The organism is Pseudonocardia sp. ICBG1142, assembly GCF_020496255.1.
Classification (GTDB): domain Bacteria; phylum Actinomycetota; class Actinomycetes; order Mycobacteriales; family Pseudonocardiaceae; genus Pseudonocardia.
In genome coordinates this window covers 1-44,014 of the sequence record NZ_JAHLJC010000039.1, presented here as the reverse complement: position 1 = coordinate 44,014, position 44,014 = coordinate 1, and the positions used below count along the sequence as shown (strand labels likewise).

The window sequence follows — 44,014 nt, the reverse complement described above, 5'->3', positions numbered from 1 at the left end:
AGATCGGCCGGGTCCAGCACTCACGATCTCACGGGCCAGCACTCCGTCGGTGTTTTCCTTAGGAAAACACCTAACTTGCTGCGCCGTAGGCGGACGCACACCCCGCCGTGCAGCTTCACACCCAGCAGCACCCCCACAGTGCAACACACGAAGGAACCCAGCCGCGGCCAGGACCGCACCAGGCGCCCACCACAAGGCATAAGACCCGATACACTCCGCGCATGAACGCGCGCGCGGCGACAACAGCAACAACACAGGCCAAGACCCACGCACGCACAGCAGCCCGCGAGCTCCTCCGCGCACGCATGCAACCCATCACCGAACTCGCCGAACTCGGCACCGCTGTCGACACCGCCCGCGCCCACCTCGACGACGCCCGACAACGATGGCGCGCCGCACAAACCGCCTACGCCCACGCCTACCGCGCCGCACGCGCCGCCGGCTGGAGCCCCACCGAACTCCACGACATCGGCTGCGGCACCCAACCCGCCGGAACAGCACTACGCACCACACGCCCCGACAGCGACAGCGACACTGCCGCCACCGACGCCGGACACACCGTTCACGAAACAGGCCCCCGATGAGCACCGACACCGACGGCACCGCCGACGGCGCCACCGACGACTCTCAACCGGTATTGATCTTCGGTCGGGGAGCGCTGACCCGACTCGCCGACGGCCGTAAAACAGCGACCATCAGCAGCGAGATCCCGGACGCGGCGCCAGGAGACGCGGTGACAGCGACACTGCCGGACGGGACACCACGACTGCCCATGCAGATCGTGCACTGCCACCCCGTGAAAGAACTCGCCGCACTACCACAGCTCGCCACCCAAGCCGGACTCAAACTATCCGCATTCACAAAATGCCGATCATGGTCGGCGTACCTGGAGGCTTATTCAGGGTGATCATGAAGTGCGGTGTTTCTCCAGGTCGGGACCGCAGCGAGGTAGCCCGCCAGGCGGCCCTGAATAAGCCTCCTGGACAACGTGACCACAACCGGAACCGTGACCACCCCCGCGCACATACTGGTCCTCACCACCACCGGGGAACTCGAAGGGGAACTCCCACCCAAGAAGCGCCCCACCCCCAAACGCAAGCGCCAGCCCCCACCGCCGCCGAAGCCGAAACCCGCCCCAGAACCACTCAAACCCGTGAAAAACGGCTGGATGCAGATCCAGACCACCGGCCCGGTGAAACTCACACCACTGACCATGGTGCACCCACAAGACACACCTGAACTCCAACAACGAATCACAGCCGTACTCGCCCGACACTCACCAACACTGCAGGAACGCCGAGCACTAGCACCCGTCATCGGAGCACTACTCGAAAAAGGGAAAGCCGGCCCAGCAGGACTAGGAAAAGCAGACCGAGAACGACTCCGAAACCAACTCCACACAGCAACCGCATGGCTCACCAAACACCAACTACTCACACACGGACACTGGAACCCGAAACTCCTCACCGGACTCCGCATCAAACACGCCACCACCCGCGGCGGCGCACCCACCAAACAATGAGAATTTCCGGACCCCCAGCCCCGCACGAGCGCGACACTGACCGAGAAGCATCGGCTACGCCTGGCCCGCCTGATCGTCGACGACGGTCTCCCGATCACCCACGCCGCGCAGCGGTTCCAGGTGGCCTGGCCGACCGCGAAACGCTGGGCCGAGCGCTACCGCAACCTCGGACCGGCCGGGATGGGCGACCGGTCCAGCCGCCCACACCACAGCCCGACCCGCACCCGCCCGGCACAGGTCCGGGCGATCGTGCGTGACTGAATACGGCTGCGGCTGGGCCCGGTCGTTACCGCCGCCGCGCGGGCCGCGGCCGCCACCCGGACACCACCGCCCAAGCGCACTCGCCCATGCGCACTGCGTTCTGCCATGCTGGACGCATGTCAACTCAGATCACGGTGCGGCTCGATGACGGTCTACATGAACACGCCATCCGCGCCGCCGCTGAGGCGGGCACGACCCTGTCGGACTGGATCCGCACCGCCGTGGCCAGGCAAGCAGCAACGGCGAAAGCCCTCCGCGCGCGAGCCGAGGAAGACGCCCACCCAGCCGTGTACCGCCCCGAGCAGGAACAAGCGCTCATGGCCGACCGCCGACGCCGCGCGGCCACGACACTGCACGACACGTGAACACGACACCACCTGCGGCCTCACCACCGCCCGCAGCGTCCCCACAGCCACCGACGCCGTGTTACGGGCAGGTGTGGGTCTCCCGGGACGAGGCGATCGGCCCGATCCACTACCTGATCGTCAGCAGCGACGCCTACAACGCCGCCTTCGCCGACCGGCGAGTGATCGCCGTCGAGATCGACACCCGCGCCCTCTACCACGGCATCTACCGCGAACCGGTCAACGACGTCGGCACCGCCCTACTCGACCGCCTGGTCTGGGTCACCCGGGACTCCCTCACCACCCACGTCGGCGACCTCCACCCGACCCGACACGCCCCCGTCACCGCACAAATCCGGGAACTGATCGGGAACTGATCGGGAACTGACGAACCTACTAAACGCATACAGAACAAACAACGCTAGCGGCTACGCTTTTTCACTCCGAAGAGAGCCCGCCCACCGGGACGCGCCCGCGACAAGGTCTAGCATCTCCAACAACAACCGCGCGTCATCAACGGCGACCACCGAACGCTCGTCAACTTATCGCCGGCACCACGACCTGCCTCGACCGATTGGTGTAATTCGGCTTGCCCTCCGGACGAGAACCAGGAGGCTTATTCAGGCCCCGTGAAATAACGATCTAGCCCGGCGTGTCGGGTTGGGCGACAGCCCGTCCATCGCGAATATTGGTTTGCCGAATCAATCCGAGATGAACGGGCTGCCGCAGTATGTACTATACCACTGGTTTCCGGCGTGATGAAATTCAGGATCTTGTCGCTATAGTGTATGAGCAGGATCAGCGGGACGCGACGGAGGCATGTTTGTCTTGGCCGCCGGTTCTGGGGTTGTTCTGGTCGGTGGTGATCACGTTGGCGTATCTGCGCGGGAATCGTGTGCAGTGGGAGTTGGCGGAAACCTATGGGGAGGCTTATTCAGGCTCCGTCAGGTAAGTGTGTAGAAGATGAGTCCGATGACTGCCGAGATTGTCGTTTTAAATGTGGCGTAGGGCCGCCGGTAGTCTGTGTGGAGAACTTTCCACGTTTTGATATGGGCGATGACTCGTTCGATGGTGGCGCGTGTGTGGTTGAGGCTCTTGTTGAATGTTTTTTGCCAGTCGAGAAGTTCCCGGCCGGGTGGTTTTTTGAACGGGGTGAGCATGCCGCGCCCGATGTATCCTTTATCGCCGATCGGGGGGTATGTGGCGAGGTGGTCGAGGGCGCCGGATTGGTCGAGGCAATATAGGTCGTGTCGGGATCCTGGGGTCGGGTCAGAGATCCACGACAGCTGCCCTTCCAGGGTGGCTGCGACCTGGACGACGACGCCGGTGGTGCGATGCTTGCCCGACCACAGACCCGGCACCGCGGCCCATGACCAGCAGGGCAGCAAGGTTCCATCGATGATGTACTGCCGATCGGCACGAAGCTCCTCTGCCGTCGGAACGACACTCCGCAGCGCCTGTGCCAGCAACGGTGTCACCCCCGTGATCGCTCGACTAACCGTCGACTGCGACACCCCATAGGTTTCCGCCAACTCCCACTGCACACGATTCCCGCGCAGATACGCCAACGTGATCACCACCGACCAGAACAACCCCAGAACCGGCGGCCAAGACAAACGTGCCTCCGTCGCGTCCCGCTGATCCTGCTCATACACTATAGCGACAAGATCCTGAATTTCATCACGCCGGAAACCAGTGGTATAGTACATACTGCGGCAGCCCGTTCATCTCGGATTGATTCGGCAAACCAATCTTCGCGATGGACGGGCTGTCGCCCAACCCGACACGCCGGGCTAGATCGTTATTTCACGGGGCCTGAATAAGCCTCGATGTACTGCCGATCGGCACGAAGCTCCTCTGCCGTCGGAACGACACTCCGCAGCGCCTGTGCCAGCAACGGTGTCACCCCCGTGATCGCTCGACTAACCGTCGACTGCGACACCCCATAGGTTTCCGCCAACTCCCACTGCACACGATTCCCGCGCAGATACGCCAACGTGATCACCACCGACCAGAACAACCCCAGAACCGGCGGCCAAGACAAACGTGCCTCCGTCGCGTCCCGCTGATCCTGCTCATACACTATAGCGACAAGATCCTGAATTTCATCACGCCGGAAACCAGTGGTATAGTACATACTGCGGCAGCCCGTTCATCTCGGATTGATTCGGCAAACCAATATTCGCGATGGACGGGCTGTCGCCCAACCCGACACGCCGGGCTAGATCGTTATTTCACGGGGCCTGAATAAGCCTCCTGGTATCGTCGGCTCGATCGGCACCGTCGGTGACGCGCTGGACAACGCGCTGATGGAGTCCACGATCGGCCTGTACAAGTCAGAGCTCATCGTTCCGTATGCTCATTCTCGGAACTGGAGCGGTCTTCGTGAGGTGGAGCGAGAGACCGCGGAGTGGGTTCACTGGTACAACAGTGTGAGGCTCCACTCCTCCATTGACTATATGTCGCCGATCGAACGAGAAATGGTGTACGCTACATCCATCGCCCAACAGGGTGCGGTGGCCTGAACCTCAGCCTCTCGCAGACCCAGGACGGTTCAACCCGCTCACCGCCGACCACCCCCGCCCGACACCACGCCGGTCGAGGGCGCGGGTCACCAGACCCGCGACACTGCACCACACCACCACCGCCGCAACACCCATGACGACCCGCGGCGCCGACCAGTCCGCAGCCGCCGGGAACAGCGCCTCCACCAGCACAAACACCACGAACCCGACACCACCAGCGGCGAGCAGCACCGGCACCGACGACACCGCTGCCGCCAGCCGCGACACCCACACCCGCACCGGATGCGGCGCGAACCGCGGACGACGCACCCGCACCCGATCCGGCGGAAACAACGACAACTGCCCCGGATCACTCAGGTGGCCCGACGAGTACTCCACCGAACGGACCGACGACCGGCGCACCACCGGCCGGGACACTCCAGAAGACGACACGACAACAGACACGCAAACCTCACCCCGAAAAGGAAGAAGCAGGAGATAACAGACACATCCGGGCGGCGGGGCACGCAGCAGCGACTACCCCGAGCCGCAGACAGCCCGAGAAAGACCTAGACAGACACCCACGCGGTCAGGACTGACCGCCCTGCCCGGGGCGCCCTAGGCGAGGGCCGCGACCCGAGTGCCGTTCACACGCCCCGACACCGACGACCCGGACGTTGCCGCAGAGGCCGCTGCAACTGTGGTGCGGTGTAGGAACGCGGTGACGTGGTCATAGGCGTCACCCGCGAGCTGGGCGCGGGACTTGCCGACCCCGAAGGTCTTGCGGATCGCCTCCCGCGACACCGACCCCGCACGCTCGCCCGACACCGCCGGGGCGGGGATGCGGCCGGCGGCGACAGCTCGCGCTATACGCATCTAAAGCAGTATGAGCTAGTACCGGATACTTTTGTCAACAGTCGATGAGCCTGGCGGGTCCGCTCATACAGCACGACCGTGTCCGCCGCCGTCTCATCGAGGCGGGCAGGGGCGAGTTCGTCATACAGGTCGGCGAAGATCGGGCGGAACACCGAGTGCAGCACGTGCTGCACCACCACGGCCGCGGCGACCAGCAGCGGCGGCAGCACATGGGCCAGGGTCGAGCCCGGGTCGAAGCCGTACCGCACACCCCACGGCACCACCGTCAGCGCCAGCGACGCCGACGCCAGGCCCGCATCCAGGGCATACAGGCCGCGGGGGACCCGGCGGCCGTGCTGCACCGCGGTAAACCCGACGAACAAGCTCACGACCAGCAGCACCGAAGCTAGGGGCTCGATCAGGTAGCCGTACCAGGGGCCGTTCACGCCGACGACGCCGTCGTGGACGGTCACGGCCATGAACAGCACACCGGCGGCGATCAGCAGCGGCGGCACGCACGACAGGCCGACGTAGCGGCGGTAGGTCGAGGTGAGTCGGCGGTCCGGGTTGAGTAGCCGGTCGCGGTTCGCCACCGCCCGGGTCGCCCAGCCCGCCTCCCGACGCTCACCACGCGCCATAGCGATCTCAGCCATGCGAGTCCGGCGCCGCTCCACCCGCTCCGCGCCACGGAGCTTCTCGGTCACCCGGCGGTCGGCGCGGCGCTCCCGCGACGACCGAGCTTCGAGCAGGGCGGGATCGTCCTGCAGCGCCACGACGGCGCGGGCCTGCTCCACCTCTTTCGTCAGGAGACGGGCCTCACCGACCAGACGCGGCGCAGCCGCCTCGGAACCATCGGGGCCAGCATCCGCGAGGTCGGGGGCGAGGACCAGATCCTCCAGCCACGACTCCGACCGGGACCCGCTCGTGCTCATCGGGCCCACCCCGGCGCCGACGCACGGGGCAGCGGCATCGTCGCTACGGTCGCCCACAGGCGATCGATGAGCTTCTCCGTCCACCCATCCGGCGACGAGGATCGGTGACCAGGTGAAGCAGCAGGCTCTCGCGGTGCGGGCGGCGTTGGAGTCTTCGGGTTTGGATCACGGACCGATCAGCGTGCACGACAAGATGAGATCGATGGGACTGCCGGTCGTGCCGTCGACGGCGACACTGGCGCGTGTCTTCCGCGAGAAGGGTGTCGCGCGGGCCGAGCCGAAGAAGAAACCTCGCGCCGCGTACCGACGGTTCGTCTATCCTTCGCCGAACGCGTGCTGGCAACTGGATGCGACCGAGTACGTCCTGGCCGGCGGCCGCACCTGCGTGATCTTCCAGCTTGAAGACGACCACTCCCGGGTGGAGGTCGCCTCCCACGTCGCCGACGGTGAGACCGCCGTCGCCGCGCTTGCCGTGTTCAAGAAGGGAGTCGCCGCACGTGGGGTGCCGCAGCGCCTGCTCACCGACAACGGGATGGCGTTGAACCCAGCTCGCCGCGGCTGGGAGGGCCAGCTCGTCGCCTACGCCGCCTCTCTGGGGGGCGAGGCGATCACCGGCCGCCCGTATAAGCCGACCACGCAGGGCAAGAACGAGCGTCTGCACCAGACCTTGTTCCGGTTCCTGGACAAACAGCCCCTCGCTGGTTCGCTCACCGAGCTCCAAGAACAGGTCGACCGGTTCGACGTCGTCTACAACACCGAACGCCCGCATCAGGGACTGCCCGGCCGGATTACCCCGCAGCAGGCATGGGACGCCACCCCGATCGCCGAACCACCGCGCCCCCATCCCGTCCTGGGGACACCCATCGTTCCCATCTCGGACAGCGAGCCCAGCACGGCCGCCGAACCGGCAACACGCCACCGCCAAAGCAGCACCATCGGTACAGGTGACCATGGACACCGACAGATCACCATCGGCAAGAACGGCACCGTCCAACTCCGCGGTATCAAGTTCCTCATCACCAGCCGGAGAGCAGGACAGACCATCGGTGCCGTCTGGGATCGGCTCGGCGTCGTCTTTGCCGACCAGCACGGCGAAGTCATCACCGAACACCCCTGGCCACCCAAGGGCACCACCTACGTCTCCAACGGCGTCCCCCGCGGCCGACCCCCACGCCCAGCACCGCCACCGTCACCGTCACCGTCACCGTCACCGTCACCGAAGTCCTGACACATCACGTGTCACCGATGTCCTGATGCAGAACTGTCACCCATGTCCTGAGACATCACAGTGCGCAGCGCGGTCACGGTCAGCTCGGCGGTCATTTGTTTGTCGAGGGCGTAGCCGACGATCCGGTTGCTGAACAGGTCCTTGACCGCGCAGCAGTAGAGCTTTCCCTCGTCGGTGGGGTGGCTCGGCGATGTCGGTGACCCACCGCAGGGTGACGACCTCGTCCTGCTCGCTGCTGGTCCGGCCCTCGACGACACCATCATCGATGTCGGCCTGACGCACCCAACGGCGCACCGACTCCACCGAGATGTCGAAATCCGCGGCGACCTCGGCATGGGTCAGATCCAGACGACGCGCAACCCGCACGACATCACTTGTGAACTCAGACGGGTACTTCCTCGGCACAGCGACATCCTCTCAGCGGGACCCACGCCCCGCAGACAGAGTGTCAAACAACCCGACAGCAAACCCCAGGCCACGATCTCCCGCGCAGTCGGTGAGGTCCGGCCGCTGCTGGCCGGGCGTGGTCACGCGGTGCCTGACCGGCCTGGAGTACGGCTGCGCACGCTGGCTGACGTGGTTGCCTACGCCGAGCATGAGGGAGTCGTCCTGCGGCTGGATGCGACCGAGACCCAGGTCAACCGACCCGCCGCGCACCGACCAGGCCGGCGGGCCTTCATCTCAGGGAAGAAGAACCTGAACACCATCAAGACCACGATCATCAGCGACGGTGCGGGACGCACCCTATGGACCGGGGCGCACCGGCCGGGACGCCAACACGACCAGACCGCGTTCGACACTGAGGGCATCGATGACCTCCTCGATCACTTCCCGCACGCCAGAGCGCTGGTCGACGCCGGTTATCGCGGACTCCGGAAGCGTCATCGGGGTCAGATCGTTGCTCCGCCCCCGAGTACTCGTTCCCGCAACACGGTCTCTGTCGTCACCGCCGATATCCGAGACCGGGCTCGGCAGCGTCACTCCTCCCAGCGGATCGCGGTCGAGCACGCGATCGCCGCACACAAGCAGTGACGCGGCCTGCGGCGCTGGACTCACCAGCGCGCACACCTGCCCGAGACCTACCGGGCGATCGCCGGTCTGGTCTCCGACCGCGACGCCATGCGATAGGCCCTCACCGAGCACCTCTGAGGCCAGCACATCCCAACCCCAATAGCGCATGAACTCGTAAGCCCTTGCGCGGCACACGGCTCGAACACCGTGGTCCTGTCCGGGCGCCCTGGCTGCTCTGCGGAGTGCCCCAGACCCCTCTGGAACGTACCGACGCCGCTGCCTGTGTCCTTCGCGGTCTCGGCATCGAGAACGAGCGGCTTCCCGGGGTGCCCCGGTTCTGCCTCCACGCACTGCTGCGCAGATAGTGGGATGCCGGCGCCTGCCCCGCCGCGGTACTGCACGCCATCGACCACCACCCCGACTGGCCCGACCACCACCGCGGAGACATGCTCCGCGGCGGCCGCGACCCGATCGCCATCCGCGGCGCACGACTGCGACCATGGACCGGGCGACTCGGCGAGCTGCCCGCCAGCCTCCTCGGACACCCGGGCAACTACGTCGCCGCCCGCTACGAACGCCAGCAGCGCCGCTCCCCCGTCGCCGTACAGCCCACCGACCGCACGCCGGTGGCGCCCGATCCCTCCAACCGCCGCAACGCCGCCCAGGCCGCAGCGCTCGCGTCCTTCGCCACCCACCAGGCCCGTACGAACCTGGGCAAGCCCAGTGCCGCGCACTGAACGCGACGCTGCTTCCAGCGGAAGCACCCATCAGACACGACAAATATATACAATCCATATATATTGGGATGACCGCGGCGCGTTGCAGTTCGAGCGCTCGCGGGAGGATGCACCCAACATCGAGGGGAAGCGGGACACCTCATGCCACCGAGGCGACAGCCAGGACTCACCGTCGGCGCAGCCGCACGGATCGGGCGCCGAGCATCCGGCGAGGGTGCTTCCAGCGGAAGCACCGCCACCGCCACCGCCACCGCGACCGCGGAGGCTCCGCAGGCCCGGGCGGGGATTCTCGGGGCCATCAGCGCAGCCGCCGAGCAGCCGCCGGCGCCGGGGGAGCGGATCGTCGACGTCGACGTCGCGCACCTCACTCCGCACCCCGACAACATCCGCGACAGCCTCGGCGACGTCACCGGCCTCGGTGAGTCCATCGCCGAGCGCGGCGTGCTGCAGCCCCTCGTCGTGGTGAGCCGGGCCGCCTTCACTGCCCAGCGGTCCGACGTCGAGCTGGACGTGGCCGTTCAGTACGTCATCGTTGCTGGGCACCGTCGCCACGCCGGCGCCGTCCACACCGGCGTTCCGACCGTGCCGGTCGTCGTGCGCGATGCGCTCGCCGGCGACGACGACGCCGTCCTGTCGATGATCGTCGAGAACGTGCAGCGCACCGACCTGAGTCCGATCGAGCAGGCCCGCGCCTTCGGGCGGCTGCGTGATCGCGGCTGGTCCGAGCGTCGCATCGCCAAGGAGACCGGGGTCAGTCCCGGCCAGGTGCACAAGCGGCTGCAGCTGTTGCGGCTGCCGGCCAAGCTCGCGGCCGCGCTCGTAGACGGAGAGCTGACCGTCACCGACGCGCTGCGGCTGCTGGAACTGCCCGACAGCGAGATCTCCTCGGCCTGGTCGCAGGCCAAGCGCGAGGAGTACCGCGGCATCAACGGCGTGGTCACGGCCCGCCTGGCCGCGCTCGCCGCCCGTGAACGCGGCGAGCAGCTGCGCACCGCACTCACTGCCGCCGGGCTTCGCCTCATCGACGACCCTGACGCCGAGTTCGGCAGCCGCCCCTGGAACCACCTGCTCCCGAGCGCGTACTCGGTGCCCGGCGCCGACCCGGCCGTGCGCGGCATCGCCAGCGGCGACGACGCCGTACCGCCGCCCGCCGACGTTCTCGCGCACGTCTACGCCCAGGGCGAGCGACTGCACCTGTCCTGGTACTCCACCCAGGCGCGGGAGGACGAGCCCCGCAGCGGTGGGGGGGGAACCGTCGCGCCCGCCGAGCCGAGTGCTTCCAGCGGAAGCGGTTCCGCGGGTGCTTTCAGCGGAAGCCCCGACGCACCGGCGACCACGGTCGACCCCGCCGAGGCGCAGGAGCGCGCCCCTCTGCTGCGTGAACGTCAGGAACGTGCCGAGGTCGCCCGCGCTGCCAGCGAGGCCCGCGCCGCGGCGTGCGCCCGCATCGTGACCGGGCGACTGGACCCCGAGCTCGCCGTGGAGATCCTCGCCGACGCCGTGCTTGTCGACGTCGTTCTCGAGCCCTATGAGTACGCCGCGGTCGCCGCCGAGTTCTGCGGACAGCTCGTCGACGAAGACGTCGACGCCGGCGACGACCCCGTCTCGACGTGGCTGCACCGCCAGGCCACCGCCGGGCCGCTGGCTGCGCGCCGAGCCGCCGTGGCCGTCGCGCTCGCCGAGGTCGAGAACAGCCTCGGCTGGGCCGGCGGAGACGGCCGCGACTGGACCTCCCACGAGGCCCGGCACGTGCGGCGCCTGGCCGCGCACGGCGGCTACGAACTCACCTCCGACGACGAGCAGCGGCTCGCCGTCCTCACCATGAGTGCTTCCGCCGGAAGCACCCCCGCAGACGGAGCCACCTCATGACCGTGATTGCCGTTGGCAACCAGGCCGGCAGCGCCGGGAAGACTACCCTCGTGGTCAACGTCGGCGCGCGGCTGGCTCAGCTCGGCCACCGGGTGCGGGTCATCGACCTGGACGCGCAGGGCAACGCCTCCCACTGGCTCGGCCATCCCGAGCCCCTGCCCGACGACGCCGGCAACGTCGCCCCGGCCGGGCTCGGGACCTACGAGCTCCTCTTCGACGGCGCGGCGATCCTCGCCACGGAACGTCCCGTCGAGGAGCTCGACACGCTCACCGTGGTGCCCTCTCACCCGACACGGATGGAGGGCGCCGACGTCGAGCTGTCGAAAGTCCTCGGCGGCGAGCAGCGGCTGCGCATGGCGCTGCAGGCGGCCGTCGACGACGCCGACGTCGTGACCCTGCTCGACTGCCCGGGGTCGCTCGGCACGCTCACCGTGTCCGCGCTCGTCGCAGCCGACGTCGCGGTGACCGTGTTCGCGCCGGCCGAGAAGGAGGCTGGCGGCGTCGGGAAGTTCGAGGCCACCATCGAGACCGTCGCCAAGGCCTACAACCCTCAGCTGCGGCTCGTCGCGGCGGCACCGTCCATCGTGCCGTCGGCCGGCAGCTACTACCGCGACGTGCTCGACCAGGTTCGCAGCGCATGGGGCGGCATCGTCACCCCTGCCGTGCGCCGCTCCGTCCGGGTCCCTGAGGCCTACAGCGCGCAGATGCCGCTGTGCCTCTACGGCCCCGACGAGCCCGTCACCGCCGACGTGGCCGCCGTCGTCGAACACCTGCAGACCGCCGGCGTCGTCGGTCTCGGCGCCGCCCGGTGAACCAACCCCGCCCGCGCCGCCGCGGTGCTTCCGCTGGAAGCACCTACAGCGGCACCGACCCGCATGGCACCGACCCACGCGGCGTTGACGAGGTCGGGGAGTGGGTCATCCTGCAGACCAGCGTCCGGCCCTCAGTGCGCGAGCTGGTCCGGTCGGTGTGCAACGGCGTCACCCGCGCCACCGGGGAGCGGTTCACCCTGCGCGAGTTCCTCACCGACGCGATCGAGCTGCACGCCGCCCGTCTCGCCCGCCGCTACAACCACGGCCAGCCCTGGCTACTCGACGCCCGCCCGCTCCCTCCGGGCCGCTCGCTCGGCGGGCCGAGTGCTTCCAGCGAGAGCACCCCGCACACCGACTGAGTACTTCCAGCGAAAGCACCCCGCGGACGACCCGGAACGAGCTTCGTTCAGGACGCCACGGCGTAGCCGGCCAGCTTGTTCGTCAGCTGCGCCCACTGCTCAAAAGTCGGCCAGCACCTCCGCCGTCATCCGCACACCGTTCGGGAACAGCTGGTCGAACAGCTCCGCGGCCCGCATCGGCGCCGCCTCCGGCAGCTCCGGCAACCGCGGCGCCACCAGCTGCAGGACATCTTCCCGAGCCGGCGCGGCCGCGGCCGCGCCATGGGCCAGCACCCCCGCTGCCCACTGGTACACCCCGGACCGGACTCGGTGCAGATGCTCCTCGTGGCACAGCACGTTGCTGGCGTGCCGCACCTGCTCCCGCGTCACCGTGCCGCCGCTGAGCTTCGCCACCTGCTCGAACTCCAGCGGCCGATCCTGCGCGGTGTGCGCAGCCAGCACCGCGGACGTGATCCGATCCCGCGTCACGATCGGAGCCGCCGCCGTGGCCGGCACCGACGTCGCCACCGATGCCGGCGCCGGAGCTGCCGAGGCCGCGGTGCGCTCCACGAGCGGCTCCCGCTCCGCGCTCGGACCTGCCCAGAACCGATCCGCATCGGTCCCTAGGTGTACTGACCACAGACGTTGGTTGAGGTCGTGTGACGACACGATCTGACTGATCTTGAAAGGCGAGGACCTCCTGCAGAGGGTGTGGAGCTGTCGAAGGCACCCACACCCATAACCACAGGAGGTCCGTGATGGCCCACGCTAACGCCCCGTTGACCGAGAAGCACCGACTGCGGCTGGCCCGCCTGATCGTCGACGACGGTCTCCCGATCGCCCACGCCGCGCAGCGGTTCCAGGTGGCCTGGCCGACCGCGAAACGCTGGACCGAGCGCTACCGCAACCTCGGACCGGCCGGGATGAGTGACCGGTCCAGCCGCCCGCACCACAGCCCGACCCGCACCCGCCCGGCACAGGTCCGAGCGATCGTGCGCGACCGGATACGGCTACGGCTGGGCCTGATCGAGATCGGCGCCCGCCAGAACATGCCGGCCTCCACCGTGCACCGTGTCCTGACCCGCTGCGGGCTGCACCGCCTGGGCCACGTGGACCGGGTCACCGGTGAACCGGTCCGCCGTTACGAACACCGTGCGCTCGGCGACCTGTTCCACGTCGATGTGAAGAAGCTGGGCAACATCCCCGCCTGCGGCGGCTGGCGGCCACGTCGGCCGGACCCAGGGACGACGCCACCGCGAGGCCACCCCGGGCAAACCCCGCAACATCCACGGCAACAAGAAGATGGGCACCTGTTTCGTCCACACCGTGCTCGATGACTACTCCCGCATCGCCTACGCCGAGATCCACGACGACGAGAAAGCCACTACCGCCGTCGCCGTGCTCACTCGCGCGACGGCCTGGTTCACCCGCCGCGGGGTCACCGTGTCCCGCGTGCTGTCTGACAACGGCTCGGCCTGCCGTTCCCACCTCTGGCGCGACACCTGCCACGACCTGGGCATCACCCCGAAACGGACCCGGCCCTACCGCCCGCAGACCAACGGCAAGATCTGTGAAGACTGCGGTCGGTGCCGTACCTGCTCGGGTCTGACCCCGGCGAAGGTATGACCGCGGTGTCCTGCGTTCGATTTGTCGGCCCGGGTCGGTGCGGTGCCGAGGTACGCGCCGGCCTGACGGATCTGACCTGATAGGAGCTTGGCCAGAAGCCCCGTCACAGACTTGTCGCTCCGCCCGGCCGGCTCGCTCCCCGTCAGCGTCTTGAGGTCTCACGGAAGAGCGGATCCTAGCATGGCAACCGAGTCTGTGTCTGTCATCGGTGGCGTCGACACCCACAAGCACACCCACTACGCAGCGGTCCTCGACGGACTCGGCCGGTTACTGGGCCACGAGGAGTTCCCCGCCACCGACCGCGGCTACCGCAAGCTACTCGCCTGGATGGCCTCCCATGGCCAGATCAGCGCGATCGGCGTCGAGACACAGGATCCTTCGGGGCAGCGCTGACTCGAGCGCTCACCGCGGCCGGACAACAAGTCGTGGAGGTCAACCGGCCGAACCGGCTGACCAGAAGGATGGACGGCAAGTCCGACCGGCTCGACTCCGAACAGATCGCCCGCGCCGTCCTCGGACAGACCTCGACCGCGGTCCCCAAGTCCAAGTCCGGCATGGTCGAGGTCATCCGCACCCTGCGGGTCACCCGCACCAGTGCGGTCAAGGCTCGCACCCAGGCCTTCAACACACTGTGGGGCGTCATGCTCGGAGCCCCCTCGCCACTACGCGACGAACTGGTCGAGCTCAGCAAGCGCACCCTGGTCAACCACTGCCTGCAGCTGCAGCCCGAGACCGAGAACCTCCTCGAACTCGCCGGCGACCCGCAGCGACTGCACACCGCCGGCACCGCCACCTCGCTTCGCGATCTCGCCCGCCGCTGGAAGACTCTCGACGAGGAGATCAAATCCTTGAACCGGCAGATCGCCGAACTCGTCCGAGCGGCGGCGCCGGCCCTGCTCGAGCTCAAGAGTGTCGGGATCGAGCTCGCCGCACAGTTCCTGTTCACCAGCGGCGACAACGCCGACCGGATCCGCAGCGAGGCCGCGTTCGCCAAACTCTGCGGCGTCGCACCCCAACCGGCCAGCAGCGGCCGGACCGCCGGACGACACCGGCTGAGCCGAGGCGGAGACCAGGCCGCCAACAGCTCCCTCTACATCGTGACCATCGCCCGCATGCGCCACCACCAACCCACCCGCGACTACGTCGAACGGCGCTCCGCCGAGGGCCTGAGCAAGCGAGAGATCATCCGCTGCCTCAAGCGCTACATCGCCCGAGAGATCTACACCCACCTACCCCGGCCCGCCGACCCTGAGGCCACGGACCAACTCCACGCTGCAGCTTGACGAACATAGGAGCATCGAAAGATTCCACCGGACCCTGGCCGACGGCTGGGCCTACGCCCGACTCTATGAGTCGACCCGCCAACGCAACGACGCCCTACCCGGCTGGATGCACTTCTACAATCACCACCGCGCCCACTCCGCCATCGGCGGCCAGCCACCGGTCACCAGACTGACCAACCTCCCTGGACATCACACCCAGGGTGTGTCTCCCAAAGCCCGTAGCCAGGTGACGATCATCTTCAGCATTATTCCGCCGCGGTAGGTCAGAGCGAGCTTGTCGTAACGGGTAGCGAGGCCACGCCACTGCTTGACCTCGCAGAATCCGCGTTCGACGACGTTGCGGCTGCGGTAGTCGACCCGATCGAACACCGGTGGTCGCCCGCCGAGGGAGCCGCGTCGCTTCTGGTGTCCTTGTTGGTCAGCCGGTTCGGGGATGACCGCGGCGATCCCGCGTTCACGTAGATGCCGGCGGATGGTGCGGGAGGAGTAGGCCTTGTCGCCGCGGACCCGATCCGGGCGGGGCCGCGGCCAGCCCGGTCCGACCCGGTCGATGCACAGATGACTCATCAGATGCCCGAACATCGGGGCGTCGCCGGCCTGGCCGGGGCCGACGAGCACGACCAGCGGGCGGCCGTGGCCGTCAACGAGCTGGTGGATCTTCGTGGACAGTCCGCCGCGGGAGCGGCCCAAGGCGTGATCGGGCGGCTCGGCGTGCAGATTGTTGTAGTTCGATCCGGCCCCCTGTGTCACGAGTGAGGGTCGCGGCGTGTTGGTGGGCACGGATGATCGTCGAGTCGACCGACACCGCCCAGTCCACCAGACCCGCAGAGTCGGCATCAGCCAGCAGAGCTGCAAGAGCGTGGTCCCAGGTGCCGTCACCGACATAGCGGCGGTGACGCCTCCACAGGGTCTGCCACGGCCCGAACTCGGCCGGGACATCGCGCCAGGCCAGACCGCAGCGGAACCGGTAGATGATCCCCTCGACGACCCGACGACTATCCGCGAACGGCCGACCAGGCATACCGTCCGATGAGGGCAGCAACGGCTCGAGTCTGGCCCACTGGACATCCGTCAAGACCGCACGACGTGAAACCTGGTAATCATCGCACAGCCCCGACCGATCAGGTTAGGAGGCGCGCCCTAAGTAAGACGTGTTGTCTGTCACTATCGAGTGATGTACTCTTCATCAGGTGACAGATGCGGCGTGTAACAGTGATATGGCTGCCGCGTGATCACAGTTGAGTGAGACCGACGGTCGAGACCTGGTGGATCATGACCATGGTATTCAATGGAGATCATTGTGGTAGCGCTGTCTCAGGGATCATCGCTGAGTGTCAGCAGACCATTCGCCCGGCGTTACGGGTAGCAGTCGATAGCCTACCAGTTTCGGTCCGGCGGGTCGTGGGTTACCACTTCGGCTGGGAAGATGCCCAGGGTCGCTCCGCTCCCACCGCAGAAGGCGGGAAGATGGTCCGCCCGGCTTTGACGTTGTTGTCAGCCCGTGCTGTGGGCGGGCAGGCGTCAGACGTGGTTCTGGCGGCAGTCGCGGTACAGCTGGTGCATGAGTTCACTCTGCTGCACGACGACATCATGGACGACGATCGACTGCGTCGGCACCGCCCTGCCGCATGGGTGGTGTTCGGTGTCCCGGCCGCGCTTCTGGCAGGGGACGCTCTGTGGGCACTGGCATTGCACCTGATGAGTGAAAGTAAGAGGCATCCGACCGATGGTCGCGATATCGGCATACTGATCAGCGCTCTGCATCGGTTAACAGCCGGCCAGGCTGCCGACATCGACCTCTCCCAGCGTAACCGCGTGTCAGCGAGCGAATGGCAGGAAATGGCTGCGGACAAGACCGGGGCTCTGATGGGTGCAGCCTGTGCGCTGGGCGCGTTGAGCAGTGGTGGTAGCTCGGCACAGATCCGGTACCTGCAACAGGTTGGCGAACATCTGGGAGTGGCGTTCCAGTGCGTTGATGATCTGCTAGGAATCTGGGCCGATCCGAACGTCACCGGCAAACCCGTCGGCAATGACGTAGTCCGGAGAAAACGGACGCTACCGGTAGTTGCAGCACTGCTTTCCGGGACCACCGCAGGCGAGGAGCTGGAACGACTGTATCGACTCAATCGGACTCTCACTCCACATGAAGCCGTCCGGGCTACAGAGTTGATCGAAGACGCTGGCGGACGATCGTGGGTCCGCCAACAGGCCAAGGATCACACTCAGCAAGCAATCCAATGCCTACACAAAACAGGACTGCTCCCGGAGGTCGTCACAGCGTTGTCGGAGCTAGCCAACACCCTTACCGGCCGTCCCCGTTGACGACATGGTCCGTAAATCGATTCTCAGTAGAGACGACGTAGCAGCGCTCTCGAGCGCGAGGGACGGTCTGTCGACGAGCAAGTGGGGAAGCATCGAAATCGACTGGCCACGTCCCAAAACAGAGATAAATTAGCTGAGAGGCAGGCCGCGGTGAACACGTTCGACGAAATTGAAGAAAGCGGCATAGCCGATTGCCGGCACCGGACGACGGACTAAAGCGAAGAGGCAATATGCCACCTGTGAGTACAGAGATTCTGCCTAGCGATTTCCTTCGAGGACGACGCCTGGAGACCCACCCCTTCGCCGAAGCAGCTGACACGGAGTTCATAAGATTCGCCTGGCGCACAGGGATCGTGAATTTCCAGCAAGAAGAAGAGCCACTACGCTCCTTCTCGCTGGGCGTCTTCACAGGCACATGCTACCCGGATCTACCACGACCACTGCTTGATCTGCTCACTCAGTGGCACTACATGGAGGCTTATTCAGGCCCCGTGAAATAACGATCTAGCCCGGCGTGTCGGGTTGGGCGACAGCCCGTCCATCGCGAAGATTGGTTTGCCGAATCAATCCGAGATGAACGGGCTGCCGCAGTATGTACTATACCACTGGTTTCCGGCGTGATGAAATTCAGGATCTTGTCGCTATAGTGTATGAGCAGGATCAGCGGGACGCGACGGAGGCACGTTTGTCTTGGCCGCCGGTTCTGGGGTTGTTCTGGTCGGTGGTGATCACGTTGGCGTATCTGCGCGGGAATCGTGTGCAGTGGGAGTTGGCGGAAACCTATGGGGTGTCGCAGTCGACGGTTAGTCGAGCGATCACGGGGGTGACACCGTTGCTGGCACAGGCGCTGCGGAGTGTCGTTCCGACGGCAGAGGAGCTTCGTGCCGATCGGCAGTACATCATCGATGGAACCTTGCTGCCCTGCTGGTCATGGGCCGCGGTGCCGGGTCTGTGGTCGGGCAAGCATCGCACCACCGGCGTCGTCGTCCAGGTCGCAGCCACCCTGGAAGGGCAGCTGTCGTGGATCTCCGACCCGACCCCAGGCTCCCGACACGACCTATATTGCCTCGACCAATCCGGCGCCCTCGACCACCTCGCCACATACCCCCCGATCGGCGATAAAGGATACATCGGGCGCGGCATGCTCACCCCGTTCAAAAAACCACCCGGCCGGGAACTTCTCAACTGGCAAAAAACATTCAACAAGAGCCTCAACCACACACGCGCCACCATCGAACGAGTCATCGCCCATATCAAAACGTGGAAAGTTCTCCACACAGACTACCGGCGGCCCTACGCCACATTTAAAACGACAATCTCGGCAGTCATCGGACTCATCTTCTACACACTTACCTGACGGAGCCTGAATAAGCCTCATGCTCACCATTATCGATGATGTCGGCGATGCTGTAGATCAGGGTGGCGTACGCGAAGCAGCGAGCTTACGACGAGCAATTCTAAGCGCAATTGATGATCTTACTCAATTCCAGATGGCCGCTCCTGCACCCACTGCTTTCCATGACCTGTGGCGGCGCACTGCACCACTCCAGAGTCCAGGCTGGCGTCAGCGTGCTCGAGCCGATCTTGCGCTCTACCTTCACCAGTTCGCCGTACAACGTCAAAACCGTGAGGAAGGTCGCCGACTGACAGTCAGTGATTACGTACAGCTACGTCGCAACAGCGTGGGCCTCGATGTCAACGCCGATATACTTGAAGCAATTCATCGGATTAGCATCCCGGATCCACTCTTTGCTTCTGGATTAGTTCGTGAGTTACGGAACTGTTTCGTCGATGCCAATGCTTGGTTCAATGATTACTACAGTTTCGAGAGGGAGGTCACTGAAGGCGAGCGGCACAACCTCGCTCTCGTCCTCGCCGATCAAGACGGCATCAAGTTCGACGAATCGCTCGAGCGAGTCTTGGAGATGGCCAGTGAACGGTTGCGGCGATTTCTTTTTCTGGAACGGAAGATTCCAGACACTGTGCATGGTCTCGGCTACGGTGAAGATATTGCCAGCGAGACACTCCGCTACGCCCAGACACTACGCGATTACACTTACGGCCACGTAGCGTGGTCATCCACCTCGAGTCGTTACGATAAGCGACGATTGCGCGCCACGAAGTGGTCATGAACACTGCTTCTTGGCTAAGATCGCAGCAGTTGGATAGGTCGGCACGGCGATGGCACAGTCACCTGGAAGGCCATGTGAGTGACTCCGGCTAAGGGGTACGCAAAAATGGGAGAGTGGAACTCGATCCCCCGTGCGAGTGGAGCACTGCCCGTGGTGGGGCACCTGCTATCGTTAGCACGTGACCCCCATGGGTTCATGAGATCGCTCGCCGAGTATGGGCATCTGGTTCAGATCCGCATTGGCCCCACTGCTGCCATCGTAGTATGCGATCCTGATCTCACCCGCCACGTGCTACGCAACGATCGTGTCTTTGACAAAGGTGGTCCCCTAAACACTCGGATCGAAGAAGCTCTCGGCGCGGGACTGGTCACAAGCTCATACGACCAGCATCGCAGACAGCGACGCTTGGTGCAGCATGCCTTCCATACCTCACGACTATCTGGTTACGAACGCGTGATGACCGCCGAAATCGCCAGGGTGGTCAACTCATGGCGGTCAGGTCAAGTCATCGACGTAATCACGGAGATGACGGCGATCACCTCGAGGGTCCTCGCCACTATAATGTTCACCGACGCTATTTCCAACCCTGAGCTGAAGCAGGCACTCGACGACCTCGCCACGCTTTTGCCAGGACTTTACCGTCGCACACTCACGCCTCGTATACTGGAGCGACTACCGCTGCCCGGCGACCATCGATACCGTAACGCCAGCGCGCGTCTCCGCCACATTATTACCAAAGCAGTCGTTGTCCGGCGAACGAGTAACACTGCTCACGAGGATTTACTGTCGGCGCTGCTCGCAGCTCGCGGCACAGGCGAGAAAACCTCCACCGACGTGTGCATGACCGATGATGAGATCGCCAGCCAAGCCATGGAATTCTTCGTCGCTGGGACTGAGACGACCGCCAGCGCGCTGACCTGGGCCCTGCACCTCCTAGCCGCCCACCCTCATATCGAACGCCAGCTACACACTGAAGTCGACACCGCCTACACCAAGTTTTTCACCGACCCCGTCGATCTCTTAAGCCTGCCGCTGATCCGGCGCGTCATCACCGAGACGTTACGTTTGTATCCACCTGCGTGGATTCTTACTCGAACTGTTACCAGCCCCGCCCACCTCGGTGGTTATCCGCTAGCACCAGGAACCTCTCTCATCTACTGCCCCTATCTCCTGCACCGCCACAGTGACTTCTATCCTGACCCTGACCACTTCGACCCCGACCGCTGGACCCCCGAGCGTGCCACAACCATTCCCAGTGCCGCGTTCATCCCATTCGGCAGTGGCCCCCGAAAATGCATCGGCGACACCTTCGCCATGACCGAAACCACTCTCGCCCTCGCCACGATCACACGCCATTGGACTCTTAGCCCCATCCCCAGCTCGCCCATCCGCCCAGCTCTGACCGCTTCACTGCGCCCCCGACAACTCCGCATGCGCGTCCGTCCTCGAATCGCACCCCCTGCCAGTGAGGGGACTGTAAGAACATCAGTGTAGCTCCGCTCAGGGAGTGTGGACCCGATGACAGACCAGGTAGCTGAGCCGGTCGAGCTCGACACCGTGACCGGCGACGAACAAGCCGTGAGCGGTGTGTAGCAAGGACTTGACGCGGTCGACGAACAGTTGATTGCCCAGCTCGCCGGCCGGGTCTATCCGAACAGGCTTGACCTGACGGCGGGGGGGGGCTTCTTGCTGCGGCCATCGGCGTCCTGACCATCCTCAGCGCCGGGACTGCTCTCGCTCAGACCGGGCCGCCGCCGCCCGCCAGCCCGGAACTGGGCAAAGCTAGCGAGTTGATGGCGTTGCCCGCCGCCACGTTCGTTGCAGCCGACAAGACCTTACCGGGGCGACCATTCAACCTCCGAAGCGACGGCTGCAGCGGACCGATCAATCCGGTCTATTTCAAAGACGCCTGGGTCCAGCATGACTTCGTCTACCGCAACTACAGAAAATCCGATGGCGGACTCGGTCTAGCACTCACCGAAGCAGCCCGCTCTTACGCTGACGAACGTTTCCGCGTAGAGATGAACCGCTCCTGCGAAGCCTGGGCAATCCTCGCCGCCACCGCAGAAGACTGTCTCAACCAAGCAGCCTGGCTTACACCGCCGTCCGCTCCGAAGGAAGCAACGCCTTCTTCGGGCGCTGAGAGCTCGCGCGGATTGGTTACAGCTTGGCCGCGGCCGAGTGTCTGGGGCGAGGGCGGGCACGGGCCTGCCGATCATGAAGTTGTCTACGCTTCGTGATCGTCTGGAGGCCGCGTGCCCGTCCTGCCATCATGGCTGACCGAGCCGCTGTGGGACCAATTCGCCGCGCTGCTGCCCGCACGGGCCGAGTTCGATCCCACTCATCCGTGGGGCTGCCACCGTCGTCGGATCGCGGATCGGATCGTGTTCGACAAGCTCCTGCAGGTGCTGCGGTTCGGTTGCTCGTATCAGGGCATCGCCGACAGTACGTGTTCGGCGACCACCATCCGCGATCGTCGTGACGAGTGGATCCAGCTCGGGGTTTTCGTCCAGTTGCGTCGGATCGTCCTGGACGCCTACGACCGCATCGTCGGCCTGCTGCTCCATGACGTTGCCGTCGACGGCGCCATCACCAAGGCCCCCGGCGGAGGTGAGGTTGCCGGCCCGTCACCGGTTGACCGTCGCAAACAGGGTATGAAGGGCTCGGTGCTCGTCGAGGGCTACGGCATCCCGCTGGGCCGAGTCCTGGCCGGAGCCAACCAGCACGACTCCCCGCTACTGGGCCCCACTCTTGACCGCCTCGATGCTCTCGGCCCGCTGCCCGACGAGATCACTGTGCACCTCGATGCCGGCTATGACTCGGGTAAGACCCGCGACAAGCTGGCCGAACGGGGTCTGCGCGGCGAGATCGCGCACAAGGGTGAGAAGGCACCGGCCCAGGCCACCCGCCGCTGGCACGTTGAGCGCACGAACGCTTGGCACAACGGCTTCAACCGGCTGCAGCGCTGCTACGAGCGCCGGGAAATCGTCGTCGACACCTTCTTCGACCTCGCCGACACGATCATCACCGTCCGTAGTCTGATCCGGCAGGCCTGGACCACACACCGCTGGGACACCCGACCTGCGCGACGCCCATGATCACCAACCAATCCGCGCGAGCTCTTAAGGACGAGACTTACACCGACCTGGCCAGCGGATTCAGAGTCGGGAAGTCCACGGTGTCCCAGTATGTCGCCGAGGCGATCGGTCTGCTCGCTGTACTCGCCCCGACCCTGGAGCAGGCCATCACGGTCGCGACCGGGAAGGCGTTCGTGATCCTGGACGGGACCCTGCTGCGCATCGACCGGGTCGGCATGGCATCCGGCTATGACCGGGCGTTCTACTCCGGCAAGCACAAGTGCCACGGGCTGAACGTGCAGGTCATCGCCGACCCCGCAGGCCCCCCGGTGTGGATCTCCCCACCGTTGCCCGGGGCCCGCCACGACATGGGCGCCACCCACGACCACGGGATCATCCATACGGTCAACGCTGCCGGGGTGCGGGCGGTCGCTGATACCGCCTACCAGGGCGGCGGGCCCGCGATCACCGCACCGGCACCGGCACCGGCACCGCGACCTCGACACCGGCCGGTACTGGCCCCTGTCGGCGAACCAGAAGGCCGTCAACGCCGCCCACGCCCGCTGGCGGGCATCGGGTGAGCGGGTCAACGCCGAGCTGAAGAACTGGAAGATCCTCCGCAAGATCCGCTCCAGCCCCAACCAAGCCGCCCAACTCATCGCCGCGGTCCAGACACTCATGCTCACCACCGCCTGACCAGCACAAACAGGTTGGGAAAGGCTCACCGACTGGGACGCGGTGAAACGGGACATCACAGCGATCTACACCGCCCCGAACGCGGACACCGCGGCCGCCTCGCTGGACGCTCTCGACGGGAACTGGGGACGTCAGTACGGGGCGATGATCCGGCTTTGGCAGCACGCCTGGATCGAGTCCGTCCCGTTCCTGGCCTACGACATCAAAATCCGGAAGGTGATCTGCACGACGAATGCGTTCGAGTCGTTGAACGCCCGCTACCGCCGCGCGGTCCGCGCTCGCGGGCTTTTCCCGACCGAGCAGGCCGCGATGAAGTGCCTGTACCTTGTGACCCGCAGTCTGGACCCCACCGGGACAGGTCGCACCCGATGGACGATGCGCTGGAAACCCGTACTCAACGCCTTCGCCATCACCTTTGGTGACCGCTGGCCGGGAGCCGAGACCTACTGACAACACCGCCGGAAACACCGTTCACGAGACAGGCCCCAACAACCCGGTGTTGCAACAACCGGTTGAACTCGCCCAGTCTTCTTGATCGGAGTTGCACCGTTGTCCTTACAGTCCCACACCGGTTACGCCGGAAACTTGCCAGTCCCGGTGCGGGTGGTGACGTGGAGGTCGTCGCTGCCGATGATCACGGTGGCGAGGCGTTCAGTCTCGGCGCCGGTGAACTGTTCGGGGAGGGCGGTGGGCAGTAACCGGAAAGCGTCGCGGATGGTGTTAAGTGCGGTGGCGAGTCCGGTGGTGGTGTCGCGGGCGGTGACGTCGATCTGCACGGTGAGTAGGTGTTTGCTGCGGCCGTGTCGGGTGTTGTAGATGACGCCAGCGAAGGCCTGGGTGAGGTGGTCGCGGTGGAGTAGTCTGGTGAAGTGTTCGGTGAGAACCTGCGCGGTCGCGGGGAGGTTCTTACCGGGGAGGTCGAAGTCCTGACGGACGATGACCAGCACGTCACGGGGCCTCATCGTCTGTGCTGATGTCGTGGACATGATCGTCATGTTATTCGACTGCCCCGTCTGACGATCCGGATGGGGGCGTGCCGACGCCAGGTTCGGTGCCACCAGAGGTAAGTAGGGCGTCGACCGACCAGGGGCCGGGGCCGGTCGCGGCGAGCAGGAGGGCACCGGCGGCGAGGACGCCGACCAGTTCCCAGCCGCCGGCGTCGACGAACACGGCCGCCGGGGAGTGGACGAACACGACCGCTCCGAGCATATTGACGGTGACCAGTAGCCCGGCGAGGGTGGTCGCGGTCCCGGTGAGGAGCGCGAGTCCTCCGACGAGTTCGATGCTCATCGCGATCGCCGCGGTCGCGGTGGGCAGGGGGATTCCCATTGTGGTGAAAGCCTCGACGATGCCGCTGAACCCGAGGGCTTTCTGGATTCCGTGAGCGATCAATACCCCGCCAATCAGTAGCCGTGCGATCGTTTGGGCGAGCGCGGAGAGCGGGAACGACAGCGGCGATGTCACGCGTTCAGGCCTTCTGCGTGGGGTGTGCACGTACACGATCGGCCCGTTTGGCAGCCGCAGGAGCAGGCCGGGCTGCAGGCACACGACCTGCCCGAGTCTGCGGTCGAGGAGGTGGCGTGGAGGAGGGGCGGGTCCGCGGTCGCGTTGTTCTGGTGCATGTGGCCAGGAAAGCATGGTTACCTACCGGGCGCGACACTCCACGGGGAGTGACTGCCTCGGCCTGGTGCTGTTGACCGCTGTGTTCGTTCGACCACCCTGTGTTCGTTCGACCGCTGCGTCCGTCGGCGTGGCGGGCTGGAGGCTCAAGTCAGGTGTGAGGCCGATCCGGCGGTAGGCCGCGGTGCGGTCGAGGTGGGTGATGGTCAGGTCGTCGCCGCCGATGGCGATGGTCAGCACTTGGATTTCGTCGGGGCTGTATTGGTCGGGCAGTGTTCGTCCGAGGGTGGTGAAGCCGCGGTGCATGGTCTCGAGGGCGGTGGTGATGCCGTGGTCGATGCTGTCGGCGATGACTTCGATCCGGATGGTGAGGTGCTCGCCGTCGAGGTCGTCGGGGTCGTGACCGTCGGTGGCTGGCGGTTGGGTGGGTCCGGCGTAGGCGTCGGCGATCCGGCCTTGTCGGCAGAGCCCGGAGAAGTAGCTCATCAGGGCGTAGGAGGCTTGGTAGAGGTCTTTGTCGCTGCGGATGGTGAAGTCTTGGGTGGTGATGACCAGGATGTCGTCGGGGCCCATCGGGGGTCGCCGTAGTAACCGGGAAGAATCGGGCGGATACGGCTGACCAGAAGTTTCGCTCGCGGTCGCGTTGGGCAAGAACGCGGCTGCGGTGGACAACCTCGGTAACGGCGTGCGCGGCTGGGCGATGCCTTTGGGCCGCCACCGCTGACCGGGGGGATCGGAGCTTCAGTTGACGGCCCCAGCTTGTACAGTCACCTCTCCGCCCGAGCTCATCTGCAGGTGCATGCCCACTTGATCGGTGTCGGCCAGGAGGAGATCCAGACGGTTCTTGGCAAAGTTGGACTTGGCGACACTGGGCGGGCCCGTGTGAGGACATTCTCCACTGGGATGAAGGGGCGGCTCGCACTCGCGACCGCCATGAGGCTTATTCAGGCTCCGTCAGGTAAGTGTGTAGAAGATGAGTCCGATGACTGCCGAGATTGTCGTTTTAAATGTGGCGTAGGGCCGCCGGTAGTCTGTGTGGAGAACTTTCCACGTTTTGATATGGGCGATGACTCGTTCGATGGTGGCGCGTGTGTGGTTGAGGCTCTTGTTGAATGTTTTTTGCCAGTTGAGAAGTTCCCGGCCGGGTGGTTTTTTGAACGGGGTGAGCATGCCGCGCCCGATGTATCCTTTATCGCCGATCGGGGGGTATGTGGCGAGGTGGTCGAGGGCGCCGGATTGGTCGAGGCAATATAGGTCGTGTCGGGAGCCTGGGGTCGGGTCGGAGATCCACGACAGCTGCCCTTCCAGGGTGGCTGCGACCTGGACGACGACGCCGGTGGTGCGATGCTTGCCCGACCACAGACCCGGCACCGCGGCCCATGACCAGCAGGGCAGCAAGGTTCCATCGATGATGTACTGCCGATCGGCACGAAGCTCCTCTGCCGTCGGAACGACACTCCGCAGCGCCTGTGCCAGCAACGGTGTCACCCCCGTGATCGCTCGACTAACCGTCGACTGCGACACCCCATAGGTTTCCGCCAACTCCCACTGCACACGATTCCCGCGCAGATACGCCAACGTGATCACCACCGACCAGAACAACCCCAGAACCGGCGGCCAAGACAAACGTGCCTCCGTCGCGTCCCGCTGATCCTGCTCATACACTATAGCGACAAGATCCTGAATTTCATCACGCCGGAAACCAGTGGTATAGTACATACTGCGGCAGCCCGTTCATCTCGGATTGATTCGGCAAACCAATATTCGCGATGGACGGGCTGTCGCCCAACCCGACACGCCGGGCTAGATCGTTATTTCACGGGGCCTGAATAAGCCTCCATGCTGGGTGATCCGGAGCTGCTGTTGCTCGACGAGCCACAAAATGGTCGTGCCCAGAAGGGATGGCAGCTCTTCGATCACTCATGCGAGATGTCGTTTCCACCGGCCGCACGATCGTTCTGAGTAGCCACCTTTTGAATGAAGTAGGCAAGGCGGCTAGTGATATTGGCGTAATCAAGTCAGGGAGACTAATCTCTCAGGGTTCAGTACGCCAGTTTGCTCCGGACGGTGATATCGAACGATCCTACTTCCAGTAGGACTTCGTTAGCGCTCGCGCGGATTGGTTGGTGATCATGGGCGTCGCGCAGGTCGGGTGTCCCAGCGGTGTGTGGTCCAGGCCTGCCGGATCAGACTACGGACGGTGATGATCGTGTCGGCGAGGTCGAAGAAGGTGTCGACGACGATTTCCCGGCGCTCGTAGCAGCGCTGCAGCCGGTTGAAGCCGTTGTGCCAAGCGTTCGTGCGCTCAACGTGCCAGCGGCGGGTGGCCTGGGCCGGTGCCTTCTCACCCTTGTGCGCGATCTCGCCGCGCAGACCCCGTTCGGCCAGCTTGTCGCGGGTCTTACCCGAGTCATAGCCGGCATCGAGGTGCACAGTGATCTCGTCGGGCAGCGGGCCGAGAGCATCGAGGCGGTCAAGAGTGGGGCCCAGTAGCGGGGAGTCGTGCTGGTTGGCTCCGGCCAGGACTCGGCCCAGCGGGATGCCGTAGCCCTCGACGAGCACCGAGCCCTTCATACCCTGTTTGCGACGGTCAACCGGTGACGGGCCGGCAACCTCACCTCCGCCGGGGGCCTTGGTGATGGCGCCGTCGACGGCAACGTCATGGAGCAGCAGGCCGACGATGCGGTCGTAGGCGTCCAGGACGATCCGACGCAACTGGACGAAAACCCCGAGCTGGATCCACTCGTCACGACGATCGCGGATGGTGGTCGCCGAACACGTACTGTCGGCGATGCCCTGATACGAGCAACCGAACCGCAGCACCTGCAGGAGCTTGTCGAACACGATCCGATCCGCGATCCGACGACGGTGGCAGCCCCACGGATGAGTGGGATCGAACTCGGCCCGTGCGGGCAGCAGCGCCGCGAATTGGTCCCACAGCGGCTCGGTCAGCCATGATGGCAGGACGGGCACGCGGCCTCCAGACGATCACGAAGCGTAGACAACTTCATGATCGGCAGGCCCGTGCCCGCCCTCGCCCCAGACACTCGGCCGCGGCCAAGCTGTAACCAATCCGCGCGAGCTTCAAGTGGGTATCGCAAAAGCCCGTCCCGCCGGGCGGATCGCTGCGCTGAGCCGAAGAACCAGGCTGCCGCGTCGCTTCCGGTCCTCACCCGCTAGCGCGGGCTCCGGTCCGGATCGACTTGCCCACGACCACTACCCGACGCCGAGCCACACGACCTCTCACCCGGAGCCCATGCTCACGGGTTTTCCTCCCAGTACTTCTCGATCGCCTCCGTCAAGCTGTAGGAAGGATTCCTTTCCCGCCACCTACGCAGCTCGACCGGATCGATTCTTCTAGCCTTCGCTGCCGTCAACGACGCCTCTTGCTTCCTTCCGGCGCGAGAGACCCCGGAACGCGCAAACAACGGCGATCCGAGTGATGCCCATGCCCCTACCCCGAGGCCAAAGAAAGCGAGAGGCAGGATTGTGTCTTCTCTTGTAAAGAGGAAAACCGATCCAATGAGGCAACAGGGCAGCGCAATGCCGTCGCCGCCGATACGTATCGACGAACGCTCACGTGTCACAACTAGCCCCGCCGATCATTATTCACCGAACGACACTCAGGAGAAGCACTGAGGCTTATTCAGGCTCCGTCAGGTAAGTGTGTAGAAGATGAGTCCGATGACTGCCGAGATTGTCGTTTTAAATGTGGCGTAGGGCCGCCGGTAGTCTGTGTGGAGAACTTTCCACGTTTTGATATGGGCGATGACTCGTTCGATGGTGGCGCGTGTGTGGTTGAGGCTCTTGTTGAATGTTTTTTGCCAGTCGAGAAGTTCCCGGCCGGGTGGTTTTTTGAACGGGGTGAGCATGCCGCGCCCGATGTATCCTTTATCGCCGATCGGGGGGTATGTGGCGAGGTGGTCGAGGGCGCCGGATTGGTCGAGGCAATATAGGTCGTGTCGGGAGCCTGGGGTCGGGTCGGAGATCCACGACAGCTGCCCTTCCAGGGTGGCTGCGACCTGGACGACGACGCCGGTGGTGCGATGCTTGCCCGACCACAGACCCGGCACCGCGGCCCATGACCAGCAGGGCAGCAAGGTTCCATCGATGATGTACTGCCGATCGGCACGAAGCTCCTCTGCCGTCGGAACGACACTCCGCAGCGCCTGTGCCAGCAACGGTGTCACCCCCGTGATCGCTCGACTAACCGTCGACTGCGACACCCCATAGGTTTCCGCCAACTCCCACTGCACACGATTCCCGCGCAGATACGCCAACGTGATCACCACCGACCAGAACAACCCCAGAACCGGCGGCCAAGACAAACATGCCTCCGTCGCGTCCCGCTGATCCTGCTCATACACTATAGCGACAAGATCCTGAATTTCATCACGCCGGAAACCAGTGGTATAGTACATACTGCGGCAGCCCGTTCATCTCGGATTGATTCGGCAAACCAATATTCGCGATGGACGGGCTGTCGCCCAACCCGACACGCCGGGCTAGATCGTTATTTCACGGGGCCTGAATAAGCCTCACTGAGTACGCACCGCGGTAATTCCAAGCAGCTCTGCCCCCAGAGCGGCTACCGGACCGCCGATGGCCTGAATCTTCTCCCACGCGAAGCTCGCACCCCAGAAAATCTGAACAGCCTCCTTGATTCCCCCCAGCTGCGCGACCAATTTCTTAATCTTCAAGATCTTCGCAGCAGGAACTGGAACCCCACCGACCGCAACGCCAATAGCCCCCACGCAGCCAATAACACTGGCGCGAGACTGGTTTCCAACATCAGGATAATGCGCCCTCAACCAGTCCTGCGTAGCAGAGTCTCCCTGAAGAAGGACTGAATCAGGGACCGAACTGACGCGCTCGAGAAACAGCGTCAACCCCTCCACCTTGTCCTGCTCCTGGTCTGAAACGACCGTCAGAGAATGACGACTAGTCGCCGGAACCGCAGACGCGGGCGAAGTCTCGGCCGCAGCAATCCCCGTAGCCGACCCCATCGCAACAGCCACGACCAACACAGTCTCAATGACACGGGACGCGGATGCGAACTTCTTCGTTCTCATGACCGCATCCGAACACGCCCCCCCCGTTGGTCAAGAAGCATCCTCCGGTGTAATCACGTGAACACACTCAGCCACTACGGACAGATACACCCAAAGAGGCTTATTCAGAGTGATCATGAAGTGCGGTGTTTCTCCAGGTCGGGACCGCAGCGAGGTAGCCCGCCAGGCGGCCCTGAATAAGCCTCAAAGCAACTTAAACCACCCACCCGCGCCACAGTCTGTCGACCTTGACCTTCCTCTTCTCAAAGCATGGAACTACGTACTGACGATCATGGCCGCTCCGCGGCCACCCAGCTGCTGTGTCGGGCTGGCGCCCGACACAGCAGCACTCCACCACCAGTAAACCCGCAGACCCTCTGCTCCAGAACTCCATCAACGCCGATTCACAGTCGCTTCCAGCCACTTCAAAGCCGCGCTCGGCCCCTCCACGACCCGCGTCAACCGCGCGTCCGGCACCTCCGGTGGCCCGAGAGTCCCCAGGCTCCAACCCCCGGAGATGATCTACATGAAGCCGTTAAGGAACGTGTCACCAGGGGCAAGGTAACTCAGGGTGATCTGTTGGTGCCGGATGCCGCGAGATCTGACGTTCCTGCAGGAGCGTTGCGCTCCAGGACGCGGTACACCGTCGGCCGCGACACGGTGAACAGCTCGGTGATCGTGTAGTCGCCGGTGGCGTGCATCCGGACCAGCTCCCGCTGCTGGCGCACCGACAGCTTCGGGGCGCGACCTTTGAGACGTCCTTTGGCGCGGGCGACGGCCATGCCCTCGCGGGTGCGTATCCGCAGCAGGTCCACCTCGAACTCGGCGAACGTGGCCAGGACGTTGAAGAACATCTTGCCCATCGGATCGCCCGGGTCGTACACGCTTGCCCCGAGCGACAGCGCCACTCCGCGGGCGACGAGGTCGTCGCCGATCGCGCGGGCGTCGGGCATCGAGCAGGCGAGCCGGTCGAGCTTGGGCACGACCAGGGTGTCGCCGGCGCGGACCGCGGCCAGGGCCTGGTCGAGCCCGGGGCGGGCGCGGGTGGTGCCGGTCAGCCCGTGGTCGAGGTAGAGCCGATCCGGATCCACGCGGAGCGCGAGCAGCGCCTCGCGCTGGGCGGTGAGGTCCTGCTCGTCGGTGGAGCAGCGCGCGTAACCGACCCGGGTCCCGGACACAGCCCGGGGCTGTAACGGATAGCCGGGGCTCACCGGACAAGTCATCGGACGGGTCTATTGAGACACGATCAGCGCAGCTCGCCGAAGCCGGGCCGTCATGATCGGGAGTGCCCGGTAGGGGTTCCCCGAACGGACACCCGTTTCCTCGGCGGCCCCTACATCGAACGCCTGCGCAACAACCGCAACCTCGCCGGGGCGCTGACCGGGATCACCGCCGCCGTGGTCGGCGTGATCGCCAACCTGGCCGTGTTCTTCGCCGCGTCCACCCTGTTCGCCCGCACCGTCACCATCGACAACGGCCCCCTCGCGCTGCACCTGCCCGACCTGGCATCGCTGCGGCCCGTCCCGCTTGCGATCGCCGCGCTCGGCGCCCTGCTGCTGTTCGCCGCCCGCTGGTCGGTGCTGCGCGTCCTCGGCGTCTGCGCGATCCTCGGTCTCTTTGCCAGACTGGCTGGACTCCCGATCACCTGACGCACCCACCGACCGGCGCACTGTCGTCCGACGGACCTTCCGAGGTGGTGGGACTCGACCGCCGCGACGATCGCGTCGAACCAGCCGTTCTCCGGCTGGACCCGCACCTTCACTGACCCCCGGCTCTGCGCGGCGATCATCGACCGGCTCACTTTCGCCGGGGACATCCTCGAGATCGGCACCCAGCTGGCCGGCGGCCGGTCGACGCTCCGCCAGGTGCGCTGCGTCAGGTGCGCAGGTGCAGCCGGGCGGTCATGTCGAGGTGGACCTGGCCGTAGACCAGCACGTGGGACCAGAACAGCGGGGACAGCCCGCGCCGGTCGGCGTCCCCGGTGAGGGTCCAGGCGGGGTCGTCGAGGACGTCCTGGAGCATCAGGGTGTTCACGTACACCAGCGCCGCCTGCAGGATCCGCAGGCAGGCCACGATCATCTCCTGCTCGTCGCGCCGGTTCGTGGCCAGCCCGCCGCCCTTGCCATAGGCAATCACGGAGTTCGCCCGATTCCAGGACTCGACGACGTTGAGCCCGGAGTTGATCTCCCGCTGAAGTTCCCGGGAACGCAGGTACCGGGCCACGAACAGCGACTTCTGAGCCCGGCCCAGCTCCAGCATCGCCTGGTAGGTGGGGTGCGAGGCGGATCGACGGGTGACGGGTGCGAGTCCGGCGTAGGCGGCCAGGTGTGCGGCGGTGGGGAACGCGCTGCCGTCGCCGACGATGGTGAGGATCTTGATGGCGGTCCTAACTCCGAGTCCGGGCATCGTGGTCAGGACCGGCCCAAGTGGATGGGCCTCCAGGCGGGCCTCGAACTCGGTGGCGAGTTGGTCGCGTTCGGTGTGGACCTCGCGCAGCTGCGCGGCGACTCCGCTGATGACGCGGGCGAAGGCGGCCGTGCCGGCGACCACGTGTCTGGGAGTCGAGGGCGGCCAGGATCTGCGCGGGCAGGCTGCGGGCCAGTCTGGGCGATCGGGACCGCATCGTCTCGGCGATCCCGTCGGCGCCGAGCTCACGCAGCGCCTGCGGGGCGGGCGCGGCCGCGAGCAGGTCGAGCCCGCCGCCGCGGTCGAGCCGGGGGCCGAGCAGGCGTTCCAGGGCGGGGTGGATGTGCAGCAGGGCGTCGCGCAGCCGGTTGGTCAGCCGGGTGGCTTGTCCGGCGAGGTCGTCGTCGTAGCCGGCGAGCACGGTGAGTTCGGCCAGGGTTTCGTCGTCGGTGCCGACCCGGCGCAGGGTGTGCGGCATGCTGCGCGCGGCCTCGGCGATGACGTGAGCATCGCGGGCGTCGGTCTTGCCCTGTCCCGGGTGCAGGTCGACGATCCGGCGCATCACCAGCTCAGGAAGGTGGGCTACGTCGATACCCAGGCTGCGGGCGACCGCGACGGCCGGCGCGCCGATCGAGGCCGGTTGATCGACCACCGTCAGCACCCGACCGTGCTCGGCGAGCGCGGTCGAGCGCGGTGAACACGGTGCGCAGCGCAGTTTCGTCGTTGGGCAGGGCCTTGTCGTGCACCCGCTTGCCCGCAGTGTCGAGCGCGCAGACGTGGTGTTCGGACTTGCCCACGTCCAGCCCGCAGAACACTGCGAACGGCACCGCTTCGATCTCCTCGGACAACCGGCGCTCTTCCGTCGTCGTGGCAGACCAGCCTGGACACCCGCGCTGGCAGCCACGTTACGAGCAGACCACGCGGGTCAGGTCTCTACCAGCGGTCGTTGGCGCCCTCCGACCACGGTGACAACACCCCCAGATCATCGAACGACAGGGGCAACGAGTCATACCGCGACCGGCGGCCTGCAAGCCCACACCGGGCTTGATCAAGAAGATAACGGGGCGCTACTCGGTGCCGCATCAGCTGGTCGACACTCGGGTCTGGGTCCGGTTCCACGGCAACGACCTGGTCATCACCGACCTGGTCATCACCGCGGTCGGTGAGCACGGCCCGGCCGAGGTCGCCCACCACGCCCGCTCGGGGCCGGGGACGACGACGATCCAGGCCGAGCACTATCTGCCACCCACCGCCGCCGCGGACGCAGCCGGTGAACGCGCGCCGCGGGCGGGCAGCGCCACCGAAGCCGAGTTCCTCGCCCTCGGACCGGGCGCCACGTCCTTGGCTGGTCGAAGCGGCTGGCTCGGGGGCGGGGGGGGCGGCGCAAGATGGCCGAGGCTGTCGCGCTGGCCAAGCTGCACCCGCCCGGCGAGGTCGAGTGAGAATCACAGCCTGCAACCCGGCACGACAGCCTGGTCCGGGTTCGGCATCACCGCGGCCCCCGAGCCCGAACTCGGTGCCGGGCAGGCCGGGCTCGACCCGGCAGGAGACCCCTCATGAGCGCGGCGAGCCCCGGGCCGGTGTCGGCGTCGAGCGGGGACCCACTCGCCGAGGCCGTCGAGCTGACCCGCAGGTTGAAGCTGCCCCACATCCGTCGTCATCTCCTCGAGCTCGTCCCGACCGCACGCGCGCAGCGCTGGGACCACGCCGAGCTCGTCCGGGTCCTGCTTGCAGAGGAAATCGCCAGCCGCGACGCCACGGACCTGCGCACCTGCCGGCAGCGGGCCGGGTTCCCCGCCGGGAAGATTCTCAGCGATTGGGACGCCGCCGCGTCCTGTATCCCCCGGTCCACTCAGGAAGCCCTGACCAGCCTGGAATGGGTCGGGCGCCGAGAGAACCTCTGTGTCTGCGGCCCGTCCGGGACCGGGAAGAGCCACTTCTGCGAAGTACGGGGGCAGTCCGCGGTCGAGGCCGGGTTGACCGCGGCCTGGTTCAGGATCGAAGACCTCGGCGCACTCGTGCGCCGCCACCGCGCCGACGACTCGATCACCCGCGCCCTGACCCAGCTGATCCGCACCGACCTGATCATCATCGACGACATCGGCCTGCTCCCGGTCAGCCCGGACGCCGCCGAGGGCTTCTACCGGCTCGTCGACGCCGCCTACGAACGGCGTTCCCTCGCCGTCTCGAGCAACCTGCACCGTCGGGGTTCGACGAGATCGTGCCCAAGACCCTGGCCACCGCCACCGTCGACAGACTCCTGCACCATGCCCACATCGTCGTCACTGACGGTGACAGCTACCGGCTCGCCTAAGCCACCTCCGGTAAGGGAGTCACCGCCTTGAACTGAGCACGCACGACCCAAGGCGGGGCCGCCGCCGGGGAGAACCATCTAGCCACCAGCGGGGAAAACTCCTGGCCGCCAACCGGGAGAGCGAACTGGCCATTGACATCCGACGAGACCTGCTCGTTACCTGGAGGCTTATTCAGGCCCCGTGAAATAACGATCTAGCCCGGCGTGTCGGGTTGGGCGACAGCCCGTCCATCGCGAATATTGGTTTGCCGAATCAATCCGAGATGAACGGGCTGCCGCAGTATGTACTATACCACTGGTTTCCGGCGTGATGAAATTCAGGATCTTGTCGCTATAGTGTATGAGCAGGATCAGCGGGACGCGACGGAGGCACGTTTGTCTTGGCCGCCGGTTCTGGGGTTGTTCTGGTCGGTGGTGATCACGTTGGCGTATCTGCGCGGGAATCGTGTGCAGTGGGAGTTGGCGGAAACCTATGGGGTGTCGCAGTCGACGGTTAGTCGAGCGATCACGGGGGTGACACCGTTGCTGGCACAGGCGCTGCGGAGTGTCGTTCCGACGGCAGAGGAGCTTCGTGCCGATCGGCAGTACATCATCGATGGAACCTTGCTGCCCTGCTGGTCATGGGCCGCGGTGCCGGGTCTGTGGTCGGGCAAGCATCGCACCACCGGCGTCGTCGTCCAGGTCGCAGCCACCCTGGAAGGGCAGCTGTCGTGGATCTCCGACCCGACCCCAGGCTCCCGACACGACCTATATTGCCTCGACCAATCCGGCGCCCTCGACCACCTCGCCACATACCCCCCGATCGGCGATAAAGGATACATCGGGCGCGGCATGCTCACCCCGTTCAAAAAACCACCCGGCCGGGAACTTCTCGACTGGCAAAAAACATTCAACAAGAGCCTCAACCACACACGCGCCACCATCGAACGAGTCATCGCCCATATCAAAACGTGGAAAGTTCTCCACACAGACTACCGGCGGCCCTACGCCACATTTAAAACGACAATCTCGGCAGTCATCGGACTCATCTTCTACACACTTACCTGACGGAGCCTGAATAAGCCTCCTGGCCGACTTTTTTGAGCGGCGAATGTAACTCTGTTGTGAGAGTTAGTAACAGACAGGTAGCCCTAGAGGGGGGCTCAGCCGCGACGCTGACGAGAGGTTGCTGCCTCGCTTCAGCGGGGTCATCGAGATCGCTGGAGGGCTCTGTGGGCGAGCGTTCTGTTCTGGCCAGGTCGTTCGGGGCCCGGTCCAGTACCTCTACTACTGCTGGGGCTCGTGAGCATGCCCGCGCTCAGCATGGCCGGAGCACCCGGTTCATGCGTCATGTCCCGCCTGCCGAGGTGCCGCGGCTTGTAGGTGCACTGGCCGATGACGTTCCTGTTGAGGGGATCACGTTCGCCGAGACGGTCGCAGCGGGCGGCTACACCACAACGGTCCTGGCTCGAGGGACTCGGCTCCGGCTCGGCGACTCTGACGGCGATGCCTGCGCTCATCTACTGCTGCACCGTGCGGATGCCACGTATGAGCGGCTCAACGTTGCTGACACGGTCAAGATCCCGTGGCAGGCTTATCTCACTACCGGTCATCCACTGCTCAGCGGCTTCGGTCGGGTGCTAGCCACCGTCGTCGGCGATACCTCGGGAGCGCACGACGCGCTGGTGGGGACCACGACCCGGGCGGGTAACGAGACACGCTACGGCGCCGGAGCACCTGAGTCCGACAGCCCAGCTGGTCGCGAGCTTCTCAAGCTCGGTGCGCTCAAACACGGTCTGGGGGTGCGGGATTTACCGCCATCGGTGTCCTTCTTCCAGGGTGTACGCGTCGAAGGGGACGGGACTCTGCAGTGGATCGGATCCGCTGGGGCAGGGACCGTAGTGGACCTGCTGCTGCATGTCGACGTGATCGTCTTGATCGCCAATACTGCACACCCACTCGACCCGCGGCCTGCCTTCACCTGTTCGGCGCTGGAGATCCGAGCCTGGCCTGCGCCGAACGAGCTCGCTCGACTCGCGGCGGGGGATCTTATCGGTTCGCTCGGGCCCGAGCACCGCCAGGCCGTGGCCAATACCGACGCCGATCTCCTCGGGAGGAATCTCTTGTGAGCACCACCGTGACCATCACGCCCACCGCACTTATCCCCGGGACGGTGCTGCGTGACGAACTCGTCGCGGCCCGCGCGGCCTGGTCCGCCATCGTCACGGCAGATGACGTGCTGACCATCGTCGACCTCGCTGGGAACCAAGCAGTCGACTGCTTGCTCTACTCCTCGACCGACACCGCCGTGCGGTACTCGGCCCCGGAGACGATCCGGAGCCAGGGTCGAATCGGGCTCACCACCGGATCGGTGCTGCGGGCCGACACCGGGGTCGCGTTGATGACCGTGCTCACCGACGAGGTCGGCGTGCACGACACGCTTGGCGGGGCCTGCTCGAAAGAGTCCAACACACTCCGCTACGGCCAGCATACTCGTGCGCAGCACGGGTGTATGAAGAACTTCCTATTGGAGGGCGCCCGGTATGGGCTGTCAGCGCGAGACCTGTCCAGCAACATCAACTGGTTCATGAATGTTCCGGTCGATCCGGACGGCGCGCTGGGCATCGTCGACGGGGTGTCTGGGCCGGGTAAGCGGGTCGCCCTGCGCGCCGAGATCGACACCTTGAGGCTTATTCAGGGTGATCATGAAGTGCGGTGTTTCTCCAGGTCGGGACCGCAGCGAGGTAGCCCGCCAGGCGGCCCTGAATAAGCCTCGTTGTCGTTGCGCAGTTCCGATTGCCGTATCTCTTGACTCATAGCGCAACCATAGCACTCTCATAGCGCTCCGTCAGGGCTGGACGAGTCCCTTCTTTCAGCTCAGGTCAAATCTAGTGACGTGGTGTGTGAGGGCTGCCGCACGACCCGATCTAGGTGTGATGTCCAGGGAGGTTGTACCGCCCGGGATCGGTGAGTCTGTCTGACAGACGAAGGCCTCCGGTTGTGAAGTGGAGCTGTCTAGGAACCGCTTCATCCATCGGAGGCCTCCGTGTCCCCACGCTAACGCCGTTCTGACCCCGCGCGCCCGGCTGCGGCTCGCTCAACTCGTCGTCGATCACGGCTGGGCCCACACCGCGGCCGCGAAGATGTTCATGGTCTCGCCACGGACAGTGAGCCTTTCCCAACCTGTTTTCCCTGGTGGGAGGGCCCGAAGCCCGTAGCGATGGCCCCTGGCGCCGCCCCAGAAGGTCGCCGCCGCGGCACCCAGCAGCCGATCCCTCCCCAGGAGCAGGTCAACGCCGCACTGAAGCGCTGAACGGCCCCCACACCAGCGGCGAAGACGGGTTCAACGCGATATCGCGCCCCAGCTCCTCCGCTCCGATCCCACCTGACCAGCACAAACAGGTTGGGAAAGGCTCAGTGTCGAAGTGGTCCGACCGCTACCGGGCCGAGGGGCCGGCGGGGATGGTCGACCGCAGCTCACGGCCGCAGTCCTCGCCGAGCAGGACCAGTGCTCGTGTGGCATGGCGGATCGTGCGTCTGCGCTGGCGGCACCGGCTGGGCCCGATCCAGATCGCCGGACACCTGGGCATGGCCGCCTCGACCGTGCACGCGGTCCTGACCCGCTGTCGGATCAACCGGCTCTCCCGCATCGACCGGGTCACCGGGGAGCCGCTGCGCCGCTACGAGCACCCCCATCCCGGCTCGCTGATCCACCTCGACGTCACCAAGTTCGCCAACATCCCCGACGGCGGGGGCTGGCGTTACCTGGGAAGACAGCAAGGCCTCCGCAACCAGGCGGCCACCGCTCGGCGCACCGGGCAACGAGGCAAGTACTACCGCCCGGCCATCGGGACCGCGTTCGTCCACACCGTGATCGACGACCACTCCCGCACCGCCTACGCCGAGATCTGCGCCGATGAGAAAGCGGCGACCGCGATCGGCGTGCTCGAACGCGCGGTCGCCTGGTTCGCCGAACGCGGCGTCACCGTCGAAGCGGGTCCTGTCCGACAACGGGTCGGCCTACAAGTCCTACGCCTGGCGCGACGCCTGCGCCGAGCTCGCCATCACTCACAAGCGAACCGGCCCCTACCGCCCGCAGACCAACGGCAAGATCGAAAGATTCCATCGGGCCCTGGCCGACGGCTGGGCCTACGCCCGACTCTATGAGTCGACCCGCCAACGCAACGACGCCCTACCCGGCTGGATGCACTTCTACAATCACCACCGCGCCCACTCCGCCATCGGCGGCCAGCCACCGGTCACCAGACTGACCAACCTCCCTGGACATCACAGCTAGGCTCCGGCGGTGCCGCACGCCGAGCTCGACGCCGCCCCGGACGCCTCGGCCGCGGTCGACGCTCCGCTGTCGCCGGACGAGGCCGCCTACGTCGCCGCGGCCCGCGCGCACAACACCCGCCGCGGCTACCGCTCGGGTCTGGACCGGCTTCACCGCGTTCTGCACCGACCACGACCTGACGCCGCTGCCCGCTGCGCCGGTGACGGTGTCGGCCTACCTGGTCGCGCTCGCCCAGACCGGGGCGAAGGTCCGCACCATCGCCAAGCACTTGTCCGGGATCCGCGCCGCGCACCGCGCCGCGGACCTGCCCGATCCCGCCGTCACCGCCCGTGTGACCGCCGTTTGGGAAGGCATCCGCCGCAGCCACGGCGCCCCACCCAGTCAGGCCGCCCCCCTCATGCCGCCACTGCTCGACCAGGCCGTCGCCGCCTGCCCGACCACCCGCACCTGGAAGAACCGCCCCGGCGAACCGTCACTGGCCGGCGCCCGCGACCGGGCCCTGCTGCTCCTCGGATTCTGGGGCGCCCTCCGTCGCGCCGAGCTCGCCGCGCTCACCGTCGAACAGCTCGGCCCCGAACACGAACTGCGCAGCGGACGCCGCGGCCGCGTCCTGACCCTGCACCGCTCGAAGACCAACCAGACCGGCGACCAGGCAGAACTCATCGGCCTACCCCGCGCCGAACACCCCGACCACTGCCCGCTCACCGCCCTCGACACCTGGCTCGACCTCGCCGGGATCACCACCGGGCCGATCCTGCGCAAGGTCTCCACCGGCAACCGCGTCCACGACCAACCCCTACACCCCGAGTCGATCAACAACCTCATCCAGGGCGCCACCACCCGCGCCGGACTGCCCGGCGGCCCCTACAGCGCCCACAGCCTCCGAGCAGGGTTCGTCACCTACGCCCACCTCCGCGGCGCCACCGACCGCGCCATCGCCCACCAGACCCGACACTGCTCCATGGACACCATTGAACCGCACTGGGTTCGTTGGAGGCTCGGTCTATTGGATTCCGACCCTGGTGGGGTCGGTCTGTTGTGCAGCGTAGAACGCTGCTTCGTACTCCGCTGGGGTGGTGTCGCCGCAGTGGCTGTGTAGCCGGGCTTCGTTGAACCAGTGCACCCAGGACAGGGTGGCGAGTTCGAGCTCGCCGACGTCGTCCCAGCCGTTCGTGTCGGGGCCGTAGACACATTCGGTCTTGTAGAGGCCGTTGGTCGTCTCGGCCAGAGCGTTGTCATAGGAGTCCGCGACCGTGCCGATCGAGGGCCGGGCGCCGATCTCGGCAAGCCGTTCGGTGAAACGCACCGACGTGAACTGGACGCCCGCGTCCGAGTGCGTCACCAGGCCGATCAGCCGCTGCCCGCCCCGCGCTGCCCGGGCCATCTCCAGCGCGTCGAGGACCATCTCGGTCTTCATGTTCGCCGCTGCCCGCCAGCCGACGATGCGCCGGCTGAACGCGTCAACGATGAAGCACACATAAGTCATGCCTGACCGGGTCGGCACATAGGTCAGGTCAGTCACCCACAGGGCATCCGGACGGTCGAGGGTGAAGTGCCGGTTCACCAGGTCCGGCGCCCGGACCGAGTCAAGGTCAGCCCGGGTGGTGAGTACCTTCTTCCGCGCCCGGGACACGCCCTGGATTCCGAGCTCACGCATGAGCCGGGCGACCTGGTCGCGGCCGATGTCATACCCGGCGCGGCGAGCGGCCTTCCAGAGCTTGTGAGCGCCGTAGACCTTCCGGTTCGCGACCCACAACGCGAGCAGGATCGACAGCATCAGCGCGTCACCGCCCGCGCGGGCCGACGGCGTGCGCTGCCGCTTCTTCGCCGCGTAGTAGCTGCTCGGAGCCACCTGCATGTGCGTGCAGATGAACTCGACTCCGAACTCGTCGCGGTTGTCGTCGACGACCGCGACGATCACTTCAAGGGACGGTCGAGCTCCGCCGCGAAAAAAGCCGAGGCCCGCTTCAACAGGTCATTCGCCCGCCGCAACTCACGGTTCTCCTGCTCAAGCTCACGGATCCGCGTCACCTCGGCCGTGGTCACACCCGGTTCGACACCCTCGTCGATATCGGCCTGCTTGACCCAGGTCCGTAGCGACTCCACCCCGCAACCGATCTGGTCCGCGACTCGCGCGATCGTCCCCCGCGTCGTGCCGAGCTCGGGCCTTGATCCCGGATCTTGGACACGGTGTCGGATTACGCGGCTGTGGCTGTGACGGTAGCCGGGAGTGTCTGTTCGTAGGTGTTCGGGGACAGGTGCCGGCAGTAGGAGTGTCGTCGTCGGGTGTTGTAGCGGGTCAGCCACCTGAAGACCTGCCGTCGGCAGGTGGCCGCGTCGGGCCAGCAGGTGCTGTCCTGGAGGACCTCGCGTTTGACGGTGGCGTTGAACGACTCGGCCAGGGCGTTGTCCGCCGACGATCCGACCGCGTCCATGGAACGGGTCACTCCGAGCCGGTCGCAGAGTTCGGCGTAGGCACTCGAGGTGTAGACCGCTCCGTGGTCGCTGTGGAAGACCGCCCCGCGTAGCGACCCACGGGCCCGTTCCGCGGCGTGGAGTGCGTCGCTGACCAGGTCGGTGCGCATGTGATCAGCGAGGGCCCAGCCGGCGAGTTTGCGGGAGCAGCAGTCGATCACCGTGGCCAGATACAGGTTCGTCCCGCCTGCGAGGGGCAGGTAGGTGATGTCACCGACGTAGACCTGGTTCGGTGCTGGGGCGGTGAAATCCCGCCTGAGCAGGTCGGGCACCGTCTGCCGGGACTGCTCGACGATCGTGGTGTGCACCCGGCGCCGGCTGCGGTAGCCGGCGATCCCGGCCGCACGCATCACCCGCGCGACGCGTTTGTGGTTGACCCTGTCCCCGGCTGCGGCGCCGTCGTTGAGCTCGGTCGTGGCCCGCGGTGCACCGATGGTGTTCTCGGCGTCATGGATCGTCCGGATCCGCGCCACCAACACCGCATCACGGGCGGCCCGACGCGCCCGGGCCGGAGCGGCCGCCAACCAGGCGTAGAACGACGACCTCGAGACGTGCACGAGCTCGCACAACCGCTTCACCTCGAAGGTGTGCCGGTGGTCAGCGACGGACTGGAAGCGGGTCACCAGCGCGTCTCCCCCGCGAAATACTTGGCCGCCCGCTGCAGGATCTCCCGCTCGGCAGTCAGCTTCTTCTCGCTGATCTCGAGTTCACGGACCCGAGCCTCGAGACGGGCGATCTTCTGCCCCGGTGGTTCCTCCCCGTCCAAGCCCGACCCCGGCGTGGTGCGCATGGTCTGTACCGGGCTGGGGCAGCTACTGCCATCAGCTGCGGTCTTGTTCCCCGTGCCGTGGATCGTGAGCCAGTCCCGCAACGTGCCCCGCGCGATACCCAGGTCGTCGGCGATACCACGGACCGTGGCACCCGGGATGGACTCATACAGATCAACAGCCTGCCGACGGAACTCGTCGGTGAAACTCTTCCTGGCCATGATCGCTGGATCATCTCGCTTCCCCAGCAGTGCTGGATTCAGCGTGTCCAAGATCCGGGGTCAAGCCCCATGGGGCCTCACGCTCGTGACCAACGCCGTGGTCACGTGGACGACCGAGTACTACGGCCTGGCCGTCGAGCAGATGCGCGCGGCCGGACGCCGGATCGACGACGAGGTCCTGGCCCACATCTCCCCGGCCCACTCGGAGAACATCAACTTCTTCGGCGCCATCGAGGTCGACATCGAAGGCGAGCTCGCCCAGCTCGGCCCCACCGGATACCGGCCACTACGAGTGCGCGACACCCTGTTCTGAACAGCTTTCCGTCCCTCTCGCCGCGACTCTGCGTCATCGAGCCGGCCTCACTCATCCGGCTGCTGCCACACCACCCCCGCCACACTGCGCTCACCGCGATCACCGCTGGTCAGACCCACTGTCGTTGTTCGTGAACACCACCCATGACCATCGCCATCGAACAAGTCGTGGTCGCTTCCACCGATGCGGCTGAGACACGCGATAATCTTGCGTTATCTGACCTATCCCGCGGACGCGGGCGCAGGTCCATGTCCAGGGAAGGGGCCCGGATGAGCGGGGAGAAGGCCGTCGACGCCCGCCCGGGCGGCGAACTGGGCCCTGTTGCGGGCGCCTCGACCGAGCCCGACCCCCGGCCCGACACTGAGCTCGATACCGCGGTGCTGCCCGGCGGGGTCGCGGCCGCCGCGGCCCGGGCGGCCTCCCTCGCGGCGCTGGCCGCCTGCGCCGACGCCCACGCGGTCGCCGCGCGGGCTCCGCGCACCCGGCTCGCCTACGCGGGGGACTGGGCGCACTTCGCCCGCTGGTGCGCCGCAGCGGGGCTGGAGTCCCTGCCGGCGGCGGTGGACACCGTGCGGCTCTACCTGGCCGACCTCGAGGCCACCCGCACCCCGGGCGGGGAGGCGGTGTTCTCCCCGGCCACGATGGGCCGGCGTCTGGCCGCGATCGCCGCTGTCCACCGACGCCGGCCACCGGTCCCCGACCCGGGACCCGGCGGTCGGGGCGGTGCTGACCGGCATCAAGCGGGCCCGGGCCCACGCCACACATCAGATGCGCCCGCTCCTGCTGGAGGACCTGCGCACCGTGCTCGCGGACATGGAGTTCGGGACGTGGCCGGCCGGGTTGATCGGCGCCCGCGACGCCGCCGTGCTGCTGATCGGGTTCACCGGAGCGCTGCGCCGCAGCGAGCTCGCCGCCCTCACCGTCGCCGACGTGTCCTTCCACCCGGTCGACGGGCTGCACGTGCGCATCGCCCCGTCCGAAGACCGACCAGACCGGGCGTGGCGCCACCGTTGTGCTGCCCT

General features: G+C 66.0%; 45 protein-coding genes, 13 pseudogenes and 1 other annotated feature. Of the genes and pseudogenes, 38 read left to right on the top strand and 20 right to left on the bottom strand.

Features of this window, described 5'->3' with window-relative positions; genetic code table 11:
• Positions 1–221: 221 nt before the first annotated feature.
• The 6 genes from KPL59_RS33910 (at position 222) to KPL59_RS33885 (ending at position 3,079) form a co-directional block, all read left to right on the top strand.
• A complete protein-coding gene (locus tag KPL59_RS33910; protein WP_226363246.1) occupies positions 222–584 on the top strand; it encodes a hypothetical protein in 363 nt (120 codons plus the stop codon).
• Positions 581–907 carry a hypothetical protein gene (locus KPL59_RS33905; protein WP_226363245.1) on the top strand — a complete coding sequence of 109 codons (327 nt, stop codon included), beginning with the start codon at positions 581–583 and terminating at the stop codon, positions 905–907. Before KPL59_RS33910 ends, KPL59_RS33905 begins: the two co-directional genes overlap by 4 nt.
• Positions 908–1,558: 651 nt before the next feature.
• Complete coding sequence (locus KPL59_RS33900; protein ID WP_255678310.1) at positions 1,559–1,783, top strand: helix-turn-helix domain-containing protein; 225 nt, start codon at positions 1,559–1,561, stop codon at positions 1,781–1,783.
• 116 nt (positions 1,784–1,899) lie between these two features.
• Positions 1,900–2,148 (top strand): YlcI/YnfO family protein, encoded by a 249-nt coding sequence (locus tag KPL59_RS33895; protein ID WP_226363244.1) that lies wholly within the window; start codon positions 1,900–1,902, stop codon positions 2,146–2,148.
• Between the two features lie 71 nt (positions 2,149–2,219).
• On the top strand, positions 2,220–2,504 hold the full coding sequence (locus tag KPL59_RS33890; protein WP_226363243.1) for a hypothetical protein: 285 nt from the start codon (positions 2,220–2,222) through the stop codon (positions 2,502–2,504).
• Between the two features lie 353 nt (positions 2,505–2,857).
• Positions 2,858–3,079, top strand: coding sequence for a hypothetical protein (locus KPL59_RS33885; protein ID WP_226363242.1), 222 nt, complete (start codon positions 2,858–2,860; stop codon positions 3,077–3,079).
• On the opposite strand, the gene KPL59_RS33880 is transcribed toward KPL59_RS33885, so the two are convergent.
• Both KPL59_RS33880 and KPL59_RS33875 read right to left on the bottom strand, forming a co-directional pair.
• Positions 3,072–3,836, bottom strand: a complete 765-nt coding sequence (locus KPL59_RS33880; protein ID WP_226359944.1) for a transposase — start codon at positions 3,834–3,836, stop codon at positions 3,072–3,074. The genes KPL59_RS33885 and KPL59_RS33880 overlap by 8 nt on opposite strands.
• A 92-nt stretch (positions 3,837–3,928) precedes the next feature.
• Positions 3,929–4,264, bottom strand: a complete 336-nt coding sequence (locus KPL59_RS33875) for a transposase family protein (RefSeq protein ID WP_226363241.1) — start codon at positions 4,262–4,264, stop codon at positions 3,929–3,931.
• A gap of 121 nt (positions 4,265–4,385) precedes the next feature.
• Here KPL59_RS33875 and KPL59_RS33870 point away from each other — a divergent pair.
• Positions 4,386–4,652: pseudogene (locus tag KPL59_RS33870) on the top strand (integrase core domain-containing protein); the annotation flags it as partial.
• A 3-nt stretch (positions 4,653–4,655) separates the two neighbouring features.
• On the opposite strand, the gene KPL59_RS33865 reads toward KPL59_RS33870, so the two are convergent.
• The gene (locus tag KPL59_RS33865) at positions 4,656–5,057 is read right to left on the bottom strand and encodes a hypothetical protein (protein ID WP_226363240.1); all 402 of its coding nucleotides are present in this window, start codon (positions 5,055–5,057) and stop codon (positions 4,656–4,658) included.
• 440 nt (positions 5,058–5,497) lie between these two features.
• On the bottom strand, positions 5,498–6,418 hold the full coding sequence (locus tag KPL59_RS33860; RefSeq protein ID WP_226363239.1) for a hypothetical protein: 921 nt from the start codon (positions 6,416–6,418) through the stop codon (positions 5,498–5,500).
• Between the two features lie 76 nt (positions 6,419–6,494).
• Between KPL59_RS33860 and KPL59_RS33855 the strand changes: the two are divergent.
• A pseudogene (locus KPL59_RS33855) lies at positions 6,495–7,672 on the top strand (integrase core domain-containing protein); the annotation flags it as partial.
• A 10-nt stretch (positions 7,673–7,682) separates the two neighbouring features.
• Here KPL59_RS33855 and KPL59_RS38055 read toward each other — a convergent pair.
• A complete protein-coding gene (locus KPL59_RS38055; RefSeq protein ID WP_374111708.1) occupies positions 7,683–8,012 on the bottom strand; it encodes a hypothetical protein in 330 nt (109 codons plus the stop codon).
• Between KPL59_RS38055 and KPL59_RS33840 the strand changes: the two genes are divergently transcribed.
• The 5 genes from KPL59_RS33840 (at position 7,980) to KPL59_RS33820 (ending at position 12,434) form a co-directional block, all read left to right on the top strand.
• Positions 7,980–8,678, top strand: coding sequence for a transposase family protein (locus tag KPL59_RS33840; RefSeq protein WP_226363238.1), 699 nt, complete (start codon positions 7,980–7,982; stop codon positions 8,676–8,678). The genes KPL59_RS38055 and KPL59_RS33840 overlap by 33 nt on opposite strands.
• Positions 8,679–9,103: 425 nt before the next feature.
• On the top strand, positions 9,104–9,394 hold the full coding sequence (locus KPL59_RS33835; RefSeq protein ID WP_226358237.1) for a hypothetical protein: 291 nt from the start codon (positions 9,104–9,106) through the stop codon (positions 9,392–9,394).
• A 141-nt stretch (positions 9,395–9,535) separates the two neighbouring features.
• A complete protein-coding gene (locus KPL59_RS33830) occupies positions 9,536–11,263 on the top strand; it encodes a ParB/RepB/Spo0J family partition protein (protein WP_226363237.1) in 1,728 nt (575 codons plus the stop codon).
• A complete protein-coding gene (locus KPL59_RS33825) occupies positions 11,260–12,075 on the top strand; it encodes a ParA family protein (RefSeq protein WP_226358235.1) in 816 nt (271 codons plus the stop codon). The genes KPL59_RS33830 and KPL59_RS33825 overlap by 4 nt, the downstream gene beginning before the upstream one ends.
• Positions 12,076–12,209: 134 nt before the next feature.
• Positions 12,210–12,434 (top strand): hypothetical protein, encoded by a 225-nt coding sequence (locus KPL59_RS33820; protein WP_226363236.1) that lies wholly within the window; start codon positions 12,210–12,212, stop codon positions 12,432–12,434.
• A 99-nt stretch (positions 12,435–12,533) separates the two neighbouring features.
• Here the strand turns inward: KPL59_RS33820 and KPL59_RS33815 are convergent, their stop codons facing one another.
• Complete coding sequence (locus KPL59_RS33815; protein WP_226363235.1) at positions 12,534–12,983, bottom strand: hypothetical protein; 450 nt, start codon at positions 12,981–12,983, stop codon at positions 12,534–12,536.
• A 188-nt stretch (positions 12,984–13,171) separates the two neighbouring features.
• On the opposite strand from KPL59_RS33815, the pseudogene KPL59_RS33810 reads away from it, so the two are divergent.
• The 4 genes and pseudogenes from KPL59_RS33810 to KPL59_RS33795 form a co-directional block, all read left to right on the top strand.
• Positions 13,172–13,982 (top strand): annotated as a pseudogene (locus KPL59_RS33810) (IS481 family transposase); the annotation flags it as partial.
• A 237-nt stretch (positions 13,983–14,219) separates the two neighbouring features.
• Positions 14,220–14,623 (top strand): annotated as a pseudogene (locus tag KPL59_RS38050) (transposase); the annotation flags it as partial.
• 57 nt (positions 14,624–14,680) lie between these two features.
• A complete protein-coding gene (locus KPL59_RS33800) occupies positions 14,681–15,322 on the top strand; it encodes a transposase (protein WP_374111710.1) in 642 nt (213 codons plus the stop codon).
• Positions 15,291–15,518: pseudogene (locus KPL59_RS33795) on the top strand (integrase core domain-containing protein); the annotation flags it as partial. The gene KPL59_RS33800 and the pseudogene KPL59_RS33795, both read left to right, overlap by 32 nt.
• Here the strand turns inward: KPL59_RS33795 and KPL59_RS33790 are convergent.
• A pseudogene (locus tag KPL59_RS33790) lies at positions 15,512–16,433 on the bottom strand (IS5 family transposase). The pseudogenes KPL59_RS33795 and KPL59_RS33790 overlap by 7 nt on opposite strands.
• Positions 16,434–16,594: 161 nt before the next feature.
• Here KPL59_RS33790 and KPL59_RS33785 point away from each other — a divergent pair.
• From KPL59_RS33785 to KPL59_RS33750, 9 genes and pseudogenes are all read left to right on the top strand, one after another.
• On the top strand, positions 16,595–17,644 hold the full coding sequence (locus KPL59_RS33785) for a polyprenyl synthetase family protein (RefSeq protein ID WP_308188000.1): 1,050 nt from the start codon (positions 16,595–16,597) through the stop codon (positions 17,642–17,644).
• A 592-nt stretch (positions 17,645–18,236) separates the two neighbouring features.
• Positions 18,237–19,001, top strand: coding sequence for a transposase (locus KPL59_RS33780; RefSeq protein WP_226359656.1), 765 nt, complete (start codon positions 18,237–18,239; stop codon positions 18,999–19,001).
• A gap of 19 nt (positions 19,002–19,020) precedes the next feature.
• On the top strand, positions 19,021–19,776 hold the full coding sequence (locus KPL59_RS33775) for a terpene synthase family protein (RefSeq protein ID WP_226363233.1): 756 nt from the start codon (positions 19,021–19,023) through the stop codon (positions 19,774–19,776).
• Between the two features lie 105 nt (positions 19,777–19,881).
• On the top strand, positions 19,882–21,270 hold the full coding sequence (locus tag KPL59_RS33770) for a cytochrome P450 (protein WP_226363232.1): 1,389 nt from the start codon (positions 19,882–19,884) through the stop codon (positions 21,268–21,270).
• 299 nt (positions 21,271–21,569) lie between these two features.
• Positions 21,570–22,016: a phospholipase A2 gene (locus KPL59_RS33765; protein ID WP_226363231.1), complete on the top strand. Its 447-nt coding sequence runs from the start codon at positions 21,570–21,572 to the stop codon at positions 22,014–22,016.
• A 15-nt stretch (positions 22,017–22,031) separates the two neighbouring features.
• A complete protein-coding gene (locus KPL59_RS33760; RefSeq protein ID WP_226363226.1) occupies positions 22,032–22,874 on the top strand; it encodes an IS5 family transposase in 843 nt (280 codons plus the stop codon).
• An 80-nt stretch (positions 22,875–22,954) separates the two neighbouring features.
• Entirely contained in the window at positions 22,955–23,434 is a 480-nt protein-coding gene (locus KPL59_RS33755; RefSeq protein ID WP_226363230.1) for a transposase family protein, read from the top strand.
• A complete protein-coding gene (locus KPL59_RS38045; protein WP_374111709.1) occupies positions 23,376–23,549 on the top strand; it encodes a transposase family protein in 174 nt (57 codons plus the stop codon). The genes KPL59_RS33755 and KPL59_RS38045 overlap by 59 nt, the downstream gene beginning before the upstream one ends.
• A gap of 30 nt (positions 23,550–23,579) precedes the next feature.
• A pseudogene (locus KPL59_RS33750) lies at positions 23,580–23,999 on the top strand (transposase); the annotation flags it as partial.
• A gap of 122 nt (positions 24,000–24,121) precedes the next feature.
• Here the strand turns inward: KPL59_RS33750 and KPL59_RS33745 are convergent.
• The 8 genes from KPL59_RS33745 to KPL59_RS33710 all read right to left on the bottom strand — a co-directional run bounded on the left by KPL59_RS33745 (position 24,122) and on the right by KPL59_RS33710 (position 31,398).
• The gene (locus KPL59_RS33745) at positions 24,122–24,496 is read right to left on the bottom strand and encodes a hypothetical protein (RefSeq protein ID WP_226363229.1); all 375 of its coding nucleotides are present in this window, start codon (positions 24,494–24,496) and stop codon (positions 24,122–24,124) included.
• A 49-nt stretch (positions 24,497–24,545) separates the two neighbouring features.
• Positions 24,546–25,049, bottom strand: coding sequence for a DoxX family protein (locus KPL59_RS33740; protein WP_226363228.1), 504 nt, complete (start codon positions 25,047–25,049; stop codon positions 24,546–24,548).
• Positions 25,050–25,193: 144 nt separating this feature from the next.
• Positions 25,194–25,742, bottom strand: coding sequence for a hypothetical protein (locus tag KPL59_RS33735; protein ID WP_226363227.1), 549 nt, complete (start codon positions 25,740–25,742; stop codon positions 25,194–25,196).
• A gap of 381 nt (positions 25,743–26,123) precedes the next feature.
• Complete coding sequence (locus tag KPL59_RS33730) at positions 26,124–26,888, bottom strand: transposase (RefSeq protein ID WP_226359656.1); 765 nt, start codon at positions 26,886–26,888, stop codon at positions 26,124–26,126.
• Between the two features lie 411 nt (positions 26,889–27,299).
• Positions 27,300–28,142 (bottom strand): IS5 family transposase, encoded by an 843-nt coding sequence (locus KPL59_RS33725; protein ID WP_226363226.1) that lies wholly within the window; start codon positions 28,140–28,142, stop codon positions 27,300–27,302.
• Positions 28,143–28,825: 683 nt separating this feature from the next.
• Positions 28,826–29,590, bottom strand: a complete 765-nt coding sequence (locus KPL59_RS33720) for a transposase (RefSeq protein ID WP_226359754.1) — start codon at positions 29,588–29,590, stop codon at positions 28,826–28,828.
• Between the two features lie 117 nt (positions 29,591–29,707).
• Entirely contained in the window at positions 29,708–30,241 is a 534-nt protein-coding gene (locus tag KPL59_RS33715) for a hypothetical protein (protein ID WP_226363224.1), read from the bottom strand.
• Positions 30,242–30,786: 545 nt separating this feature from the next.
• On the bottom strand, positions 30,787–31,398 hold the full coding sequence (locus KPL59_RS33710; protein ID WP_226363223.1) for a recombinase family protein: 612 nt from the start codon (positions 31,396–31,398) through the stop codon (positions 30,787–30,789).
• A 57-nt stretch (positions 31,399–31,455) separates the two neighbouring features.
• On the opposite strand from KPL59_RS33710, the gene KPL59_RS33705 reads away from it, so the two are divergent.
• Together KPL59_RS33705 and KPL59_RS36620 are read left to right on the top strand one after the other, a co-directional pair.
• Positions 31,456–31,869 carry a chromate transporter gene (locus KPL59_RS33705; RefSeq protein ID WP_226363222.1) on the top strand — a complete coding sequence of 138 codons (414 nt, stop codon included), beginning with the start codon at positions 31,456–31,458 and terminating at the stop codon, positions 31,867–31,869.
• Between the two features lie 60 nt (positions 31,870–31,929).
• Positions 31,930–32,205, top strand: a pseudogene (locus KPL59_RS36620) (ATP-binding protein); the annotation flags it as partial.
• Here KPL59_RS36620 and KPL59_RS33695 read toward each other — a convergent pair.
• From KPL59_RS33695 to KPL59_RS38035, 3 genes and pseudogenes are all read right to left on the bottom strand, one after another.
• Positions 32,096–32,770: a Tn3 family transposase gene (locus KPL59_RS33695; protein ID WP_226363221.1), complete on the bottom strand. Its 675-nt coding sequence runs from the start codon at positions 32,768–32,770 to the stop codon at positions 32,096–32,098. The pseudogene KPL59_RS36620 and the gene KPL59_RS33695 overlap by 110 nt on opposite strands.
• A gap of 250 nt (positions 32,771–33,020) precedes the next feature.
• Positions 33,021–33,278: pseudogene (locus KPL59_RS38040) on the bottom strand (transposase); the annotation flags it as partial.
• Positions 33,196–33,423 (bottom strand): transposase, encoded by a 228-nt coding sequence (locus KPL59_RS38035; protein WP_374111707.1) that lies wholly within the window; start codon positions 33,421–33,423, stop codon positions 33,196–33,198. The pseudogene KPL59_RS38040 and the gene KPL59_RS38035, both read right to left, overlap by 83 nt.
• A gap of 247 nt (positions 33,424–33,670) precedes the next feature.
• Between KPL59_RS38035 and KPL59_RS33685 the strand changes: the two genes are divergently transcribed.
• The 8 genes and pseudogenes from KPL59_RS33685 (at position 33,671) to KPL59_RS33655 (ending at position 40,315) form a co-directional block, all read left to right on the top strand.
• Positions 33,671–34,186: a hypothetical protein gene (locus KPL59_RS33685; RefSeq protein WP_226363220.1), complete on the top strand. Its 516-nt coding sequence runs from the start codon at positions 33,671–33,673 to the stop codon at positions 34,184–34,186.
• Positions 34,183–34,764, top strand: a pseudogene (locus KPL59_RS33680) (ATP-binding protein); the annotation flags it as partial. The gene KPL59_RS33685 and the pseudogene KPL59_RS33680, both read left to right, overlap by 4 nt.
• Before the next feature lie 83 nt (positions 34,765–34,847).
• The gene (locus tag KPL59_RS38030; RefSeq protein WP_374111706.1) at positions 34,848–34,940 is read left to right on the top strand and encodes an ATP-binding protein; all 93 of its coding nucleotides are present in this window, start codon (positions 34,848–34,850) and stop codon (positions 34,938–34,940) included.
• A gap of 282 nt (positions 34,941–35,222) precedes the next feature.
• Positions 35,223–35,987, top strand: coding sequence for a transposase (locus tag KPL59_RS33675; RefSeq protein ID WP_226359944.1), 765 nt, complete (start codon positions 35,223–35,225; stop codon positions 35,985–35,987).
• A gap of 275 nt (positions 35,988–36,262) precedes the next feature.
• The gene (locus KPL59_RS33670) at positions 36,263–37,048 is read left to right on the top strand and encodes an urea amidolyase associated protein UAAP1 (protein WP_226363219.1); all 786 of its coding nucleotides are present in this window, start codon (positions 36,263–36,265) and stop codon (positions 37,046–37,048) included.
• Positions 37,045–37,689, top strand: a complete 645-nt coding sequence (locus KPL59_RS33665) for a DUF1989 domain-containing protein (RefSeq protein WP_226363218.1) — start codon at positions 37,045–37,047, stop codon at positions 37,687–37,689. The genes KPL59_RS33670 and KPL59_RS33665 overlap by 4 nt, the downstream gene beginning before the upstream one ends.
• A 644-nt stretch (positions 37,690–38,333) precedes the next feature.
• Positions 38,334–39,216 (top strand): annotated as a pseudogene (locus KPL59_RS33660) (IS481 family transposase); the annotation flags it as partial.
• Between the two features lie 199 nt (positions 39,217–39,415).
• The gene (locus KPL59_RS33655; RefSeq protein WP_226363217.1) at positions 39,416–40,315 is read left to right on the top strand and encodes a site-specific integrase; all 900 of its coding nucleotides are present in this window, start codon (positions 39,416–39,418) and stop codon (positions 40,313–40,315) included.
• Here the strand turns inward: KPL59_RS33655 and KPL59_RS33650 are convergent.
• Positions 40,220–41,385, bottom strand: a pseudogene (locus KPL59_RS33650) (IS3 family transposase); the annotation flags it as partial. The gene KPL59_RS33655 and the pseudogene KPL59_RS33650 overlap by 96 nt on opposite strands.
• Positions 41,060–41,173, bottom strand: a sequence feature (AL1L pseudoknot). Its footprint overlaps the pseudogene before it by 114 nt.
• A gap of 29 nt (positions 41,386–41,414) precedes the next feature.
• A protein-coding gene (locus KPL59_RS33645; protein WP_226363196.1) for an IS3 family transposase occupies positions 41,415–42,679 on the bottom strand; the annotation gives its coding sequence in 2 pieces (ribosomal slippage) (positions 41,415–42,328 and positions 42,328–42,679; 1,266 coding nt in all).
• 85 nt (positions 42,680–42,764) lie between these two features.
• Here KPL59_RS33645 and KPL59_RS33640 point away from each other — a divergent pair.
• On the top strand, positions 42,765–42,992 hold the full coding sequence (locus tag KPL59_RS33640; RefSeq protein ID WP_308187998.1) for a Tn3 family transposase: 228 nt from the start codon (positions 42,765–42,767) through the stop codon (positions 42,990–42,992).
• Positions 42,993–43,715: 723 nt separating this feature from the next.
• Positions 43,716–44,014, top strand: a pseudogene (locus KPL59_RS33635) (hypothetical protein); the annotation flags it as partial.

What these genes read in the sequence shown, in the direction of transcription:
- KPL59_RS33715 (WP_226363224.1), bottom strand. Translation starts at nt 30,241, where the DNA reads ATGAGAACGAAGAAGTTCGCATCCGCGTCCCGTGTCATTGAGACTGTG.
- KPL59_RS33765 (WP_226363231.1), top strand. Translation starts at nt 21,570, where the DNA reads ATGGCGTTGCCCGCCGCCACGTTCGTTGCAGCCGACAAGACCTTACCG.
- KPL59_RS33825 (WP_226358235.1), top strand. Translation starts at nt 11,260, where the DNA reads ATGACCGTGATTGCCGTTGGCAACCAGGCCGGCAGCGCCGGGAAGACT.
- KPL59_RS33830 (WP_226363237.1), top strand. Translation starts at nt 9,536, where the DNA reads ATGCCACCGAGGCGACAGCCAGGACTCACCGTCGGCGCAGCCGCACGG.
- KPL59_RS33675 (WP_226359944.1), top strand. Translation starts at nt 35,223, where the DNA reads ATGTACTATACCACTGGTTTCCGGCGTGATGAAATTCAGGATCTTGTC.
- KPL59_RS33905 (WP_226363245.1), top strand. Translation starts at nt 581, where the DNA reads ATGAGCACCGACACCGACGGCACCGCCGACGGCGCCACCGACGACTCT.
- KPL59_RS33910 (WP_226363246.1), top strand. Translation starts at nt 222, where the DNA reads ATGAACGCGCGCGCGGCGACAACAGCAACAACACAGGCCAAGACCCAC.
- KPL59_RS33880 (WP_226359944.1), bottom strand. Translation starts at nt 3,836, where the DNA reads ATGTACTATACCACTGGTTTCCGGCGTGATGAAATTCAGGATCTTGTC.
- KPL59_RS33735 (WP_226363227.1), bottom strand. Translation starts at nt 25,742, where the DNA reads ATGGGCCCCGACGACATCCTGGTCATCACCACCCAAGACTTCACCATC.
- KPL59_RS33785 (WP_308188000.1), top strand. Translation starts at nt 16,595, where the DNA reads ATGACCATGGTATTCAATGGAGATCATTGTGGTAGCGCTGTCTCAGGG.
- KPL59_RS33895 (WP_226363244.1), top strand. Translation starts at nt 1,900, where the DNA reads ATGTCAACTCAGATCACGGTGCGGCTCGATGACGGTCTACATGAACAC.
- KPL59_RS33835 (WP_226358237.1), top strand. Translation starts at nt 9,104, where the DNA reads ATGCTCCGCGGCGGCCGCGACCCGATCGCCATCCGCGGCGCACGACTG.
- KPL59_RS33800 (WP_374111710.1), top strand. Translation starts at nt 14,681, where the DNA reads ATGCTCGGAGCCCCCTCGCCACTACGCGACGAACTGGTCGAGCTCAGC.
- KPL59_RS33885 (WP_226363242.1), top strand. Translation starts at nt 2,858, where the DNA reads ATGTACTATACCACTGGTTTCCGGCGTGATGAAATTCAGGATCTTGTC.
- KPL59_RS33670 (WP_226363219.1), top strand. Translation starts at nt 36,263, where the DNA reads ATGCGTCATGTCCCGCCTGCCGAGGTGCCGCGGCTTGTAGGTGCACTG.
- KPL59_RS33780 (WP_226359656.1), top strand. Translation starts at nt 18,237, where the DNA reads ATGTACTATACCACTGGTTTCCGGCGTGATGAAATTCAGGATCTTGTC.
- KPL59_RS33720 (WP_226359754.1), bottom strand. Translation starts at nt 29,590, where the DNA reads ATGTACTATACCACTGGTTTCCGGCGTGATGAAATTCAGGATCTTGTC.
- KPL59_RS33875 (WP_226363241.1), bottom strand. Translation starts at nt 4,264, where the DNA reads ATGTACTATACCACTGGTTTCCGGCGTGATGAAATTCAGGATCTTGTC.
- KPL59_RS33775 (WP_226363233.1), top strand. Translation starts at nt 19,021, where the DNA reads ATGCTCACCATTATCGATGATGTCGGCGATGCTGTAGATCAGGGTGGC.
- KPL59_RS33860 (WP_226363239.1), bottom strand. Translation starts at nt 6,418, where the DNA reads ATGAGCACGAGCGGGTCCCGGTCGGAGTCGTGGCTGGAGGATCTGGTC.
- KPL59_RS33730 (WP_226359656.1), bottom strand. Translation starts at nt 26,888, where the DNA reads ATGTACTATACCACTGGTTTCCGGCGTGATGAAATTCAGGATCTTGTC.
- KPL59_RS33840 (WP_226363238.1), top strand. Translation starts at nt 7,980, where the DNA reads ATGGGTCAGATCCAGACGACGCGCAACCCGCACGACATCACTTGTGAA.
- KPL59_RS33770 (WP_226363232.1), top strand. Translation starts at nt 19,882, where the DNA reads ATGGGAGAGTGGAACTCGATCCCCCGTGCGAGTGGAGCACTGCCCGTG.